Source organism: Longitalea arenae (assembly GCF_016924755.1).
GTDB lineage: Bacteria > Bacteroidota > Bacteroidia > Chitinophagales > Chitinophagaceae > Niastella > Niastella arenae.
In genome coordinates, this window is sequence record NZ_JAFFJX010000002.1 from 749,728 (window position 1) to 807,398 (window position 57,671).

The window sequence follows — 57,671 nt, forward strand, 5'->3', positions numbered from 1 at the left end:
TGTTGTACAGTCTGCCGGCCCTGATCCCTGTTTGATGCGGATGTCGTTTTTGGCGGCATACTGTTAACAAATATTACTTTGGAAAAGCTTTTAAGCCCGCCCTTCTTTTATTATACTTGCCGCCGGAATGCCGCCCTATTTAAAACCCTTTGCCAAAACCCTGGTTTTGCTGCCTGTATGTATCAGTATGATCATGCTATTGCAGGCACAACATCCTTCCTTTCATTTTGCACAGCTCGATATCAACCAGGGGCTCTCCAACAACCAGGTCACCTGCATTTATAAGGGCAGAAAAGGTTTCATGTGGTTTGGCACCATGAGCGGGTTGAACCGTTTCGATGGGTACACCTGTAAGATCTTCCGGCATTCTATCCAGGATACTACCTCCATTGGCGACGATTGTATCACAAAGATCACTGCCGGTCCCCTTGGTAAACTATGGGTACTGACAAACCTCGGATTCAATATTTACGATCCGGCAACAGAACGATTTGACCGGCGTGTTGATAAATATCTGCAGCGGCTTGGATTGCCTGCTTATGGCCTTACAGATATTGTTCCCTTGCAGAAAGGATCTTTGTTTGTGTACCGCGACGAAGGCGTTTTTTATTTAGAAGAAGATAAACCTGTTGTGCGTTTAATTGACAATGGCAACCGGGAGTTCAATATCATTGCCGATGTGAAAGAAGATGCACAGCATAATATCCGGGTTTTGTATTGCAATGGCATGATGGAGCTTTTTAATGGCGCCACAAAAAAGCTGGTGGCCCGCAGCAGCCTGCTGCAACAAAAACTGGGAACGAATAAACATGCATATCGTTTGTTTATCGATGCCCAAAATGAGTTATGGGTTTTTGGCGCCGGCATTACCAATGGCGTTTACCGCATCAACACTTCGCGTAATACTATTCAGCAAATTGCCCATAGTGAGGGCACAGCCATACTCAGCAGCAATATTATAGTGAGTGTGGCAGCAGATAATAAAGGGCTGATCTGGATCGCCACCGACCACGGCGGCCTCAATATCCTGAACAAGAACACCCAAACGGTTCAGGTGATAAGGAATAAACCGGGCGATGCCGGCAGCCTGGCACAGGATTGCCTCACCGGACTCTATAAAGATGACCTGGGTATCATGTGGGTGGGAACCTTTAAACAGGGGATCAGCTACTACCATGAAGGCATTGTAAAATTTCCCCTCTACCAGCATAAAGAAAACAGCACAACCAGTTTACCGTACAATGATGTGAACGAATTTGCGGAAGATAACAAAGGAAATATCTGGATCGGCACCAATGGCGGGGGACTGATCTATTTCGACCGCGCCAATAATACCTTTAAACAATTCAGGCATGATCCTAAAAATGAGAACAGCTTGTCGAGTGATGTGATCGTAAGCCTTCGTATCGACCATTTGAATGTGTTGTGGATCGGTACCTATTTTGGCGGCCTGGATAGTTATGACGGTAAAAAGTTTACTCATCACCGCCATAGTGTAAACGATAGCACCAGTTTGGCCGATAACCGCGTTTGGGAAATATTTGAAGACAGGAATAAAGACCTTTGGATAGGTACGTTGGAAGCCGGTCTGGAAAAATATGACCGCACTGCCAACCGCTTCACCCATTTCAAACCATTGGCGCCACATTCGGTGCATACCGGTTATATTGCTGATATTACTGAAGACAATACCGGAAAATTATGGATCGGAACTTCCTATGGAATTGATGTGCGTGATGGAAATACCGGCGTTTTTAAACAATTACTCGATCGTGATACCCGGCTCAGCAATAATAACATCATTTGTATTTATAACGATAGCCGGGGCCTCATTTGGGTAGGCACCCGCGATGGGTTGAATGTATATCATCCGGGCAAAAACAGCTTCCAGGTTTTCCGGAAAGAAGACGGCCTGCCCGACAATATGATCCTAACCATAGTGGAAGACAATGCGCATGATCTGTGGATCAGTACGCCCAATGGGATCAGTAAAGTGAGCTGTTCCGGCACATTGAATACCGGTATCCGGATAAATTGTATAAATTATGACCGGCTCGATGGTTTGCAGGGAGCCGCATTCAATGAAAATGCAGCCCTGAAAACGAAGAGAGGCGAGATCATCTTTGGCGGCCCCAACGGCTTTAACCTGTTCGATCCGGCCCGCCTAAGCACCAACATTAGTGCACCGCCGGTGGTATTGACCGGCCTGCAAGTCTTCAACCAGCATATTGGCACGGGCGACCGCTTCAGTAACCAGGTGATATTACAGAAATCGATCGCCGAAACCGAAGATATTGTGCTGAACTATGATGAAGATATTTTTTCCCTGGAGTTTGCTGCACTTGGTTATATCAATCCCCTGAAATGCAAATATGCTTACCGGCTAACAGGTTTCAACAATAATTGGTTATACACCGACGGCAGTTCGCGCAAGGTGACCTATACCAACCTGGACCCGGGAAAATATACATTTTATGTTAAAGCCGCCAACGACAAAGGCGTATGGAACGCGCAGGGTATAGCGGTGAACATTATTGTATTACCGCCGTTCTGGTTAACGCCCATGGCTTACCTCCTGTATTTGCTGGCAGCACTGGTCATTTTATTCTTAGCCCGGCGGATGACCATTCAACAGGCGAAGATGCGCTTTATGCTGGAGCAGGAAAGAAAAGAAGCCAGCCGTATGCAGGAACTGAACATGATGAAGATCCGCTTCTTCACCAACGTGAGCCATGAATTCCGTACACCGCTTACCCTGATCCTGACACCGCTCGAAAGAATGATCGGAACTGCCACCACGCCGGCACAACGATCCCAATACCAGTTAATACATCGCAATGCCCGGCGCTTGCTGAACCTGGTAAACCAGCTGCTCGATTTTCGCAAGATGGAAGTGCATGAATTAAAACTTCATCCCGTCGAAGGCGATATCATAAAATTCATTGAAGAGACAACGGGTTCATTTGCCGATATAGCTGAAAAGAAACAGATCCGGTTCTCTTATACCGCAAACAATAAAAGCCTGTACACGCAATTCGACCATGACAAACTGGAACGGATCATCTTTAACCTGCTTTCCAATGCGTTTAAGTTTACGTCTGAACATGGCGCTGTGTCGGTAGCAGTGATCACTGGCAAAAACCAGCACGGAAGCTGGCTGGAAATAAAAGTAAAAGATACAGGTATTGGTATTCCCGCGGGCCGGCATGAAAAAATATTTGAACGATTCTTTCAGCATGATGTGCCGGGCACCATGGTGAACCAGGGCAGCGGCATCGGCCTGGCCATTACCAAAGAATTTGTAAACCTGCTGAATGGCACGGTGCGGGTAGAAAGCGAAGAAGGTAAGGGCGCTTGCTTTACGGTATGGTTGCCGGTAAAGGAAATTACGCAGGCCGCAGCAGCGCCGCCCGTTGAAACGGCCATTAAGGCCATCGATGATACCCCGCCCAAGGATGCCCCAGTAAGTGCTGAAAAAAAGGAATTCACCATCCTGCTGGTAGAAGACAATGAAGATTTCCTGTTTTATCTCAAGGACAACCTGCGCGAATACTACAATATTGCAGAAGCGGTAAACGGGCGCGAAGGCTGGCAAAAGACGCTGTCGGTACATCCTGATATTGTTGTCAGCGATGTGAATATGCCGGAAATGAGTGGTATTGATCTGTGTAAAAAAATAAAGCAGGACCAACGCACCAAACATATTCCCGTAGTACTATTAACGGCCCTGGCCGGTGAAGAGCAGGAATTGCGTGGTATTGAAACCGGTGCAGCCGATTATATGACCAAGCCTTTCAATTTTGAGATCCTGGTAAGCAAAATAAAGAACCTGTTGCAGCAGCGACAGTCAATGAAACAAAGCTTTACCAAACAGATCGCCGTTAAGACAACGGATGTGCCTGTAGATTGTGCCGACGAAAAGTTTGTACAGGAAGCCCTGGCCATTGTAGAGAAGAATATTTCGAACGGCGATTTTTCGGTAGAAGAATTAAGCCGGGCTTTATTGCTGAGCCGGGCGGCCGTGTATAAACGCTTATTTGTTTTAACCGGTAAAACACCCATAGAATTTATACGATCCGTAAGGCTGCAACGGGCTGCCCAGCTGCTGGAAAAAACGAAAAAAACGATTGCGGAAATTGCCTATGAGACCGGCTTCAATAATCCCAAGTACTTCTCAAAATACTTCAAAGCGGAGTTTGGAAAATTACCTTCCGCATACCAGGCTGACGCCAAAAAGGGCGATCATTGACATAATATACCGTTATAATAGACCTTTTTTCACTTATGGCAACATTTTGATACCCTATTTTAGACGCCATGATACCCTCCCAATAATCAGAAGCTGCTAATTTCACACCGTCAAAAATGCTTGTCATCTGAGTGAAAAAATGATCGCTATGCGGTTTATACGATTTGCTTTGTGTTTTTCCTTGCTGTGTTCGAATGGTCTTTCGGCAATCTTTATATTTATCGCAGAGAAAAGTGTCATTATTAAGCGGACGCATATGATTCATTACTGGAAACCAAATGACCGTTTGACCAGGTACAATATTATTTTCCGGAGCTTGATTGTTCAATAAGCCACTTGTCCGGTAACGAATTATAAGGGTAATCCCTACATTTTTGGGAGGTACAGGAAACTAAGGATCAAAATGTTCTGAAAACAGACCGCCCGGTTGCAAACCGTTTTGGATTACGGGGGCGGTTTTGTTTTCAGACGAATGAGAATTATCTTCCATGCAAAATTGACCACTGTTTTAAATGATATCACCTTCTGGTCGGGCGAACCAGGTACAGCAGGTAGTTATAAAGGCAACTGCCAACAACAGCTTTGCCATTAAAAAGCCGGCGACTGCTAAAAAGCGTTGATCAAAAAAAATGCTAATCCTACAGATACCAGTAGCAACATCATTCGCGTTACTATGAGGAAGGGTGAAACCGTAGAATTAATTTTTTGATATGTAGGTTTATGTGAAGAAAGAGAGGCATCCCGCTTACGCGGGGTGCCTTTTTTACATGTATTGCTATTCGTAATTTCCTGGTGCAAAAATTCCTATCTCTAAGGCCCGTACCATCGTAATCATTGAAGGCGATCCCTCCCTTGTTAATCGTTAAAACACGATCTTTCATGGCGTACAACTGCAATAAGAGGCGCTTGTTCCATGGGGTATGTTCACCCTGTCTTTGTATCGTTTACCATTGACCAATGACCATTGACGTAAATTGACAGTAATCAATAAATTATTAATTGATTTAATTCAAATAATTATCGTAATTTCAACCAGTCCAACAGGTTACAGGGCTATATCTTTCTAAGATTCTGTTAAGTACACCCGATTTTTGAGGTTCCTGAATAGACTGGCTCAGGTTGATGTATAATAAACATTTATCGGCCTGAAAAATGAACAGGTTAGGTCTGCCGTAGCAATTTTTCCATCTGCAGCTATTTACCGGTGTAATGCTGCATAATCGCATATTGCTATGAAATTTATCCAAACGCTGTCGATCAGGAACAAACTGCTTATAGTATCCCTCGTTCCCCTGGCCGCCTTGTTGTATTTTTTGGGTGTTGATGTCATGGATAAGTTCTCCAAACGGAAGAATATAAAGCACGTATATAATAATGTACTGGAAATTGAAAAGATCAGCGATATCATCAGCAGCCTGCAGGATGAACGCGGGTTTTCCATCAGTTATTTGGCCAGTGGCGGAAAGGAAGATAAAAATGCGCTGCTTAATCAGCGCGTGCAAACCGACCGGGCAATAGCTGCCTATAATAAACTCCTAGAAGAACAGCATAAGCGCAAGGAATTGACCATGTTGCAGAATATCGGCGATGTGCGTATTGCCGTTAACCAGTTAACAGCGGATGTTGACACCATGGCGAGGACTTATGCAATCATGAATGTTCTGCTGTTAGACGATGCAAATATTACCTACCGCAGTGCACAGGATATCGATATCAGGAACGGCATTGAAACGCACCTTTATTTATTGAACACCAAGGGCTATTTAGGCCAGCTGCGAATGCGCCTGCACATTGCCCTGCTTGAAAAAGGGTTCAGTAAAGGCGAATATGCTGAATTTGCCAGGCTTAAAGGAAAATTTGAAAACCATTTTGACCGCTATTTTAAAAACGCATCGCCTGCCCATGTAGCTGCTTTTAATGAACGAATGAAAATTCCGGCGGTGGCGCTGACAAGAAAATGGATCGATTCGGTATTTAAATATCCGGAACTGGCCGGCACGATTTCGGTTAACGCCTGGCGTATTAATATTACCGCTTTTCTGAATGCATTAAATGAACTGGAAGACCTGTTGGTGAATGAGACCCGCAAACTGGTGGAAGAGAAACAGGCATTTTTAACGGCATCGTTGATCAGCGGGATGATCATTGTAATACTTGTGATCGCAGGCATCGCTATCCTCCTGTATCTGGTTATCCATTCTATTTCCACTTCTTTATCGGTTATTAAGAACGCTGCCGACCGTATTGCACTGGGGCAAATTGATCTTACCATTCCTGTTGATTCCAGAGATGAAATAGGCGATCTGGCAGTTTCATTCAATAAACTGATCCAGGTTTCCAAAGAATACACAGTGATCGCTGATACCATTGCCAAAGGCGATTATACGCCCGAGATCAATATCCGGGGCGATGACGACATCTTGGGCAAAGCCCTCACTAACATGAAAGATAACCTGCTGAAGTTGTCGGCTGAAAACGAGATCCGTACCTGGGTGCTCACCGGCGCCAGCGAACTGAATGTTATTTTACGGGGCGAAAAAGCGCTGCAAGACCTGGCCCAGCAGGTGATCAATATGATTACGGCTTATCTGAAAGCGCAGGTAGGCGCCATTTATGTGGTAGAAGACGATCAACTGCAACTGGTAGGCAGCTACGCTTTTTCGCATCGCAATGGGAATATGAATAAATTTCAGCTGGGGGAAGGATTGGTAGGGCAGGCCGCCCTGGAAAAAAAACCGATCATATTTGCTGACATTCCACCTGATTACATAAAAGTGAATTCAGGCCTGGGCCAGGCAGCGCCCCGTAATATCCTGGTATATCCATTCCTGTACGACAGTTCTGTAAAAGGGGTGATCGAAATCGGCAGTGTGCGGGAGTTCACTGACCTGGATCTCCAGTTGCTGAAAATAGTGGCTGAAAGTATTGGCATTGCCATCAATTCTTCGCAGGTAAGAACGAAACAAAAAGAATTGCTGGAAGAAACGCAGCGCCAGGCCGAAGAACTGGAAACCCAGCAGGAAGAGCTGAAACAAACCAATGAAGAGCTGCAGGAAAAGACCCAGTTGCTTGAGCGGTCACAAGCCGAATTGCGCGCCCAGCAGGAAGAGTTGCAGCAAACCAATGAAGAACTGGAAGAAAAAGCCAATTTACTGGAAGAACAAAAAGAAAAACTGGAGCTGGCCAAGCTGGAAGTGGAAAGCAAGGCGCAGGAACTGGAGGCCACCAGCAGATACAAATCGGAGTTCCTGGCCAATATGTCGCATGAACTGCGCACACCGCTTAACAGCATATTGATACTGGCCCAGCTCCTGGCCGAGAATAAGAACAAATCACTCACAGAGAAAGACATAGAGTTTGCCACCAATATTCATAATTCCGGTTCCGACCTGTTGAACCTCATCAATGAGATCCTCGACCTGTCGAAAGTGGAAGCCGGAAAGATAGAGATCGAAATAGAGGAAGTGCCGGTGACTGAGCTTACGCAAAGCCTGCATCAGATGTTCAGTGAAATAGCCCGGAACAAGAATATCTATTTTACGATCAATTGCCGGGAGGATCAATTTTCTTCACCACTGCAAACCGACCGGCAACGCCTGGAACAAATATTACGCAACCTTCTTTCTAACGCGTTCAAATTCACCGACCGCGATGGGCAGGTTACAGTTAATATTGAAGTGCAGCGCCCGGATGTACGCCTGCGGAACGCCAAACTTCGCAGTCTGCCCGCAGTTGCCGCCTTCTCCGTTACAGATACGGGCATAGGCATTCCTGAGAGCAAGCAGGGTATCATTTTTGAAGCATTTCAGCAAGCCGACGGCTCAACCAAGCGAAAGTTTGGCGGTACCGGCCTGGGCTTGTCAATAAGCCGGGAGCTGGCCGGCGCGTTAGGCGGAGAAATTCATCTGGCCAGTGAGGAAGGTAAAGGCAGCACCTTTACCCTCTATCTGCCACTGGCATTTGATGCCGCCAATGTTGTGAAGGGAGAAAAGAATATCGAGATCAGGAAGCCGGAGCCGAAAAAGGTTTTTCCGGTAGTTCCTCCCCATGTGCCATTAACCGAAAAGGAAGCTGAGGACGATCGCTATACCATCAAGGAAAATGATAAAACCATATTGATCATTGAAGATGATGTAGCGTTTTCACGGGTATTGCTGGACATTGCCCGGGAAAAAGGGTACAAAGGTATAATTGCGCATCAGGGTAATACGGGTTTAAGCCTGGCGCGCTATTATCGTCCTGATGCCATAATCCTGGATATGAAGCTGCCGGTGCTGGATGGCTCGGAAGTGTTGCGGTTGTTGAAAAACGATCCCGAATTGCGGCATATACCGGTACAGATCATCTCCGGGTACGATCGCCGGAAAGAAGGGCTTGAACTGGGTGCCTTTGATTTCCTGCGCAAACCCATTACCCACGAGGCCGTAAAAGGGGCCTTTGATCGTATAGAAGATTTTATGAACCGTAAGCTGAAGAAGCTGCTGGTAGTAGAAGATAACCCCCAGCAGAATAAAGCCATCAGGGAACTCATCGGCAATGGCGACATAAAATCTTTTGCAGCCTACACCGGCCAGGAGGCATACAATATGTTGCAGGACGAGCGGTTCGACTGCATCATAATCGATCTGGGACTGCCCGATATGAGCGGCTTTGAGCTGATGGAAAAGATCAAGGAGCGCGAAGACCTGAACCGCATTCCGATCATTGTATATACCGGCCGGGATATGAACAAGGATGAAGCCCGCCAACTGGAAAAGCTGGCGAATACCGTCGTATTGAAAACCTCCAATTCAAAAGAACGGTTGTTAGATGAAACAGCGCTGTTCCTGCACCGGGTTGAATCGAAGTTGCCGAAGGAGAAGCAGCAGATCATCCGCAAACTCCACCGTACGGAAGAGATCCTTAGAAATAAAAAAGCGCTTATTGTTGATGATGATATGCGCAATATTTATTCCCTGACCAATGTGCTGGAGGAAGAAGGGATGAAATGTTATGTAGCGGAAAATGGCCGGGTAGCCATCGAGATGTTACAAAAGCATCCCGACGTTGACATCGTTCTTATGGATATCATGATGCCCGAAATGGATGGTTACGAAGCCACGGCCGCTATCCGTAAAATGAATGCATTTAATAAACTGCCCATCATTGCGCTAACGGCGAAAGCGATGAAAGGTGACCGGGAAAAATGCCTCGAAGCGGGCATGAGCGATTATGTTTCAAAACCGGTGAATATAGACCAGTTGCTGTCGCTGATGCGTGTATGGCTCTATCGATAAAAAGTTTTGTGAATGATTGCCAATGAAGAATACAGGCAGTTCCTGGAATCTGTCCGTTTTGTATATGGATACGATTTTACTGAGTATGCAGAAGCATCGGTGATCCGGCGAATACGGAGTTTCATGGAAGCCAATCAGATCCCCTCGCTTAAAGACCTGGGCAAAATGGTGATGAAAGATGAAACGGCATTTGAACATTTTATCCAGGAGATCACGGTGAATGTGACCGAGATGTTCCGTGATCCGCTTTTTTACAAAAGCCTGCGTAAAAATGTGATCAGCCGGTTGGCGACCTATCCTTTTATCAAAGTATGGATCGCCGGTTGTTCAACCGGTGAGGAAGTATACTCCATGGCCATTCTGTTCCGGGAAGAAGGTTTGTTGGAAAGAACGGTGATCTATGCCACCGATATAAACCAGGATGCCCTGCAAAAAGCAAAAGAAGGGATCTCTGCTATTACGAACATGAAGAATTATACCGAAAATTATCTGAAAGCCGGAGGAAAGAACTCCTTCAGTGATTACTATAAGGCTAAATACAACTCGGTGCTGTGGGATAAGAGCCTTCGGCAGAATATTGTTTTTTCGGTACATAACCTGGCCATGGATAAATCGTTCAACGAATTTCAATTGATCCTGTGCCGGAATGTGCTCATATATTTTAACCAATCCTTGCAAAGTAAAGTAATCAGCCTGTTCTATGAAAGTTTATGCCCTTTTGGTTTCCTGGGCTTGGGTAACAAAGAGTCGTTATTGTTTGCTGAAAAACAAAAGTGCTTCGAGGAGATAGATAGGAAAGAAAAAATTTTTATGAAAACGAAATAACCCGGGAAACCAGCCATGCAGTTAAGAAATGCGTATGATGCGATTGTTATCGGCGCTTCAGCAGGAGGACTATATGCCATGATCGAGATCCTGCGCGATTTGCCGGCCGGTTTTCCTTTACCGATAATAGTGGTGCAGCACCGGTCGAAAGATGAGCGCGCTTTACTGGAAGAAGTATTACAGCAGAAAAGTAAAATACGTATAAAACAGGCCGATGAAAAGGAACTGATCGAGCCCGGTACGGTATACTTTGCACCGCCTGATTATCATTTGCTTATTGAAGGGGACGGCAGTTTTTCCTTAAGCTTTGATGCGCCGGTAAATTTCAGCCGCCCTTCGATCGATGTGCTGTTTGAAACGGCAGCAGAAGTATATAAAGAAGGCCTTCTTGGAATTATACTAACCGGCGCCAATAAAGACGGCGCCAGGGGCATACAAAAGATCTCTCAGGCAGGTGGCACAACCATTGCCCAGTTACCTGAAACAGCTGATTACCCGGCGATGCCGAGAGCCGCCATAAATACCGGGTACGTTCAGCATATTTTAACACCGGTCGAAATAGGGGAATTTTTGCTCATAGTTGAAAAACGAAAATAATGGTGAAACAGGCACAAGACCACATTCTAATTGTAGATGATAAGATCAATAATATCTATGCTCTTGAACAGATCCTGGGCCGGCCGGGCCGTAAGCTCATCAGCGCTACCAATGGTAATGACGCCCTGAAAATAGCGCTTAACCAGGAAATTGACCTGATCCTGCTCGATGTACAGATGCCCGGGATGGATGGTTTTGAAGTGGCCCAGATCCTTAAATCCAATAAGCGCACGAGCGAAACCCCGATCATTTTTGTTACCGCCGAAAAAAAAGATCACAAGTTCGTAATGAAGGGATTTGAAGAAGGGGCGATCGATTACCTGTATAAACCCCTCAATCCCGATATCACAGAAGCGAAGGTTTCGGTACTGCTGCAGCTGCACCGCCAGCAGCGGGAGCTGAAAGAAAAGAACCAGGCGCTCGAAAATTACGCCCTGCTGATCAACAATTCTGCCGATCTTATTTGTATAATCAATAGCGGCTCCTTTCGATTTGAAGAGGTGAATGAAGCCGTGTATTCACTCCTGGGTTACACGCCGCAGGAGCTGAAAGGTTCTTCCCTGCTCGATTATTTGTCGGAGGAAGGCCAGGAAAGGATCAGATTATTAGCCAAAGAGTACCAGCCGATTTTCTCATTCGAAGTGCTGATGTTTACAAAGGACGGCGAACACCGGTTTTTCAGCTGGAATATTGTGCATAAGGATAATCTGTGGTTTGCCAATGGCCGTGATATCACCCGGCAAAAAAAGGCTGATTTCGAAATTAAGCAATTGAATGTAACCCTCGAAAGGAATATAGCCCAGTTACAATTGACCAATAAAGAGTTGGAATCATTTTCTTATTCGGTATCACACGACCTGCGGGCGCCGCTGCGCAGCATCAATGGCTATGCCCAAATGATCCAGGAAGACCATGCCCATGAATTCGGCGAGGAGGCGCAACGCATGTTGAATGTGATCAGGAACAATGCCAAAAAAATGGGCACGCTCATCGATGACCTGCTGTCTTTTTCAAGAATGGGCCGTAAAGAGATTACCCGCGTGACCATTGATTTTAACAAGCTGTTGGAGCCAATTATCGCCGACCTGAAGCAAAACGCACCTGCGGGCACGAAAATTACAATACATGCCCTGCATAATACGCAAGGCGATCCTGCGCTGCTGTCGCAGGTGTTTATTAACCTGATATCCAATGCAATAAAATATTCTGCAAAAAAAGAGACACCAGTGGTTGAAATAGGTTCAAATGAAAAGGACGAGGAAATTGAATATTATGTAAAAGACAACGGGGCCGGATTTGATATGCAATATGCACACAAGTTATTCGGGGTATTTCAACGATTGCATGGTAATGATGAATTTGAAGGAACAGGGGTGGGACTGGCCATTGTACAGCGCATTGTCGTGAAACACGGGGGAAAAGTATGGGCGGAAGGAAAGCTGAATGAGGGAGCAACTTTCTATTTCTCATTACCAAAAACCAATAACCTCCTATATGATTGAAAGTTTAAACTGTGCTAAAGTGGAGATAGTGCTGTGTGAAGATAATGCTGACGATGCAGAGCTGACGATCCGGGCCCTTTCAAAACAAGGATTGGCCAACTCTCTTATCCATTTGAAAGATGGCGAGGAATTACTGCATTTCATTTATGGAACCGGGCCTTACAATGGCAGAAATGTAGCCCTGCAGCCCAGGTTGATCATCCTCGACCTCAAAATGCCGAAAGTAGATGGACTGGAAGTTGTGCGAAAACTGAAAGCAGATAAAAGCACCAGTATGATACCCCTGGTGTTGCTTACCTCATCAAAAGAAGAGAAAGACATTATGGAAAGTTATTCGCTTGGGGTAAACAGCTATATAGTTAAACCGATGGAATTTGAAGGATATGTAAAGGCAGTTAGTACCATGGGCCTTTACTGGTTAATATTAAATCAACCCTATCAATCGTAATTTATGTCTACTGTGAAACCTACCAAATTGCTGATCCTCGAGCACGATGAGAATGACCTGGAATTGTTATTATATGAACTGAAGAAAGGCGCCCTGCATTTTATTCCCAAAATTGTCGAAAACAAGGAACAGTTCGGCAATGCATTGGTTGATTTTTGTCCGGACATCATCTTGTCGGATTATTCGTTACCCGGATTTGACGGCGTTTCTGCCTTCCGGATGAAACAGGAGATCTGCCCTGATGTGCCGTTCATCATCGTATCAGGCACTATCGGCGAAGAAAATGCTGTTGAGCTGATCAAGAACGGGGTGACCGACTATGCCATAAAAGACAAGTTATTCACTGTGATCCCTAAAATAAAAAGGGCCCTGAATGAAGCCAACGAACGGATGGAAAAGGCCGTCGCCGAACAGGACCTGCGCAACAGCCAGCGCCAGTTGGCCGAAGCGCAGCGTATTTCCAAAATAGGAAGCTGGGAGTTGGGGGAGAAGGGAGAGGTGATTGCCTGCTCCGATGAATTGTACCGCATTTTGGATATGGGTGAAGATACTCCTTTGACCTATGAGCTCTTTCTCAGTTTCGTACATCCCGATGATAAGGACATTGTATTGAAAGCGCAGCAAAAAACAGTGGAAACAGGCTCTACCGAACCCGTTCAATTCCGCATCATCAGTGCAACAGGGGTTGAAAAATATATCGAAGGGCGTGGCTCCCGGCGCCTGGATGCCTATGGTATCAGTTTCATAGGCACCTGTCAGGATGTTACCGAAAAAGTAAAAGCCGAACAACAGCTGGCCAGCTATTCAGAGCAGATAGCCCGGGAGCGTGAAGAGCATCAGCGCAAGCTGGTACGTGCTTCCATTGAAAGCCAGGAACGGGAAAGAGCCGAGATCGGCCGGGAATTGCATGATAATATCAACCAGATCCTGGCAGTTACCAAAGCGTATATAGAAGCCTCTTTGCAGGAAAAGGACATGCAGGAGGAACTGGCGCAACGCAGTATCAATAACCTGCAGCTGGCTATTAATGAGATCAGGAAGATCTCCAAGTCATTGGTTCCGCCGGTGATGGATAAGAACGGACTTATCGATTCCGTGCAGGACCTGATTGAAAATATCCGCCTGGTAAATCCTTTCGCTATCAATTTTATGTATGAAAAAGAGCAGTTACGGAACATTACCCCGCAGCAGCAACTGGCCCTGTACCGGATTGTACAGGAACAGTTCAATAACATCATAAAACACGCGCAGGCGCATAATGTATCTATTGAACTGTTTGAAAAGAACAACTTTATAGATCTCTGGATAAAAGACGATGGCAAGGGCTTCGATCCCAAGGAAAGAAGAAAGGGCGTGGGCTTGAGCAATATCCTCAGCCGCATCGAATTATTCGATGGCAAGCTGGAGGTCATTTCCTCCAAAGGGCAAGGCTGTACCATAAAGGTGCATGTGCCGAAGATGAGTAAGGAAGTAGCTTAGCGATTGGGGGATTCCGATGCTGCGATTTCGGGATTTAAAAAATTGAAAACCATTTACCGGAAAGTAAATGGTTTTTTTATTGGCCGGGCAAAGCCAATTCAGGCTCTTTCCCTTATGAACCCATCGATCAAAAACGCTAATAACGACAGGTTTACCTGTTCAAAAGCGTGGGGAGTGCCTGGTAAAACACCGAACCGGGCATTCGGTAATTGTTTATAAACGGCAAGGGTTTCTTCCAGGGTCACCATCTTGTCGCGGTCACCTAATAATACCAGGCTCGGTGTCGTAATTGTCGCATAATCTTCTGGTTGTAAGGTATTATTATTGCCAAGGGCTGTAAGCAGTTGTCTGGTCTTATCGAGCAAAACCAGCCAGTCGTTGGGTGCATGCCGTTCTTGTAATTGAGCAGCGAAAGCCGGTACTTTTTCCCGGATGATGTTGCCGTCGAGCATCTTTACTTCTCTGGCAGCTGTTTTTTCATCCCAGTGAAATTTAGTGGCCAGGGTAACCAGCTTATTGACCTTAGCCGGAAGGTGTTTGGCCAGGTACATGGCGGCATAACCACCCATGCTGTAACCGAATATATTTGTCTGTTCAATCCCTGATTCCTGTAAATATTCGGCTATTTGTTCGCTAAAGAGGGGAATGGAGAGATTTTTTTCGGGAAATGGCCGCCCACCATGACCGCTAAAGTTGAAAGTATGGATTTGGTATGAATTGTGCAAAGCAGTGGCCAACGGTTCCATTTGGTCTTTGCTGCCTAAAGCGCCATGTAGTAAAAGAAGGTGTTGCATCGGAGATATTATAAGTTTCAAATATAAAAAATCAATAACAAGTGTAAACACATATAACTAACATATGATAAAGAAGCATATGCAAGCCAGGGATATTCATTAATAATTATCAGTGAGCGTCTTGTATGTACCAACTTCTTTTCATGTGGAAGCTCTATATTGCAAATTCTTTTTGTCAAATTTATTAGTGCGTTGTTTAATATAATAAAGGGGGCCTGTTTTCTGTAAGGGGGGAATTATTCGCTACACCATCAGATGCCAAATGAAATAAACCTGTACCGGGTACCAAGGGTTTGTAGCAATATTGTACTTCCTTCATTTATACTTCCCTGTATCAAAAATAAAATATAATCCGCATTGCCATATGTAATGCTCAGCCTTTTACGGGGTGCCCGTTTAAAGGTATTTCGTCGCCCATACATTACGGGATTGCCGGTGGCCATCAAAAAATATTGTAACAGCGTTGGTCCAACGCCGTTTGAAACAGTTTGTCTATTATTTTCACACCATAAAAAACCGAATCGAATATGAAAAAGATGATCGCGATCTTCGTACTGGCATGTACGTTTTCTGCTGCCGCTGTTAAAGCCAATACTAATGCAGCCATTGAAGCAACCAATGCTTTCATTCAACCATTCAATCAGTCCTATGCCCTGAGTAACGATTATCTTTGGTTCACCGACGCTGACCTTACGAACCCGACCGGATCTTATTGCGACATCTGGTATGAAATGCAATGCCTGCGGAACATATTTCCGGGTTACTCATTTTCTCATGTTCATTATGCGGGACTTACTCCCTTTGAATATGGGTATAGCGCACCGTTTTATTATGCCACTATTTTCAGCAATTTGCCCCGATAGCAGTAATGCCTTAATAACCCTCATTTTGGATTAAGGCCGGGTTTCGGATACGTTCTACGCCTGGTATCGGCCAAAGGGCAGCACTGGTTTTCCAGGTATCAGGACGGCATACGCGCATTACTTCATCAATGCGTTTTTGTCCGGGAACTGTTGCAGTATAGGCCGGCCATCGTTTCAGATCGAACCAACGGTGCCCCCATTCGGCAAAAAGTTCAATGCGCCGTTCCTGTTCTATGGCAACCAATGCCTGACTTTGAGAAGTAAAATGGGTCAGATCTGGCAACCCCGCCCTTTTTCTTATGGTGTTCAGATCACTGACAGCTTCCGCCAGTCGATCCAACCTGGCATAAGCTTCCGCACGAATACAATATTGTTCTGCCAATCGCAGGACCATATTGTATTCTTCCCGGGAAGCACTGTTATTTAATTTATATTTCCAGGGGGAGTTGTATGGTTTGCCACCACTGGTCACAGTTCTTATCCATACGCGGCGTTTATCAATGGGATCAATTTTTTTCATTAGTGAATCACTAAGTATGAAAGCGGGTCTTGCGGTAGGGCTTATAGGAACAAACAAAAAACCTTCCGCTGTATTATAGGCATCGATCACCGGCATAAACTGCAGAATAGCTTCCCGGCTTTTGTACCGGAATGTTTTTAAGAGGTCTGTTTCCAACTGGTAAGTACCCGATTGAATGACCTCTGTGGCGGCTGATGCTGCGTTGGTCCATTCTCCAAGATATAGATAGAGCCTGGCTTGAAAGGCTTTTACCGCCAGCCGGTTTACCCGGATGCGAACATCCGGGAAATCAGGTGTTGTTACATACGTGTCGGTTAATAAATTTTCAGCTTCCTGCAGGTCTGCCATCATTTGAACGTAAACAGCATCAACCGGTATTCTTGGTATTTTGGCGTTGTTAGTGTAATCGGTCGTGAGTACCAATGGAACATCTCCAAACAAATTCACCAGGTAGAAATAGTTAAAAGCCCGCAGGAAATGGGCTTCTCCCAGTAACTGATTCCGTAAAGAGGGAGTGATCGCCTTATTATCGGTGAGTCCCGCTATTGCATCATTACATTGATAAATATACGCATAACTCAGGGTCCATACTTCCCATACCGTATTATTATCTACTGGTATGGTGTTTGATAAAAAGGGCTGGTCCTGGTCTAATGGGCTCCAGCGGTCCAGCTCCCCGGAAGCAAGGCCCGCGTACCGGCTCATATAACCATTGGATGGTCCAAATCTTTCCATCATTTTGTAATAAATACCGATCAGTGCAGCCTGCGCCAGCGAATCGCTGGTATAGACCTGCGGAGTTATTACTTTGTCAGGAGGGCCTCCCGCATCTAATAATTTATTACAGCCGCAGATAAGCAACAGTACTGCAACCAGCAGCACTGAAACCATCCTTGTATATGTCGATCTGTACGCAGGCATATGCTCAATTTATAACGTTATTTGCACACCAATCGTAATGGTCTTTTGCAGCGGTAAGCTAAAAGGGACCTGTAATTCCGGATCGGCGCCTTCAAATGAAGTGACCGTAAAGAGGTTCTCGGCACTGGTGTACACACTGGCTCCTTTTATATGTTGTTTTTTGCAAAATCTTTCGGAGAAAACATAAGATAATTGTGCTGTTTTCAATCGCAGATAAGATGCATCCACCAACTGAGCATCCGAATTGAGCCAGTTGTTAATTCCATTTTGAATAGGAACTGAACCAAGCGAACTAACCTTTTGCCAGGCCGCTTCGTCTCCCGGCTGGCGCCAGCGGTTTTCCAATTCACTGGGTTGATTGCTGAAAAGGTCCTGATTGAGTTTACCCGGATGTAACTGATAGCTATACATGTAAGACACAAAATGCGGTGCTTTCTGTTTACGGAACTCAAAGTAAGTAGTCAATTCCACTTGTTTATACCGTAGTGAATTGTGCAGGCCGCCAAAGTATACAGGATCCAGTTTGCCCGCCAGCCGCTCATTGGGATCAGCAATGGTAAACAAGCCTGAACTGGCATCAACACCTGTAAATCGCTGCGTGATCACAATGTTCATCGGTTGGCCGGTCATCAAATTCTTATTATAGGTGGAGTTTTCCAGATCATCGAAGCGCACCAGTTTGTTTTGTGGCACTGCCAGGGTCAATTTGCTGCACAATGAAAAATTGCCCCATGCTTTTTTAAACGCTGCATCTACTTCAAGACCTGTATTTTGAATGATGGCGGGAAAATTCTGCACAACACTTCCAAAACCTACCTGGCCCGGAGGTAAATAAGTGATCACCTGGTTCCTGCTCCGGTTCCGATACCCTGCAATAGTTGCGCTAAACTGATCGTTTAAACGCAGTTCCAGGCCGGCTTCCAGTTTACGGGTCACTTCCCATTGGTAATAGGGGTTAGCCAATCCATTGGGATATAAACCGGTTATACCCTGGTATTGTCTGGCCGCTTTATTCCAGGTATTCAAATAAGCATAGTCACCGATCTGGTCATTACCCGTTGAACCATAACTGGCCCTGAATTTCGCGTAACTATTCGAGCCCGCCTGCTTACTGCCTTCCCAGAAGATCCAGCCGGCGCCAATAGCGCCAAAACTGGCATACCGTTGTTCTGGTCCAAACCGCGAGGATCCGTCGCGGCGGGCCGTTACACTCAAAAAATACCGGTTCTTGTAATTGAACTTAAACCGGGCGAAGATCGACAGAAACAAATACTTCGATTTTTGAGGTGTGTAGTCAGATGCGGTTGCTGCTGAAGGTATGCCTAATAAACCATCATCGGTATACCCAGTATAACTGCGTACCCATTGGTCGTTCAGCTGGGATGACCAGAAAGCGCCTAATACCCCCTGTACCTGGATCTTTTGCCAAAGCGAATCGGTATAGTGTAAACCAGGTTCCACCATCCAGGTGGTAAACAGGTTACTGGCTTCATCGTAACGGCCGGTTTGACCTAAGTCCGGATCATAAGCACTCATTGGGAACCTGGCTTTCTCTTCCACGTGGATCTGCTGATAACCCACAGAAGTTTCCAGCCGCAGCTTTGAGAAGATTTTATATTGAACGTAGGTATGTAATAAAGTGTTACCGGTTTGAATGTTGTCATTCAGGCGGAAATAACTTAGGGGGTTGCGGAAGGAAACGCCATTTTCCTGCCAGGTCAAATTGCCTGCACTGTCTGTTAATGCAGGCGCATTCGGCGCCAGTAAGGTGGCATTCATAATATTTTCGGTGAGCCATTTGTTCTCTGCCGTAGAATAGTAAGCAGATATGCCCGTTTTTAATTTCCGGTTCTTTGAACGGTAGTAGAAGTCTGACAACAGCGACCATCTTTTGCCGTAGATATTGGAAGGCAACACCGCGGTTTGACTGCTGTACCCGCCATTTAAGAGGAATTGAAACAGTGAATCGCCCTGCGAAAATGAGAAGTGTTGGTTCAGGCTGTTGGAAGTGCCATTCAACAGCAGTTTGTTTACATCCGTGTAGCGGGTGCTATCCCATAAGAAAAGATCGGGTGCATTGGCCGGTGTGGGCGTGATATTGTCATTTTTAAATGCTTCTTTACGCATGGCCAGGTATTGATCCGTATTCATCAGGGACATGGCGGGCAATGAACGGCCGGCGCCATAGGACACTGAGACGGTCAAACGCGGTTGTTTTGAGCTGCCTTTTTTCGTGGTGATCAGGATGACACCGTTGGCGCCGCGGGCCCCGTAAATGGCAGTGGCTTCCGCGTCTTTCAACACCGTAATGGTTTCAATATCCAGTGGATTGATCGTGAAGAAGGGATCAAAGCCGGCGGCTGAAATACCGGGCGCCTGAGGTTCGCCCACCATGGTGGTCAGTTGATTTACGGGCCGCAGGGAAGGGGCCCAGGGCACCCCATTCACTACAAACAACGGCGTGTTGGAAGGCCGGTAATTTAACTCCGAAACAGGCCCGATGGAGGTTGGCCCCCTGAACTGAAATTTATGGGTGGCGCCGGCTAAACCGCTTGTTGGCGGTGCGAAAATGCCCGAAACATTTTGCTGAATGATCTTTAACACATCGCCTTCCGGTATACTGTTTACCTTTAATTGCGCTACCCCGGCCGTATTCCCTTTTTCTTTCGTTGAATACCCTCGCACAACCGCTACTTCCAGGTTGGGATTTTGCAACTCCAGCCGGATAGTAAGCGGCTGCTGGCTTCTTTTCCAGGGAATATAAACAGGTTTATAATTTACATAGCTTATTTCAAGCGTGTCGTCGATACTCCAGGCAATGCTGAATGCTCCCTGGTTATTGGTGGTTATTCCGATCCGTTTCAAGCGCAATTGCACCGATGCATCGGGCAGGGGAGCGCCTGTTTCATTAAGCACAATGCCCTGCACGCGGTATTCAAAATGTGCGCGGCTCTCTGCGATCTGTTGCGGCGTTTTCTTTTCAATTATAAAATGATTCGCAATAAAGCGGAAATTCAGGAAGGGCTGGTCTGCAAATATGCGGTGGAGTAAGCTGTCATCTACTGGTTGTAAGGGAACATATACGGGTGTCGCCAGCTTCAACAACCTTTTATCATACACCTCAGTTTTAATTACACCTTTCGCTTTCAAGATTCTGATCACTTTTTCCAGGGAATACGCCGGTCCGCCAGGATTTTCCTCCTGTGCTTTTGCGATACTTACACAACATACCATAACCAAATAACCAAGGATCTTTTTCATACGGTGTGTTATTTCCGGCATTCTGGTTCTGTTAAATAATCCAGGGTTATCGCTATCACTATCAGGTAAATACGGAATACACCTTTAAAAGCTGCCCCCTGGTCGTGTTTGCGTAACTGATACCTGGCTTGGTTAGATATCTGTTATGAAGTTATAAAAATGATGGTTTTTTCAGGGTTCTTTTTTCTCAAATGCTCCGTATTAAGCTGTATTACAAGTTTCCACTTACCTGTATTCATCATCGTTATAAAATCAGTATCGCCCGCATCTCCGGATCTTAAAATCCGGACGAGCAGGCGATAAGGTTAAAAGTTATGTGTTGGCTGCACATGCAGCTTTAGGTGGGAATCCCTTGTAATATGTGGTTAAAATAGGAATGCTGAGCAGTTTTAGAAAAAACTACTCAGCTATCGGCGATGCAATGTTCAAAGGAGGTTTAATGGAACATAATGGTATCTCTGCGAAGTACAGCCTGTACTATAAGTTCTTATATATCTTTATTCATTTATATTTTAAGGGTTAGTTATTTTTTTTCCCTGGCCACCACCGTACCGTCCTGTAACGTGAACTGAACGCTTAGGTTCGTGTTCAGCAATTCCAGCACCGAATTAAGGGCCGTGTTCTTTTCAATGGTACCCGTTAAGGTTGTGGTTTCAGGGGTACCTGCTTCTATTTTTGTATTTACGTTATACCAGCGTTTTATTTGATCAAGAATTGACCGTACAGATTCCCCTTCCAGGTTGATCTTTCCATTCTTCCAGGCAAGCGCCTGCGCCATTTCTTCTTTCGATTTGTTCCTGACCCTGATGCTGTCACCTGAACTGACGGCCTGTTGATTTGGTTTTATGCGTTGTAACTGCCTGCCCTGTTGTACCGAAACAGATCCATTTACCAGGGTGGTAGTAACCAGCTTATCAGTATCGTATGCTTTTACGTTGAACGTAGTGCCGGTCACTTTCACTTCTGTGCCCTGTGCGAATACGCGGAAGGGTTTTGATCTATTTTCAGCCACTTCGAAAAAGCCTTCCCCCATTATTTCAACCTTGCGGTCGCTGCCCGTAAAAGCGATCGGATAGCGCAATGATGAACCGGCATTCAACCATACTTTTGAGCCGTCGGCTAACGTAACCTTATATTCGCGCCCGTATGGGATCCTCAGATTATTCAACACCTCACTGCCTGTAATTTGGTTGGTAGTATTCCTGTATTCTATCTGGTTGTTGCCCTCTTTGCTGATCTCTGTTTGATCCTGCCGGATGATAATACCATCAGGTGCGGTATCAAGGTCGATTTGCCGCTTATCTGTCAGGGTAAGTATCGCGTGCTGCCTGTCTGATTCAACGGTTTTGTTTACAACAGGGACATTATTTTGAGCGGGTACATGCTGGTTATTGATAAACCGGTAAAGGGCAAAAACACCTGCAATACCTGTTAGAGCGGCCGCTGCAAGCATCCAGCTGCGTTTCACGATCCTGGCCGTTGGCTGGGGCGCTATGGCAGTTTCCCGAAAGGGCGCCTGCGTAATGGAATGTGCGGCTTCTATACTTTCCCATACTTCGTCCTTTTTATTCTCCAGCTTATCATAAAGGCCTGCATATTCCAGTATCCGGGGGTCTTCTGCATCTACCTTCATATAATCCGAAGCTTTGCCAGAGGTCCACTCCTCACAAATTTCCTGTTCATCTCGAGTCAACGGCGCATCATCGTTTTTCCCCAAAGCGAGTTGGGTTATATTGCCAGATATTGCGTTCATTTTTTTCGATTTGTAAGGTGTTTGGTAATAAGGTTTAATGTCATGTTATGTTACCCCCAAGATCAGTGTGAAGTATTCTTCTTTTATAGTAAAACAACAGACAGAAGCAAAACATGAAGAAACCCCAAAACATTTTTTTCAATTAGCCGAAACAGAGTTTACAAAGTAAGGCCAGTAGTATAATTACGACAGGAATGCCATATTTACCGCCGTTCTGCTCTATGAATTCCCGGAGCTGTTTTATTCCTTTTGATTTTTGGGTATATACCTGGTTGGGACTAATATTCAGTGCTTTAGCTATTTCATCGGGTTGCTTGTTCTCCATGGTTAACCGGATCACCGCTGCACACTGCTTTTCCAACTTACCTAGTCCGGCTTTAACCAGCCTGTGCAAATGATCCATTTCATATTTTTTATTGATAACCGGTTCTTCGGTCAGGGGCATATTCTCCTGCAGCTGTTTTCTGAATGGATCTTCTTTCTGGGCGGCTCTTAAATAATTGAGTGCTCCATTTCGTACGGAAATATATAAATAGGCTTTTAACTGCTCAACCGCATTGAAGGTGAGCTTTTTGCCCAGTAATTTCGTAATGGCTGAGATGGCAATATCCTCCGACTCGTCTTCATTTTCGATCATCCGGTATACAAATACCGTTAGCTCGGCAAAAGTGGCTTTGAATAATTCCGCATGTGCAGAAGGTTCATCATTGTTTAATCTAACAAGAAGATCGTTCGTGATATGCATTAGTACTCATTTTAGGATTTCCCGGAATAGGGATAACAAATGATACCCGACAGAGTTGATCTCTCGGTTAACAGCATCAATTGTCACAACGCAGAAGAATTACACGAACTTTGGGGAGAACAAGGTTTTGCGACGCAAGATTAAACAATAATTCTTTTTAATGCAAACGATTGTTCGTATAAATTTATTTTTAACATATTCGTGACTGTAAGCGGAAACAGTAGCGGGATTCTTTCCCGGTTCAGGAAACGAAACTCTTATTTTTAAGGAAATTCATTTCTCTTATAATGCCTGAGGCATTTTAAGCCTGCGGCATACTTATCTAGGAGATCTATCCACAATGCAGATTTAGTTATCCCGCTTAAGCCGGGCATTTCTCCTTGCGATAGCACCCACGATCCCGTTGATTATCGGAACTGTATTCCATTATCACATTATCAAATTATCACATTATCACATTATCACATTATCAAATTATCACATTGTTACTCTGCTTGCGCCAGCATCCCAAAACCCGTTGATTATCGGAACTGTATTCCATTATCACATTATCAAATTATCAAATTGCTTCACCGCCCCCTTACCAGCACCGTCGTAGCCGTTTCAAACAGATCCCGTTCTTTAGCTAATAACTTAAACGGTATCCCTTCCAGCTCGGGCAAATGATTTTCGCGGGAAATGATCACCGCTTGCGGGTTGGCCGTGATAAGCTGCCGCACCTGCGCCGCATCGGCTAACATCTTTACCGGTTTGTTCAAATAGAAGTTAAAAGCCGGATTATAGATCTTGTATGAATATACCTGCTCATTCCTATGCAGCAAGGGCAAGGTTCTCGTGACCGGGTTATGCTGGTAAACGGCGGGATAGCCAATGCTCAGGAATAAAAAATTAAAGACGGAATAACCGGCGATGATCGCATGCATGGCTTTTTTCAATCCTTCTTTCCTGAAATACCACCAGCTGCTGGCTGCAGTAAGAACCGGCACAATGAACAGGAGAGCCCAGGCGCGGAAAGCCTGGGTAGCTGTTTCAAGTCCCAGCCCGATCCAGGCAGCCGTTAACAACAGCACATTAATGACGAGTAACAACCACAGGGGATATCGTTTTACAGCAATCTGTCCGGTGATGGCTTTATTGAGGAAATACCCCAGTAAAACCGCCATAAACGGGTAACAGGGCATGGGGTAATTCGGTAATTTGGTACCCGACACACTGAAAAAAACTATGAATACGACTGTAACGTACATGCACAGCCTGACATAGGTATTTCTATGGAAGATGCGTATTTTCTTTACCAGTTCCCCGCAGAAAACAGAAACCGGTAATAACCCTATTAGCACAAAAAGCGGCACCATGATGAACAATCCGCCATGGCCTTCCATGGCTTCCCCAAAGCGGCTAAAATTATGGCGGAAGAAGAATTCCCGGGTAAATGCGCCATTGGTTGCCTGATGAACCATGAGGTACCAGGGCAGGGCAATCAGTATGATAACGGCTACATATAAGCCCGTTTTCCAGGAAAATAAGAGGTCGTATTTTTTTTGCGAAAGAGCCCACCAGATCAATACGGCAGCTGGCAACACCAATGCTACCGGTCCTTTAGCCAGGCAAGCCAGCGCAGCAGCCACGGCCGATAAAAGCAACCATTTTATCGTTCGCTCCTGGGCATACGCATAAAAGCAGAATATACCCGCTGTTATAAAAAAGATCAGGTAGGGGTCGGGCACCGACATGCGGAACTCAAACAAAAAATGCGTACTCACCAGCAAAACGGCCACCGACCAGATAGCGGTGCCATAGCTCACAAAGCGTTTGGTAAAATACCAGGTTATCCAGATCGTTAACCAGCCAAATACAGCGGAAAAGAAACGGGCGGCAAAGGCATTCATGCCAAACAGGTGATAGGCCACCTGCATGAAATAATAATGTAATGGCGGTTTATGAGGCCGCAGTTCTCCATTAAATGTAGGAACGATCAGGTCATGGCGCTCCATCATTTCCCGGGCTGCCTGGGCATTCCGCGCTTCATCGAGAATATACATGGGCGTGGAACCGATACCGGCTACCAGGAGGATGGCGGCAAGGACAAATAACCAGGCGGCTTTATTATTGCGTAATTGCAAAAAGACATTATTCTGTTGGTATGTCATACGACGGTAATGCAGGTTTTGGCGTATTGATTTGTAATGGATCGATGAATATAAAAGGCAGTCCGGGTAACGAGGAGGCAACGGTGGCGCCATAAAACAAGAGGCTGGCGATTACCGATACGGTATTATCTAATCCCAGCATATGGGCGCCCCAGAGGAAAACAACTTCACGGGCGCCGAGTCCGCCAATGGTAAATGGCAGCACCGCCACCACAGAGGAAATTAAAAAGATAAGCATATACTGTTCAATATGCACCTGGATGTGCAAAGCCTGCAAAATGCAGTACATGCACAGCACCTGGAACAGCTGCACCGCCAAACTCCATAAGAATGTGGGAATAAATCCTGCCAGGAAATAAGAGAAGAAAATTTTTATGAGGAAGTAGAAGAGAGGAATGGTAAAAATGATGCCGCTCATCAGCCAAACACTATAGTAACCACCATTAAAAGCGATGATCCAGAAAATGCCCAGCAACAAACCCAGAGCCATCAAACCGCTGAACCTGTCGAGTAATACCGCGGCAGTGGTTTTTTTATAAGCCACATTGAACTGTTTGGAAAGCCGTACCACTTTATAGGCATCGCCGCTGATGGATCCTGGTAAAAATAAATTATAGAACATGCCCAGCCAGTATAACCGGATGTTCTTCCATTCAGACAAATGCACATCGATATTGCGGAAATAGATATTCAACCGGAAGGAAGAAAAAAGTTTGGAGATCATAAAAGCAGCAATTCCCAGTACAATGGCAAGCGGATTGGCTACCGAAAGAACGCCGGCCAGTTTTTTGAGATCTATTTTATGGGAAATATACCAGATACACAAAGCCGTGATCAGGATCTTGATGAGCAATTTTATTATTTTTCGCAGCTTTTCAGACGGCATACGGAATGTAAGTATCATGAAACAAGGTTTTAAGTTATTGTAATTGCATATTACCTTCCTTATTCACAGCTACCCATTCAATTTTCACCTGGCGCAGATACCAGTATACCAGCATGGCCGACAGCACACCGATCAGAGCCCCTGCCACCACATCGGCCAGGAAATGCTGCCCCAGGTAAATGCGGGAATAGCCGGTAATGATGGCCGTGATCAGGTAGATCAGTGAAAATCGTTTATCATTCGTATTCAGGACCAGCAGAACAGCGAGCGCAAAAACCGAGCTGGTATGGCCCGAGGGAAAGCTGGTATAACCGGCATGGGTTACCCCATCAATAAAATAGGGATATTCAACAGAACTGATGATGGCATGAGGCCTGGGGGCATGTATCCACCGCTTCAGCAGCTGGGCAATGATGCCTGAAAGCAGGTAAGCGGTGATCACCTGCATAGCCAGGGCCGTTCTTTCCGCCAGTAAAAGAAGCAGGAAAACAGCAATGGAAAATACGCCATCGCCGAGTAAGGTATAGTTCTGAAAAAAAGTATCGAGATATAGCGTATGGATGGTATTTAAACGAAAGAAAAGCGCTTTGCCGGAATAAGCAGCCAGGCAGGCCCCGCTTAACAGAAGGACGGAAGTGAGTACAGTCCAGAAAACAGGATCAGCCTTATAAATACGAATGAATCCCTTCACCGGTTTTTGACAAATCTATCCGGGTTATGCTACTTCAATGTTATAGCAAGGTTACCAGTTTGTTACCGGCCCTCTTGCTCAATTATACAATTTAATGGTAATTGCTGTAATTTAGATGCGGAATGCCCGTCATGCAACATCTATTTCACTGTTAAAACCGCTATAAGTAATTCAATAAAATGATCTGGTACGAAAACGACGTTAAGAAACTGGAAGCATTAAAAGGCACATTACCGTACACTCCGGAAACTATCTTTTATGGCAGCTCTTCCATACGATTGTGGGAAGATATGTATGATGATCTGCAGCCATTCCATCCCGTTAACCTGGGATTTGGCGGATCGACCCTGGCTGCCTGCGTGTGGTTTTTCGATCGCATTATGGAACCGTATAACCCACGGCATATCGTTTGTTATGCAGGAGAGAACGATCTCGGCGATGGCCGGACGCCAGAAGAAGTGTATATATTTTTCCGGCAGTTGCAGCTTTGTTTGCAAAAGCGCTTTCCGGCGGTGCCTGTAACCTATATTTCCATAAAACCAAGTATTGCCCGCTGGAACCTGCAACAACAGGTGCGTTATACCAATCTGCTGATCCGGGAGGAGATTGAAAAAAGCAAAACCCCCTTTTATTTCCTCAACATTTTCGATCGCATGCTCGATGACAGCGGGCAGCCGGCAAAAGAACTGTATGAGGCAGATGGTTTGCATTTGACCCGGAAAGGATATCTGATCTGGAAAGAAGCTTTGCTGCAGCATTTCGCATCGGTCTTCAAAATTTCATAACAGGCAGGGATCGTCTTTTTGCCGAACTTGTCTGTCATTTACAAACCAATGAACCGGAAATATTATAAGTGGTATAGTCCTTCGTTAACCAGGCATATGGAACTGCTTGTTTTCGGTCATGCAGGAGCTTCGGTACTTTTCTTCCCAACCCGCACCGCCCGCTTTTATGATTATGAGAACTGGAAGATCGTAGGCGCGATACAGGATAAAATTGAACAGGGCCTTCTGCAATTGTTTTGTGTTGACAGTGTTGACGCGGAAAGTTTTTATGCGCATATTCCGCCAGCCAAAAAAATCGCGCGCCACCTCCAATATGAACATTATATTTTGCAGGAAGTGTTGCCCCTCATCATGTTCAGGAGTAAATTCAGTTCCCTGGTGGCGGCAGGTTGCAGCCTCGGGGGCTATCATGCCGTGAATATTGCGTTTAAATACCCGCAGTTTTTTAATAAAGTATTGGCCATGAGCGCCCGCTATGATCTTACACTATCTGCGCAAACATTCCCCGACCTGTTCAATGGCTATGTTGACGAAACCATTTACTATAACATGCCCAGTATGTACATCCCCAACTTAACTGATCCGGAATTGCTTGATAAGATCCGTAAATTGTCTATCAGTTTGGTGGTTGGTAAAGAGGATCCATTTTACGACAATAACAAACACCTGAGCGCCGCCCTCACCAGTAAGAATATTAAGCATGAATTGTATATCTGGGACGATGAAGCACACCGGCCACATCACTGGCGAAAAATGGTAAGGTTGTATTTGTGAATACGGGCGATCACAAAAACATCAATGGCCTTTTCGCGCGTTCGGTGGTACAGGAAGCTTCCCGTAAGCTGGCTGATATGAAAATGCGGAAACTGTGCTATTACCTGAAGCTGGTAACCCATTTTTTGCAGCGAATCCGTTTTCTCCTTCGACGTATATATTATCACCTCTTTTTGCAGGGCATCGAGCTGCTGCTGATCGATCTTCTGCACAGCGCCCTTATAATAGAATTGAAAGGCATATTCCGAAGACACGTCATTAAACATATATACAGTACCAGGATCTTGCTTATTCAGCAGGGCAGCCGCTGCATTGCCCGATTGATAGCGGAACAAGAGCGGGTAAAACAGTGCGTTCAAAAACAAATTCACCACCATTGCTGCGGCAAAAGATCTGGCCAATACATGCTGCAGGGAATAACCGGGAAATAAGCGGACGCAAACAAACGCCAACAACGCCAGCAGAACGATGGCCGGTATTTTGAACGGCAGATCAACCACAAAGATCAATGCGATGCAGGCCAAAAATAACAGGTAATACAAGGCCTGCTGGCTATAGGTGACGGCTTTCGTGAGCCCTTTATGCGTAAGGTTCATCAGCCAGTTGGCCACGATAATGGCGAAGAAAGGATAGAGGATATTTAAATAATGGGGCAGCTGGAACCGCGATAATGAAAAGACGAGAAATCCTACCAGCGCAATACCGCTACAAATGAAATTACCGGATGGTGTAATTACCCGGCGGAAATTTTTGACAGCCGTTCCAACCAGCATGAATAAAATAAGGGACCAGGGCAGAAAAGCCCATAACAAAGTATGCACATAAAATAACTTGTCGCCTTTACCTTTTATAGGACCGGTATTGAAAAACCGGCCAAACTGGCTGTCCCAGAAAAAGAAGCGGATGCCTGATACATTTTGCTGACCGAAGATCCATTTTTCCGGATGCCGGTCAAACTGCAGGTATAAACTGACCAGTTCGGGCATAATGAATAATAACACCAGTACCATACTTACATACCAGCGATAGTTGAGGAATTGCTTCCATTCTTTTTTGATGATCCAGTCAATTACAAAGCCGGCCATCACCATACAAATAATAAATATGCCTTTGGTCATTACGGCAAATGCCAGTAATAAAGAGCCGGCGACATAGTGTCTCCATTTATTATTTTTATAAGCCAGGTAATAATAATAGGCGGCGCCTATCATCAGCCCGGTCAAATAAGGTTCGGCCCGCACATCGTTATTGGAAAGCATCAAATGCTCAATGGAAAGATAAATGAGAACGGCCCATATAGCAGTTTGTTTATTATATGATTTGCCGGCAAAAGCATAGGTGTAAGAGGCCCCGGCCAACCAGAAAAGCAGTGCGGGAAATTTATAGGCAAATGAATTGATGCCAAAAAGTTTAAAGCTCAAAGCGGTTATCCAGAAAGGGAAATGAGGTTTATCGAGCCAGTCATTACCTTCCATCATCAAATTCACAAAGTCGCCGGAAAGCGCCATGTTTTTGGCAATGGTGGCATACAGGGCGCCGTCGGGTTCAAGTATCGGCAAAAACAAACCACTGGCATTAACAATAATACCAATGACGCTTAACCAAAGAAACCAGGCAGGATACGGATCTTTTTTGCTGAGATCAACGGATGGTGACAAATGCATCATATTCGGTAATAGCTAGGGCAAACTTAACGAAGGATTTCTTAAATACTTATTGTGATCCCGCCTAACCCAGGTTTCAAATATTTTAAGCATACACAAACCGGTAATTATACCCAGGGCAGCACCGGCCACAATATCGAGGGGAAAATGTTTGCCTACATACACCTGGGCCAGCCCGATCATAGATGCCCAGATCCAAAGCCAGTACCATTTGAGGCGGTTTACAAATTGAATAGCAAAGAACCAGTAAGTGGCCAGTCCGAAATGATTGGCGGCATGGGAAGAAGGAAAAGAATATTTACCGCCGCAGCCGATAAGGCCGCGGATAACAGCGGTCATATCTTCATCGTAACAGGGACGTAAGCGCTCGAAATGATATTTTAGAATGCCGGAGCTGGTATAATCGGTAATAGCAAAACAGAGAAGCGTTAAACAAATGAACTTTAAACCGGTAGGCCTGTCCTGCCGGAATAAGACCCAATAGATCATAAACATATACAACGGTATCCAGGTATATTGATTGCGCAGCAGCAGCATAACAAAATCGAGCCAGCGCGCACTCATATCCCTGTGAATGAAGGTAAAAGCAATTTTGTCAATTTGATCGAGCCAGTCGAATAGATACATTACCGGTAGATTTTGGTAATGAAAAATAGAATGGGCATGTGATGTAAGTTTTACCGGCGTATTAATTGTGTGTGATCATATACGCAGCCGCGGCTTTGAAACAAAATTGGTGGTGGTAATATAGATGCGCCGCACTTTCAGTGTGTGGCACATTTGCTATAAGCTTATCTTCGCAACCAATAACATTCCGTATTATGGTATTAAAGAAAATCACCTTACTCACGATTGCGTTTTTTTGCATGGCATTTGTTTTCAGCCAGTCGATGATCATCGGAACATTTAATTTACGCTACGATAATCCCCGCGATACCGGTAACCTGTGGGTGAACCGGGCGCCCATCGTAGCCTCTTTGATCAGGTTTCACGATTTTGATGTGCTGGGTACCCAGGAGGGATTACGCAACCAGCTCGATGACCTTAAGAACGCATTGCCTGAGTATACGTATTATGGGGCAGGCCGCGATGATGGTAAAACCAAAGGGGAGCACTCGGCCATCTTTTACAAAACGGATAAATACAAGGTGTTGAAAAGCGGTGATTTCTGGCTGAGCCCTACGCCTGAAAAACCCGGGCCGGGCTGGGATGCACACCTGAACCGCATTTGTTCCTGGCTGCAATTGCAGGATAAGAAAACGAAAAAGAAATTTTATGTATTTAATGTGCACTACGATCACCAGGGGGTGCAGGCGCGCCGGGAAAGCAGCCTGCTTATTCTAAAAAAGATCCGGGAAATAGCAGGTAAAGACCCTGCGATCTTTACCGGCGATCTCAATGGCGGCTACGACAGCGAATGGTATAAAAGCCTGAATGCATCGGGTTGGTTAAAAGATACCCATAACCAGGTGGCGCATCCTTATGCCAATAATGGTTCATTCAACAGTTTTGGCAATGCATTACACCGCTCAGAAATAATCGACCATATTTTCGTTACAGCCCCGTTCACGGCGACAAAATGGGGGATCTTATCAGACCATTATCATGGCAAATTCCCGTCGGACCACTATCCGGTGCTGGCAGTGATAAAAATGTAAATACTTACTAGTTCTATTCATATAAGGGCATCGCTTTCCGGTTCAGCACCGGGCGATGCCTTTTTTATTAAGAAAAAAGGTAACATTCATTTAATGCAGCTTAGCGGTTCTTATAGTTACCTTGCGGCGGTTTTGGCCGATTAAATCAACTGCATGAAGTGGATCCTGATTAGTAACGAATCTACAGGCATTAAAGAATTTCAGCTTATACAGAATAACCTTGTATTGGCCGTGATGAAGTATAACCCCCAACATCACTCTATACGCATTACATACGAAGGAGGACACCTGGTGTTCTTTATGGAAACGATGGGTTATGCGAACCGCATTGCCTTTAAAAATGTTTATGGAATTGATCTGGGCAAATTTTCCCATTACCGCAATAATACCGGCAGGTTGGAGATCAATAAAAAAGTATTCGATTACCAGATCGTAGATAAGAACCAACCAAAGCTGATCATTCATCAGCACAATCAACACGAGCCATTGGCGGTATGCCAGCTGCCAGCCGATTCCGTTCGCGAGTCGTCGTATTATGCGTATGCCGGCCTGGTACTGAGCTCGTGCAGCTATGCTGCCATACCGGTAGTAAAACAAAGGCAGCCACCGCAATAGGATGCAGGTTCTTACCGGACTTATTCACACCGGGCTATCTTTATTGATTTTTTTTCAACAGATCTGCGCTTCTGATGGTTGCCCATTAAACTGTTAGGAGCTTTAATAGACATTCTATAACAAAGTAGTATTTATGTTGTAAAATGTATATAACTATTATGTGGGCAGTATATGCAACTGCGTTAATAATTATTTAAACACAGCAATATCAAATTTGATTATTTTTACGACATCAAACCTTACGCCTGCTACATTATCAACGCTGCGATTGAACCTATTCCCTGCTTGTCAGCAACCTTTTACCAGAAAGCAATCAAAACCTTTCCAAAAGAACGTCGGGGAGGATGTGTAATACCAGGCGACCGATAATCAATCACCGAACTGTATACGGGTGAAACACGGATAAAATTTTCTTTGTGCGGGTGATGGCTGTGTGATGGGCTCAAATTAATAGCAATTCTTAACGGACTGGTTCATGAAGAATCCGGGACATCACATTATTGCCGGTTTTCAGCAGGGAAGCAAAGAAGCCTTTGCTGCCGTATATAATTTGCATTATAACCGCTTATATGGCTTTGTAAAAAAGCTGATCGATGACCGCGAAGAAGCAAAAGATATCACGGCCGAAACATTTGTAAAACTGTGGAAGCTGCACGCCAATTTCGCTACGCAGGAAAATATCAAAGCCTTCTTATACATTACCGCGCGCAATGCCTGTATGGATTATCTAAGATACCGCCAACGCCAAACAGCCAACAGGCAGGAATTGGGTTATGTTTTGGTGCAACAGGAAGAACAAATGCCTGCAATCAATGATGAAATCAAAGCAGCGGTGCTGAAACAGATCCACCAGGAAATTGAGCATCTTCCCACACAATGCAAACGCATTTTTAAAATGGCCTGGCTCGAAGGTAAGAAGAACGCCGCCATTGCTATAGAATTAGCGCTCACCGAACAAACCATACGCAATCAAAAAGCCCGCGCTGTAAAGATCTTAAGGCTGGCCCTCGCCAACTATAATATGGAATTATTGGTGTTGGTTATTTTATGTATGGTGTAGAGATCATTTTGCCGCCTCATAAGCTTTCAATCATTGAACTTAGCTTAATATTGCTCCATCATAGATCTTTTGCGGGGATCAGAAGTTTTTTTATGGCCGGTACCAGCCTTTTCGCCATAGGTCGCAGCTTCTTTTTTCGACATCCTCGATCTTTTACTACAGATCATAGATACTTTATTGTAACTAGCAGACTTTGGGTCATCGATCGTAGACCCAATACTGCGAATGACAGTTGTTTTATGGCCGCAAGTAACTTATCTGTCAACGATCGGATCTTGGTTGCTCTAAACCCATGGATCTTTTACAGGACTGATAGATGCATTAATGCCGTTAGCAGGCTTTGTTGTCATGGATCGTAGCTTTTTTCAGCTGAAAAGATGTATTGTATGGCTACCCTTAGCCGGCTTTTTATGATCAATCGCAGCTTTTAATGGAAATACAAAGGTTGATCGCCCTGACACGAAGTTTTAACCTGAAAAAAACAGCGTTCTGCAATTATTTACGCATAAGCGGCCCAAAAACCGTTATCGAACCGCTTTTTCTACTTAATGCCGGGAATAAGCACGCTAACACGGCCTAAATTCCAATTACCCGCACAATTTTTATTGATATTAATTAAGAACCAACAAACTTCTTTGATAATTATCAATCTATCTGCAGGAAAAAGACCGCCATCGGAATTCACTAATTAAACATCCCCCTGACAATCAATTTTATATTACCGAATTGTTATGTCATGCAATAATGCAGTACATCGTTTGGTACAAATTCACAAAGCTACGTTTCTAAGTTGCATGCGTTGATGACCTTTTCCAGCCTGATCCTTATAGCGCATGTTACCATTACCTTTTCCAGCACTACCGATTGCCATTACCATTCATTAACAACATTAAGGAACTGATACGCCTGATTGTCACCATGGTGAGGCAGGCTATTATTTAAACTAAAGAAATGATCGTAGTAGTTAAAAGGATCGCATCCCTTATTATTAAACAATGGCGGGGTGAATTGACCGTAGCAGAAAGCATAGAGCTGGAGCAATGGGCCAGCCAGCATGCCGCTAACCGCGAGCTGTTACAGCAGTTGACAACCGATGAAACCCTGCGCCGGGAGTTGATCACGTACTATGAAGGAGAAGAGGACCGCGAAGCTGTATGGCAAAAGATCGAAGAGGCTACCCGGGAAAACACGCCCGTATATGTTATGCCTGTACAACCATCCTGCAAGTACAGATACCTGGCCGCTGCAGTTACCGTAGCAGCCTTGTTCACTGCCGTTGGCTATTTCTGGTTCCAGGGCAGATCCAAACCAGGCACTCCAGCACCTGTAGCGCGGACTACCATTAACGATGTACTGCCGGGAGGTAATAAAGCCATCCTTCAACTAAGCGATGGAAAGACCATTGTGCTCGACAATGCACAAAACGGATTGTTAGCGCAGCAAGGAAGTTCCAATATTATAAAGCAGAACGACGGTGAGCTTATATACGATCGCGGGGATGGAAACAGCGGTAAGCCATTCGCCACTGACCATTCACCATTGACCTATAATACACTCGCCACACCTGCAGGCGGACAATTTCAACTGAAATTACCCGATGGCACAAGGGTATGGTTGAATGCAGCATCGTCGATCACTTATCCCACTGCTTTTAATGGCCATGAGCGCAGCGTGACCATTACCGGTGAAGGCTATTTTGAGGTAGCCAAAGACGCCCGCAGGCCATTTAAGGTAACAATAGCTAAAAATAATGGAACGCAAAAAACGTCAGAAGTGGAGGTATTAGGTACCCATTTTAATATCAATGCCTATGATGATGAGGCGGCTGTGAAAACCACCTTGCTTGAAGGAAAAGTAAAGGTGGTACATGGTGACTGGTCAGTGGTCAATGGAAAAAAGATGGTGGCTCCTGCAGCCTCAGCTATTCTTACGCCAGGTGAACAGGCACAGATCAGTCATGAAGGGCTATTGACCGTAAAGAACCATGCAGATCTGGAAGAAGTGGTAGCCTGGAAAAACGGCGAGTTCCTGTTCCAGCATGCAGATATCGGAACCCTGATGCGGCAGGTAGCCCGTTGGTATGATATAGAAGTGGAATATCCGAAGGGAAAACCCAAAGATAAATTCAGTGGAAAGATTGGCCGGAATGTGAACCTGAGTCAGCTGTTGGAGATCTTGAAATATTCCGAAGTCAGGTTTGAACTGAAAGGCCGTACGTTAATCGTGCAAAACTGACTATAGCCATAAAAAAATGCCGCCTCATGTGCGAGATGGGGCGGCTGTTTGGTTGGGTCATTTCTAAATAAAACTGTTGAGAACATTTCTATTTATCAAACCTAAAACGCAAATGTATGAAATTACGGACCTGGTGCATCCGTAGCGGTCAGATTTTGACCAAAACTGTATTGGTATGTACAGGATTGCTGATTTTTGTAACGCTCTTTCATCCGGCAACGGCCCAGGCTGAAGACGACCGGGGCGGAATCACGATCAGGCAGCAGAATGTGCCGATCCAGAAGGTCTTTCACACCATTGAGAAGCAAAGCGGTTACCGCTTTTTTTACAATGAAACCCTGCTCCAGGGGGCGGTAAATGTAACCCTTAACCTGCAGCATGTAAGTTTACAAGTAGCCCTGGAAGCCTGTTTCCGCAACCAGCCGCTGAGTTATGCGATCGTCGACAAAACGATCATTGTGAAAAGGAGGCCCGGGCAGCCGTCCGCTGCACCAGTTACTGCTGCTGTCTCCACATCAAGACCCCGCAAGATCATCGCGGTTCGCGGAAAAGTCACCAGCAACAATTTGCCAGTAGCCGGCGCGAGTATTGTGATCAAAGGCACCGACAATGGCGCCAGCACCGACAAAGACGGCATATTTACCTTGCCCGAAGTGGAAGAAGATGCCACGCTGGTAGTGAGCAGCGTGAGCCATTCAGCCCGGGAAGTGCGGTTAAACGGGCAAAGTTTTATCAGCATCGATCTGTCGCAAAGAACAGATGACCTGGATGAGGCGGTGGTAGTGGCGTATAATACGACGACGCAGAGACGGAATGTAGGAGCGGTGACGGTGGTAAAAGGAGAGCAGATCACTAATTTACCCCATCTTTCTTTTGACAAATCACTTCAAGGCCTGGTGCCAGGGTTATTGGTAACAAGCGGTACCGGACAACCAGGTGGCGGTGTAAGTAATTTTGTGTTAAGGGGTGTGGCAACTAGCGCCAACCCGGAAAATGGTTCTGTTGTGAGAAACCCATTAATTGTTATAGATGGCGTTCCTGTTTCTCAGGAAACTTCCCAAATGTATATTTCAAATGCTACCACCGCAATCAATAATCCTTTGGCGCAGTTGAATCCGACAGATATCGAGAGTATAACCGTATTGAAAGATGCGGCTGCTATCGCACTTTATGGCGCCAATTCCAGTAACGGAGTAATTATGGTGACAACCAAAAAAGGTAAACCCGGGAAAACCAGATTCAATATTCGCCATCAGACCGATATTGCCGCCCCAACCCAATTGCAAGACATGCTTAATCAGGACGAATACCTGGAACTTGTACACGAGACGTTGGCAAATACAAATTCATACTATCAAAATCCCCAAAAGGTGATTGATACTTTGAAAAAGTTATTTCCTACAATGGCAGACGGAAGCTTTTATGCACAGCCTGATTGGTATGATGCCTTGTATAAAAATAATGCTACTACAATATCTAATGATCTTTCAATTTCAGGCGGTAATGAAAAGACTACTTTTTATCTAAACTTTGAATACACGAAACAAGATGGAGTAGTAAAAAACACCGGTTTTGATAGAAAATCAATTAGATTGAATCTTGAACATAGACCTCAACATTGGTTAAAATTCGGTTTAAATACTACTGTTTCCCATACAAAGCAGGATTATGGCGCAAGTACTGCGGGGGGTAATGACGGGAAAATGGAAAATATGTTTATTTCAAGTTTATCCCCTTTAATACCTATTTATCTTGAAAATGGTGATTATAATTTTAATTTTCAACAAGGGGTTCTTGCAGAAAACACCGTAAACCCTGTAGCCGCTGCGAAATATAATACCAATCAGAATACTGCTTTTCGAGGCTTAACCAATGTATTTGGAGAAATAAATTTATTAAAGTATCTAAGTTTCCGCACCAATGTAGGATTTGATTTTGCACTTACCGAAGCGAAAGAAAAAGCGGATCCAAGACTTCGTGACCCAGCCATCAGAAATACAGGGGGCAGAGTTGAAGAAAGAGATACTCGTAGGGCCAATATAATTTCCACAAATATTTTACAGTTTAATAAACAATTTGGTTCGAAACACCGGCTAGGTCTTTTGGCAGGTCAGGAGGCCCGGATTTTAAATCAAAAAATTCTGGGAGTGGCGGTCACCGGGTTGTCCTCACCGTATTATGATCAAATCACTAGTCCCGGCGCAACAGTTTTCAGTCAGGCAGGATATACACTTAAAGAGACATTGTTATCTTATTTTGGCCAGCTAAATTATGATTACGAGAATAAATATCTTCTTACCAGTACCGTCAGAAGAGACGGATCGTCCCGATTTGGAGAAGATAAGCGATTTGGTACTTATTGGAGTACCGGAGTAGGTTGGGTCATAAGTGCCGAACCTTTTATGAACGCTGCCTCACGCTGGATGAATTATTTAAAAGTGAGAGGAAGCATCGGGGCAGCGGGCAACGCTGGTGCAATTGACCGTTTTACACCTTATGACCCAATTACGCCGGGAACGTATTCTGGCAACATTAGTGTTAGACCAGCTGGTTCGGTAGCAGGCAATGCTGATGTGAAATGGGAAAATACTTTTTCATGGGACGCTGGATTAGAACTTCGCATATTAAACGAAAGACTTTCGTTTACAGCCGATATATACCAAAGAACCACTGATAACCTGATTTATTCTTTACCACTTTCCCGGAATACAGGTTACCAAAGTATTCTCGGTAATGTGGGTGCCATGAGAAATCGCGGTGTTGAATTGTCTTTCTCCGCCAATATTATTCGTAAGAAAAGTTTCTTTTGGCGCTTGGATGGCAACTGGAGTACCAATCAAAATAAGTTGATCAAAGCAAATAATTCTACTGTACAGTCCCAGTTGAGCGTAGCCTATAATCAGGAAGGCAAAAGTTTTAATTCGTTTTACCTCCGTCGTTGGGCCGGGGTAGATCCGTTGACAGGAGCTGCTTTATACATGGATTCTTTAGGGAATGCCAGTCCTGATTATAATGCAGCAAAACCGGAATTTGTAGGCAAAGCACAGCCTGATGGTTTTGGCGCAATCACTAATACCTTTAACTATATGGGGTTGGAATTGTCAGCAATTCTTTATTATCAATATGGCTATAATATTCTAAACAATAATAGTATTAGAACTGTCAACGATGGTTATCTTCCCTTGGTAAATGAAACCAAAGATGCATTGAATCGCTGGCAAAAACCAGGTGATGAATCTCCAAATCCAAAAAGAACAGTAAATAATATCTCAGGTTCCAACCGATCTACCCGAACCCTGTACAAAGGAGATCACATTCGCTTACAGAATATTATATTAAGCTATCAGGTTCCTGCAAAATTGATTCAACTATTGCATTTAAGTAATGCGAAAGTCTACTTGCAAGGAAACAATTTAGCACTTTGGACAACGGCCAATACTTATGGCGATCCCTCATCAGCAAACGTATATGGTGTAATTAGCTATAGTTACCCAATTGCGCGTACGTGGTCTATTGGCATTAATGCTGGATTCTAATAATGACTTGCTTTTATTAAACATAATAAGATGAAACGATATACATACTTTTTTATCTGTTCAGTTATTTTGACAGGAAGTGCCTGTAAAAAGGATTTTTTAGAGGTAATCGATAAGACCAAAATACTTAGGCAAGGTTATGTGGTCGATTTGCCTACTACAGAGCATTATATGAATGGAATATACGGGGAACTGGCCACTTCTGTTGCTGGATTATTCAACATGCCTATACCTGAGATAACGGCCGATAATCTAAAGTTATTTGGCTCCGTTTCTCTTAGTCAACTTGGAAATTTTTATAACTGGACTCAAACGACAACGCTTGATGAAAGCGGGGGAGCATGGTATGACAATTACCGTATTATCAGAGCCTGCAATTTTGTAATTGAAAAATCAGATGAATATAAAGACCAGGACCTTGCCAAGGCAGCTATGCTGAAAGGACAAGCTCTTTGCATAAGAGCATGGATGCATTTCTCTCTGGTAAATTTGTTCGCCCAGTCTTTTAATTATTCTCAGGATGCCTCTCATTTGGGCGTTCCATATATATATACTTCAGATATTGAAGAACGTGTGACAAGGCAAACAGTCGCGGAAGTATATGAAGCCATGATTGCCGACCTAAAAGAAGCATTGCAATTATTGCCTGCCACTGGAGTAACCAATAAACAATATATTAATTATCAGGCAGGCAAGGCACTGCTTGCAAGGATTTATCTTTTTAAATCGGATTATAACATGGCCAAATATTTGGCAGGGCAGGTCTTACAAGATGTGCCCATGATGATTGCTGATTATCCGGCCAAGTTATATACGTCACAGGAGTCGGAAGCCTTGTTTCAAATCCCTCCGGGAAGTTCTCAGACAGCAAATTACACCACAGATTTTTATGGGAGATATTGCAGACGTACTATCCGTTTCACTGCTTCCAATGACATAGTCCAGTTATATAGGGCATATCCCAGCGATAAAAGAAACAGCTGGATTTTAGATTCTACTATAGGTAAAGTAGTTACTAAATTCCCTAAAGGTGTAACGGGCACTCATACAATGGCTGAAGCTGATTTTTATCAAACATTCTTTCGTTCAACGGAAATGGCACTGACAGCTGCCGAGGCTTATGCCATGTTGGGCAATGATGATAGTGCTCGTTATTTTGCAAACGAAATCCGGGTCCGGGCTGGGATTCCTGTTATTGCTCCGACAATAATGGGAGCTGCATTAATTGATTCAATTAAAATAGAAAGACGTAAAGAGATGGCCTTTGAAGGAATTCGAATGTTTGATCTGCTTCGATGGAAACAAAACGTAAACCGTAAGGATGCACTTACACCGGCAGCACAACTTTTACCTTATCCCAGTGATAAATCGATATCACCAATTCCTTTCGCCGATGTTCAGATAGCCGGCTTGTCACAAAATCCCGGGTATTAAGCAATCATGCAAAGTCGGCAATATTATTAACTCATATAAACTTATAAGAATGAAAAGATCGATGTGCACAATGATCTTGTGTTTATTCTGTGTTTTCATGATGGGGCAGACTGGCGATAGAACCATTTATTTTAATTTAATCATTGATTCAACCCCTGTTTCGAAACCACTTCCGGAATTAATTACCATGAGTTATGTACCTTATGAAATAAGGCCATGGCATCAAAGAATAACAAAGAAAGATCCAAATAGGAATATTGAATGGATAATTCCGTCAAACGAACCCATTAATTTATATCTGTCTTTACCCATAGCCAATTCATTTAAAAGTTGGGTGCTTGAACCTGGCGATAGTATTATAGTAAATTACAAAGATGAAAGAGTACGTTTTTCGGGAAAAGGAGCCGATAAGCTCATCCTGAATAACGAAATTGCCACCCTTAAAGAAGCGCTGCAAAAACCTTCAAATCCTACATTTTATGTTACAAACTCTGTACAGGATTATATAGAATGGAGGGAATACTTAAATCGTGAATTGGCTTTAATTGAATTATTAATTGAATCCAGTAAAGAAAAATTAAATTCGTTTTCATTTAACTACCTGAAATTGACCGCCATTGAGGACTATGAAGATCGGCTAAGACATAAATTTATGAACCTCCGGCTGGAAGAACTTCATGTTGATAAAAAAACACTTTGCAAAATATTTGACGAGGACTTTTTTACCCCTAAGCTCCTTTGGTTCAGATCACAACCAACTGCATGGATAGGTGAGCATGTAATAACTGGATTTAATAGATTATTTCTGGCCCGACAAAACAATTTTCCTCCTGATCATAGAGGCGCATTGGTTAGTAAAGAAGAGTTTGCACTGGCAATGTTTAATAACGGCAAAAATATCTATAAAGGAGATGCGCTGGAATACGGCTTGATGGAATTTTTAACCAGCTATGTTATAAAAGAGTTTGGCTTTTCTCCAGTCACCGAAACTTTATTACACAAATATTATAGTGATCCGGAGAGAAAGCCTGAGTTCCAGGCTTATGTCAAAAACTTTGAGCAAAATACCCGGATGGTTACAAAAAATGAAAGAGTGCCTGATTTTACTGTCTATGATGCTCAGTTAAAACCAATTACCAGGTCAGGTTTAATGGGAAAAGTAGTTTTAATGCATTTTTGGAAAGCCGGAGATCCTGCCAGCGCAAGGTTAGCTAATTCCCTAAAAAAAGTTGAAACCTTATTTAGGGACAATCCAAATGTAACTTTTCTTCATATTTCTGCAGACAAAGATCGGTCAGCCTGGCTCAAGAATTTAAGCAAATCAACTTATACGACAGGAATGGGGATCAATGCTTATGTTGATCAAAAAGATGGCCAGGATAATATACTCGACTCCTTTAACATAAAAGAATTTCCCGCAGTAATTCTTGTCAACTATAATGGAAAGGTTATTTCAAATTCACTAGTAGACTCTTTTTCTGTAAATGATAAGTTAATTGGTTTGATCAGAAAACATGCATTAAAAGCTGCGGTAGAGGACTGGCAGGGAGGTTCAGATGGTCCATATATATTACATGAAACGAGTGGTAGTAAATCATATACATTTGAAAAAGGGGTTATGGCTGTAAAGGCTATGCAGGAAGAAAATAATAAGCCTGTTTTGGTTGCTACTGACGAGCCGGGTAAAAAGTTTACGGTAAAACTAAAAGTCAATACATTCATTGAGCCATCCGTATTTCCACGGCCAGAAAAGCTCATTGCCTTTTCGGATATTGAAGGCAATTTTGATGCGTTACGAATGTTGCTGCAAAATAATAAAGTAATTGATGCACAATTTAATTGGACTTTTGGTAAAGGACACCTGGTATTTGCCGGGGATATGTTTGACAGGGGTGAACAAGTTACAGAATGTTTATGGCTGTTGTATTCCCTGGAAGAAAAAGCGAGGAAGGAAGGTGGATATGTTCATTTTATTTTAGGAAATCATGAACTAATGAACTTGGATAAAAACCATAAGTATGCAAGAAGTAAGTATAAAGAAAATGCAACAAAAATGGGTAAGACATTAGCAGAGATTTATGGCAATAACAGTGAATTGGGAAAATGGCTTCGCACAAAAAACATTGTTGAAAAGATTGGAGACATACTTTTTATGCATGCGGGACTTAGTCAGGAGGTAAATGATCTGGGATTGACAATTGAACAAATTAATGAATTAGCAAGGCCTTATTATGACAATGCCAGTGCAGCAAAGCAATCTTCCGACCGGCGCCTTGCTTTACTTTTTGATAATGAATTGTCTCCTTTTTGGTACAGGAACTATTATAAAGAAAAACCGGTAGTATTCGGTCTTGCAAGAAATAAGCAGGTTGCAGAATATAGAACGCCTGTTAATGTCATTGATGAAATATTGACGCATTATCAGGTTAATAAAATTGTTACGGGCCATACTATTTTTGAAGGAGTTAAGGAAGGGGATATAGGGAAAAATCTGACTGTTCACTATAATGGCAAAGTTATAAACACAGATACCAAACATGCCAGCGGACATACTGAGGCCTTGTTAATTGTAGGAGATACATATTATAAAGTAAATAAAATGGGGGAAAGGCAAGAGTTATTTAGTTCAATTCCTGTCAGAAATAATATCGTTTTAAAATAATAGTACATAAAAAACATGGAGCCCCACCAGATCAAGGTGGGGTTTTTTATTTTTATGGGTCTTGTGTAGCAAGACTCATGCAAAATAATTTTACAACGCAATGGCCATTGCAGATTCCATTAATTTTTAAACTTTAAAATGAATATTATGAAACTGAACAATTTGAGGAAATTCTCAATACTGGGATTAGCATTGCTCGCCACTTCCGCAGTTGTAGCAGCTTTTGTTCCCAGCTCAAAATCCACTGATTCAACAGCATTAAACGGCCCAGGAAGCTTAACGCAGGCAGGAACCGATAATACTGCAACATGTGCAACCGTACAAAGCAATCCCAATTGCAATAATACCGTTACAGAAGGAGATGCCGGTTCTTCCAGCGCTGGTGGTACTACGTCTGCTGATCTGAATCGCAACACTACATTGGCTGAGTAATCGTTAATGAATTATTCTTTCATAATGTAAAGATTGTAATAGAACAGTTTAAAAACTGTTCTATTACTTTCAAATTCATACTTGCAATCGGCAAAAGCAATACCTGAACAATCAACGTGTTTCATCCCAATTAGTGTTAATAATATGAAGAAGAATATAATCTATATCACAGGTATCGTATTATTTTTCTCTTACACATCATGTAAGGAGAATGACGCTCCAATTCAGGTTGCAACCTATAATTATCAACAACCTCAATATAACAACGTAAGTTTGGAGATAGGGTCAGATACTATGCATTTTGCACTGAGTGACACGAGTTATAATAAAGTGGGGATAATCAATCTGTTTACCGACAAGGGAGTTGAATATATTTCGATTTTTGATACCCGCTCTGAAGCTATTAACATTTATCAGTTGAATACACAACAATTGGTGAAAAGAATTATACCAGGTAAATATCTTTCAGGCAAAGGGTCATACAAACCCACTGTTTTTTGTAAAAATTTTGATAGCATTTTTGTAAGAAATAACAGAAAGACATTGTCAATGCTCGACAGTAGTGGACATATAAAAAAGACCATTAATTATCCGGATGTATCTTCTCACGTAATAGCATTTAAAACAAACAGGCCGTTAGTGGTGAAAAACGGTATTGTTTTCGCAGGCATTCGCCCTTCTGGTACGCTGACAACCCTTAAAAAATTAAAGCAATGGAAAACAATGAACGTGATTGATTTTAATAATAGTAAAATAGATAAATTGTATTTTTTGCCCGAATCATACCGAAATAATTTATACGGCTATCATTTTATGAATTATAGTTACTGTTTTAATGATAGGGGAAATTTTGTATTTAGCTTTCCTGCAGATTCAAGCCTTTATGAAACAAATCTAACCGATTTCCATATAGCTCATTATGGAAAAAGCAAGTTTCAACAAGGACCAATAAGTCCTGTTAATGAGGAGGATTTGGACAGGGGAGATGGCAGCAAGCAATATCACATCAGAGATGCTTATGGAGCTGTTTATTTTGATCCGTTCCATAAAATATATTTGCGATACTTCAGGCAAAAGACCAGCGAGTCAGGCTATGACAATAATAAAAGAGAGGTTAAAGAGAGTGTTCTGATATTTAATAATAATCTCCAGATCATTGGTGAATCACCAATTCCGGAGTCTGTCAGTTTTAGCAATCTTTTTATTACAGCCAATGGACGGATCTTTGCGCAGGTAGACAAAAAAGATGAGAATGCGTTGCATTTTGTTCAGATAAAATTAAATTATAACGACCTCCCTGATGCTTCCATTCAAATAACCCAAAAATGAATTTAAAAAGTGTGAATAGATTACAATATTATACTAATTGTATATTAGGATACTTGCTCATAGCATGCTTTTCAAATTGTGACAATTCAGGTAGTAAGATCAATAGTTCATCCTTGATTACCGATCCTGGGATGCAGGACTCAATATTCAAGACTTTGGTAAGTTTTACTGATCACTCGATACCAGAAAATGAATTAAGCGACTCGTTAGCATTCTTGGTGTTACCAGTGGAGGCTAGCTGCCCAAGTTGCCGCAAAAGAACCATTGACAGTATATTAAAAAATATAAATAACCTTATTCAGAACCATTACATAATTATTTCAGCATCGGGAGGATATAAAACTATAAATTCCTATTTCCGTGAGCAGAATGGGAAACTTCCCGAGATGAAAAGTAATTTGTTTTTGGATACAACCCATCTGGCTTTGAAAAAAGAATTATTTGAGAACAATACAGTAATATACTATACTTCAAACCGTAAAGCTTTTAAAAAGGTAAGTAGCATTCCGGCAACAATACGAGAAGATCTGAGAGAGTTTTTTTCAGGAACCAGAAGCGATAAGCATATAACATCAAAATAAAGTCGGGAATTAAATAATGGAAATGAACATGAATGTAAATCCTAAAATAGCATTAAGTATTCCCAATGCAAGTAAACCGGGGAGGTATTTTTCACTTAGATTAAAAGAAGGAATAATGAATGAACCTTCTGAATATGCATTTTCCGGAAAAATACTTGCAGTATCAGATATTGAGGGGAATTTCCAGGCGTTCTGCAAATTGCTAACAAGAAACAGAATAATTAATAAATATTTTGAATGGATCTTTGAAGACGGGCATTTAGTGATAAACGGTGATTGTTTTGACAGAGGCGATCAGGTCACAGAATGTCTTTGGTTGATTTATGCGCTGGAAGAACGGGCTATAAAGGAAGGAGGTCATGTGCATTTTATTCTTGGCAATCATGAAATCATGAACTTAAATGGAGATTGGCGTTATATTCATCCCAAATATGCTGAGCAAACAAAATCCCGAAAGCCCCCTGCAGCCATTTATGACGGGAACGGTGAGTTGTGGCGATGGTTGTGCACGAAAAACATTATTGAAAAAATTGGCGATATCTTATTTGTCCATGGTGGTATTTCCAAAGAACTGCTTAAATTAAACCTTACAATAAAAGATATAAATTTTAAATCAAGGCCTTTCTACGCTCACGCTAATCAACAATTTGTTGATCCTGTACTAAACATAGTGTTCAATAGCGACCAATCTCCTTTCTGGTATCGCGGTTATTACCAGGACACAGTTACAGAAGAACAAATTGATGATGCCTTGAGATATTTTGGAGTGAAAACAATCGTTACGGGCCATACAACAATAGATAGGATCACCTCATTCTTTAATGGGAAAGTTATAAATATTGACACTGATCATGCAGGAGGAAATTCACAAGCACTATTAATTAAGAATGATAGATTTTATAGAATAACGAATGATGGAAAAAGAGAAAGAATCAAGTGAATATGGAAAAACTATTCACATTCACTTTGAAGTCAAACTTTCCCTGTCCATCCTATTATAAGAGATTAGGGGTAGGGAAAATTAAGCCAGCTTTTGTTTGAATTCTTAAGCAGTTATACGCTGGTTACTTAATTCGTCCTTTTTTAGGAAGCGAATGGTAAATGATCCTTCCTCATCATAATAATATGATTGCCGGTATTTGCAAAACTTTATTGGTGCTCCATGAACTTTCATTATGTTTAGATATACATAAACAGTTGCCCGGGATAAACCTAACCTTTCACCTAATTTCTTAGCTGTTCCTGTACCTTTAATTTTAATAAGGTGATCTAAAAGTTCAATACGCTTTAATGTTTCATCATAATACATGTGGATAAGATTTTGATCTGAAATATATAAAGTGTTGATTTATGTAAAAATATTAGTTCAATTTCAGGCGCTATTGATTATAAAGCGTTTGTTCATACATACAAGCAGTACTATAATGGTTTAAAATTACAAGCCATTACCGCAGTTATTCTGCAGCCCAATATTATCTTTTATAACAACAAAGGTTGAATGTCAACTATTGCAAGGTTTTTATTCGATAAATTAAATGGTGTTATAAAAACAATGCCCCGCGGATGCTGGCGGGGCATTTTATAATACTAATACTCTCTTTTGAATGATATAGGCTGAAGGGCTAACAGGCAATCTGAGCTATTGTAAAAGGCGCTTTAATACCAATGGGAATCGTCTCAAATCATTTTACCGGCAATTGCCTATGCACTGCTAATGACAATAGATTTCTATGGTTATGCCAAAATCGGCATTGACCGACCAACCAAACCCGGGTCTTTCCGAGATCCGGGCAATAAATGTGTACAAAACGTCGTAAGACGTCTTCCAACAATAAAAACCGTCTTATCCGTCAGTTAAGTACCTCTGCGCTAAGATTCTGCTTTACCTCTTCTTCTTCAAGGTGAACATACTGGGCGAATTCTCTGATCGACACATAGTCTTTCTTTTTACGGCCCAATTCTTCGCGGATCGTTTGTAATAACCGCTGGGCGGTACGTATGTTAATGCCAAGGATCTTTGTGATATCATTGGTATGAATCACCAGCCGTTGGGTGGCTCTTCTGGCTGAGGCGGGCAGTTTTTTGCCAGTCTTTTTCTTTTTAACGGCGGCATTCTTTTTTGTAGCTGTTGCCTTCTTTTTTGCGGGAACGATCTTTTTTGCAGCAATGCGTTTCTTCTTTGCCATGCTGTTCAATACATTTAATGGTTAAGCCAATAGTGGCAGTTGGCTTACTAATCGGAGCATCGTGTATAAAACTTCCAAAGTATCTGTTGGCGGAAGTGCTACTTTCTGGCCGTTAAATTAAAAGGATTTTTGAAATCACACAAATTTATTACATAAAGCGAGCCGCATTTCTATTCGCTGTCTGCCATCGTGATGCTCGCTTTGCACCAATCAACCAGCATCAACTGCCAGGTCGTGGCCACCTGCGCAAATTCGTCGTCGATACCGTCAGTACTGAGCAGGCATAAATGGGTAATTTGGTTGCCAACAAGTGTACCGTAATAGGTATAGTTGTCCGACTGCAGGGCAAAGCCGTTGTTGATATAGTCTCTCCCTTCGAGCCGGATATTTCCTTTTTTACGGATGGGAATAGCTGCGCAAAAAGCGTCAAATGGAATATTGGCCCCTAGCTGGTTGGTCTGCTGGCGGATATGGATATCCTTGTAACCCATTAAGGGATTTGTATTGCTTTCCGCTAATAAAATGGGGTCTATAAGCGCCATTTCCTCCTGTATTGCTGACATCGCTGATATGGGCAGGAACTCCAGCTGTAGCCATTCATCCTTTGTTATATCTACTGTAAACTCCTGATAAAATGGGGTAGAAGTGGGTTGGGCATCGGTAGCATGGCGGGTGGGAACATTATGGCCTAATGCGGCCGCTTCCAACTGATCTTTGCTTAGTACATGAAGGGTCAACTTTCTGAAGATGGCTATATCGTCTGCTCCTGGCGGGTTGGCCTTAATTACCCGCCATTCCCGGCCCTCTATTACCATAGAAACCGGTTTATTGAATGCAGGCGGCAATTGCGCCAATCCAAGCTTATATTTCCCGATTAGTGTCCCCGAGATCCCATCGATACAGGTAACCCTGATCTTTCTTGGGAATAATTGCAGCGCTGCATCCAGTACCTTAGCGTAATTCACAATATAGAATAGGTTTAATTAAAACTAAAAAAGCACTACTACAACAACGGCATTCCGATCTCTTCCGGATAACAATATCGCAATAAAAAATGAATGACACCGCTGTTGCCGGTCATAAAATCCGGGGTAGGCTGCCTTTCATGCTGTACCAGCCAAAAGGGGCCGTGTTGCGGATGCTCTTTTTTCAAATGCATGATCACCTGTGCTATCCAGCCAGCTCTTTCATACCATGCTGATTCCTTAAACACCTTAAAAGCTTCCAGGTAAATTTCACCCAAACCGCTCAATCCATGCAACTGGCTCAGATTGTTATCCACTACTTTAGGTGGATGATTTAATAATGCACCGGTGGCATAATGTTTATATTGTTGCTTATCAGTAGGGTTATCCGAACATACATAAGCTTTTATAAAAGCGAGGGCGATTCCCGACGTGCCTTCGCTCCACCAGTGCATTAACTCTTTATTCTTGTCGGTGCGCCATTGAATTTTGTCGCCCCGCTGAACTGCTTTCTTCATTAACCATCGAAGTCCGGCATCTGCCGACGCCTGCGCCTTTTTATCCTGATAACGTTGCGCATATTCCAGTAAAAAATAGATTATTCCCGAAACCCCATTGGCAAATCCCTGTCTTTTCTTTTGTTTACCCTTTACTTCTTTATAGATCCAGGAGCCATCATTTTGCTGGTTAGCTACCAGTTGATCAACATATTTGCCCAGCCGTTCTTTCACCATATCATGTTGTAAAAAATCAAGGCATAGCCAATGGGCCATACCCTGCCCGGCTAAACCATATGTAAAACCCAATTGCTGGTTATCCCGGTTCAGTAATTGTTTGATCCAGTCAAAATAAACGGTTTTGGGTTCTATTAATCCATGCCTAATGGAACAGGCCAAAGTTGCAGCAATGCCCGGTGCTCCAAAGTACAAACTGGGTGATGCCTTTTCAATCCGTTGTATATATTTCATTTCAATCAGTTCCAGTGCTTGTATGGTGGGAAGGGCCGAAGCACTGGTGTCAAATCCTACATGATGCGCAACGCTTAGCAGGTACATGGCACCGGCTGCTCCTTTGCTGAAGCTGGCATACCAGGCTTTGTTAATTTTACTTTTGTCCCGACTGGGTTCGGCATTTAAGTCTTCCGAAAACCAACCTTTATTTTCATCAGTCAATAATGGGGAGGCCAGCGTACTTATGGCTTGTTGAATTGTTTTTTGTATTTGTTCTTTGGTAAAACCGGCCGGAGTCGTTACTGGCCGTAGTTTTTTAGCCCTTAGATCATTCTGGTATAGTACCAGTTTGTCATATAAAGTTGGCAAGGCGGGCCGTTTCATCGGATCAGGATGCAGGCATTGTACGATTATGCCGGCCATGTCCTTATCTGGAATAAAGAATGCTACTTTCTCCGACAATGCTTCTAAAGGAACATCAGTAAGTTTGACAGGTGATATCCCCGTCCATACCTGCAATAACACGGCGCCGGCAGAAAATACATCCTCTTTGATCGTAGGCGTTTCTGTTTTAAGCTGCTCCGGCGACATATAGCCATGTGTTCCTAACTGAAATGGCGGCGCCGGCGCCTGTTGTTGCAGGGAATAACTTAATTCCATATCTATCACCGCCACCTTGCCATTGGGCATAATGATAAAATTATTGGAAGTAGCATCACGGTGCACAACATGATGTTTATGCAGGGTATTCAAAAGGTCAACGATCTGGATCAGGTAATTGATAAAGATAATGCCGATACGCGTTCCGGTTATAAGTCCATCGCGCAGTTCGCCATTCTTCTCACGGCAAGCCTTATACAGGGGTTTCCCTTTAATGCGTTCCATCACCAGGTAGTAATTGCCGTTTTCCTCAAAATGGCCCAGCAATCGCGGCATTCGGACTTTATCCTGCAGTTGGGCATGCAATTGCTGTTGCCATATAAGCCTGTCTTTAATGTCACGACCCTGCTTGTCTTTACTATCCCCATATGTACCTTCTTTAATCACGCAAAAACCAAAATTGGTAAGGCTTTTAATATACAGGCATTTGATAACATCATTCTTCTGGCTTTCCTTCAGGCTTTTGATGATGATATAATTGTAGCCGATCCTTTTGCCGGCTTTTTTAATGGCTTTACCCTTTATTGCTGTTTCACCGGTGCTTTGCGAAACAGTTTTTACGGTAGCTGATCTCATACATATGACCTTTTGATACTTGTATTACTTACCTATTAAAATTCGGTATGCCCACTGCAATCAAACTGCAGTGACCTATTTTAGCTTACCACGAACACCCATCACTCATTCAACTCCATATTATAGTTCTTCAGCAAAGGTTTCAATTTGTCTTTTGAGAAAAAGGCGATCACGAAGAACCCTTCCTCTTCATAAAAATAACTTTCCCTGTAGCTGTCGAACTTGATCGGACAACCCAATCCTTTCATAAAATTGATGTAATCGTAAATACTTCTTTCAGACAGGTTTAACCGTTCAGCCAGTTGCGCCGGGGTGCCGGTGCCCCTGATTCGAATAAGATGATCTAATCGGGAGAGCCGGTCAATAATATCTCTTTGCATATCGGGTGAGTTTGTGTAACGATGGTAAGTCGTTACGGGATAAGGAATCGGTTGCTGGTAGTTACGTCAGAACGTAACATGGCCTTGGTGAGAAGGTAATTAACAGTGTAGTGGAATGATCAGGTGAAAGCAGGCAGGTTGGCAGAGGTTCGTCGCTTTTTTCGCTCCAGGTAAATACCCCAGGCTGATAATGCCACGAAGCCGCTGTTGAATACAATATGCGCACGCCACGACATTTCTTCCAGTACGCCTCCGCAGGAACAGGGGATCTCACTGCCGAAGACCAGCATAGCTGCAATATATAAGGTAAATAGCGACATCAGAATGAACGACGCGCACAGGCCCGCTAGCCGTAAACGGGGTATAGCCAGACATACAGCGATCAGCAGCTCACTGGCAGGCACCCCCCAGGTCAGCAAAGCGGCAAAGGGTGCAATAAAGGGCGATTCTGAAAGTCCGAATTGGAAATTGTAATAATCAAGCAATTTGGCGGCAGCAGCGTACACAAAGAGGATACTAATTAAAGTGCATATGATCCCCAAAGCCACATTACTCTTTTTCATAGCATTGCAGGTTCTTAATGTTGACGAATAAGGTTCTTGTCCCTGTCAAACGACAGGACGTTTTGAAAGTTTTCCTTAAATAATATATTATACGGTCGGGGTTGTTTTAAGGAGCACGGAAAAAAATGCCGGTTCATTCCAATCAGGATTGGAACGGTATTACAAATATGACCAACCGGATATTGACAGGAGGTTAGAAGGAGTGTCGGGAGCTGGCTTTAACCTCAGCATATTATCTTAATATAAAATTACAAAGGAAATTTATTTTCCAATGTTAAGTTTTTAACGGACAACTGCACGTGAAAATTGAGTTACTAATTGTTTTACTGACAGTTCAATATTAAGCAAGGCGATAATGTAAGCTTTTGTCAAAACTGCCTGTCCGGTGTATGTACAATAAACAATAAAGCATTTGCGGCAATAGGTGTTACCAAAATATTCATGTTTGTCAGACGTGTTCATATTTTAATAACAATACAATTTCACTCATTGATATAATTTGCACACCTCTGTTATAGTTATGTGGCAGAATAGACCAATTAAGCCAAAAACCGGATCGCCTGATACTGATGAACTGTTATTTAATGAATGGTATCATCAGCATTGGGAATTATTATTCAAGCTCGCCTGTAAGAAAACCGGCTCAGCCGACGATGCCTATGATCTGGTGCACGACCTCTTTGCCGACATCTGGCGCTCGATGCCTGCATTATCTGATGATCCCACAGCTGTAAGGTCCTACCTCGTCGCCTGTTTATATCATAAAGTGTTCAATTATTTCCGGTCGAAAGGATTACGGGAAAAACACTATAAGAACCTGGAAACTTTTTTAACACACCAGTTAATTGCCGATCCCGCCCATGCTTTGCAGCAACAGGAACAGGAGCAGGAAAATATCCAACTGGCCATTGATAAAGAAATTACCGGCATGCCTGATAAAATGAAAAAGATCTTTATTCGCAATTATTACGAGGATCAATCCATTTCACAAATAGCCGGTGACCTCTCCCTCTCCAAACAAACGGTAAAAAATCAGTTACATATTGCTTCCAAACGCTTACGCCGGGCGGTAAAGCAGCTTGCGATGCAGGTATTCTTCTTCCTGTAACCCACCTTTATGGCTTAACATTATGGTAATATACAAGCCATGGTACTATTTGCCGGCCGTGTTATTACTATGATGTATGAAACAAAGCCCCATGTCCGTTGAATCATTGATTCAGCGGTTCAGGAACAATGAATGCACCCCCGAGGAAATTGAACTGCTGCAGCAATGGATCGCCCAGCTCGACATTGCTGATGATGCTGCGGAATTGTCGCCAGCGCAACTGGATGCGGTCAGGAACCGCATGTACCGGCAACTGACGCACCAACCACCTGTTATGCCCAACCGGCACCGGCTGCCTTATCGCCGCCTGCTCGTGGCTGCCAGCTGGCTGGTGCTTGCTCTATCGGTTACTATAGTATGGTATTTTAATCGTCCCCTGACTGTTAGTCATCAACTCGCCCAATCGCTGCCCACCGTTATTGAGAACAATCATCCCGGCATCAGGCGCATTACCCTGCCCGACGGTTCCCAGGTATGCCTGAACATGCATTCCCGCCTCGAATTTGATCCCCAACAATTCAATCGTAAAGAACGCCTGGTGAAATTATCCGGTGAAGGCTTCTTTGAAGTAGTAAGTCTGCCCCTGAACGCGTCCACCGGCGGAGGTAAAAAACCTTTCATTGTAGAAACCGGTAGTTTGCGTACCCGCGTATTGGGTACCGCTTTCAATATTGAAGCTTATGCGCAGGAATCGGAAGTGCGTGTATCCCTCGTACATGGCAAGATCGCCCTCGATGATACTGCTACCGATCAAACTACCGTGCTTTCACCCAATCAGGCAGTACGGTACTCAAAGCAAACCCAGTCCTGGCAGGTATTACCTGTAGAAGCTGCCAATGTTGCCTTGTGGACAAAAGGCTACCTGGTATTCAATGAGGTTCCGCTGCAGGAAGCGCTTGAACGCATTAGTAAAAGATATCAAATAACCATTGAGTATGATCAGGCGCTGCTACAGAATAAACGTATCACGGCCAGCTTCCATAACAGCAACTTACCAACTGTGCTCACGAATATTCTTTTTGTACATGACCTGCTTTATAAAAATGCAGGTGGGAAGCTGGTTATAGTAAAGAAGGTATAGTCGCATAACGCACAAACTCTATATAAACATTAAAGCCATTCAGAACAAGCATCGTGACATGAATAAATCAACCCGTATACTAACCGTTTTTGTTTTTTTCTTATCAATCCTGTCCTCAAAAGCACAGGTTATTACATTAAAGGAAAAGATCTCTATTTCATTAAGAAACACTACTGCTGCGCAGGTGGTGGAGGAATTGGATAAACGCAGCAATTATACCTTTTCGTACACCCGCGATCAATTGGAAAGAATACATATTAGGTCTTTCGTTTTTGAGAATATCAGCCTGGGCAATGCCCTGGAAAACCTGCAACGACTCGCTGATCTTGAATTCAACCTGCTGGGGAATACAATTGCTGTAAAGATCAACACAATACCTGCAGCGCTTCCTTCATCAACAGCGAATCCCAAACCCGGAAAGATCACTGGCGTTATTCGTAACGAAAAGAACGAAGTAATGCCAGGCGTGACCATAACGGTAGAATCGGCAGATAAGGGCACCACCACGGCCGTTAATGGCGATTATGTATTGTCGTTGCCGCCCGGTAACTACACCTTAAAGTTCTCTTTTGTAGGGTATCAGTCCCGCCGGATAACAGATGCCGAAGTAAAGGAGGGAGAGGTCACCGATCTCAGTATTGTACTTTCCGCCGCTTCAAAGCAAATGCAGGCCGTAGTGGTAACTGGTGGCGCCCGCCGCGAAAGCACCCGTTCTTTATTGATGGCCCAAAAGAACAGCGCCGGTATGACAAACGGGATCAGTGCCGAACAGATCCGTGTTACAGCCGATAACAATACCGCGCAGGTCTTAAAACGGGTGAGCGGTATTACCGTACAGGGCGACCGGTTCGTGACCATCCGCGGTGTGAGCGATCGCTATAATAACGTATTGATCAATGGCTCTTCATTACCCAGTACAGAACCGAACAGAAGAAATTTCAGTTTCGACATAGTTCCCAGCTCTCTGGTAGATAACGTTATTGTAAATAAGACCGCTACCCCCGATCTGTCCGGTGAATTCACGGGTGGAATGGTACAGATCAATACCACTGATGTACCCTTTCGCAATTTTTTAAATCTGGGCATTGGAACCGGCTTTAATACCGCCAGCACCGGCAAGAACTTCATTAGTCATAAACGCGATAAAAGAGCTGCATTAGGGATCATAGATGAAGACCGGAAATGGTTTGGCGATGGCCGGGTATTCGATCAGCAGCAATATGTAAAATACCATGGCAACCGCGATACAGCCGCTATGCGGAATATCGGCAAACAGATACCCAATCGCTGGCAAACGTACCAGTACCAATACCGTCCCATGCAGAACTACCAGCTCTCGGGCGGCTTACACAAAAAAGTGTCAGAAAACAGCACCATTGGCGCCGTGGCGGCGCTTACCTATCGCAATGAAATGCTGTATGAAGAAGGGGAGGCCCGCAGTTTGCAGAATTACGATTACAATACCGGGCGTAACCGCTATAACACCACCATCGGTGGTATCCTGAATGTGGCCTTTAAATCGAAAGGACATAAACTCGCCCTGAAGAATTTATACAATAACAGGTACAGCAACCAGTACGACGACCGCTATGGATACCAGATCAGCAATTCGGGTTTCGAGAACCGTACCGGCGAAACTACACTCGCCAACCGCATGATCCAAAGCCGGGTAGAAGGGGAGCATAGTTTGTTCGACGCGAAGATCCGGGTTGACTGGTACGGGGATTATATTACGATGAAACGCGAACAACCCGACGGTCGTTACCTGGTTGGCCGCGATGCCGACTCAGGCAGGCATACCTACCTCTACAATTTTGGCGAACGCAATTTGTTCTGGGGCGGATTATATTCTGCTACGCTCGATGAAAAAAGAATCAACTATGGCGGTAACCTAAGTATACCCTTTACAGTGGCAAATGCAAAGCAGACATTTAAAGCCGGTTATGCCTATTCGAAAAGGGAGGCGGACTATGACGCTACCGGCCTGCGGATCATTTCCACGGACGTCGATTTTGAAAAGAACCACCGAGGCCTGCCTTATTACAGCATCGTTACGCGCGAAGCCATTGCCGATGGCAGCCTGATCTACGTGCCCACTTATATCCGGTCTGAAAGCACCGGTGACCGCTACAACGGTGAACAGCTGCTGAATGCAGGCTACGCTATGCTTGACCTGAAATTATTAAAACAGCTGCGATTGGTGGGTGGCATGCGATACGAGCACAATAAGGTTACCATGTCAACCGAAACCTACAATACCGATGGCTTTCCGGTCTTCAGCGATTCTGTATATACCGAGAAGGACTGGCTTCCTTCCGTTAATCTCATCTACAGTATCACCGATAAACTGAACATCCGGGCCGCTTACAGCAAAACACTGGCAAGGCCCGATTTTGTAGAACGGTCGCCCTATGTGTATTTCGACTTTGTAGAGCAGCTGCAGGTCACCGGTCAGAAAGCCTTGCAGGTAACCCGCATCAGGAATTATGATCTCAGGGTTGAATATTATCCAAGCGGTAATGAGATCCTGTCTGCTTCTGTATTCTACAAAGACTTCGATAAACCGGTAGAGCGCTTTTACATTCTGGGAAGCCCCAATAACCTGGTTGAATACTGGAACCTGTACAGCGCCACCGCCAAAGGGATTGAGGCGGAGATCAGGAAATCATTGTCGTTTATTGCGCCGGGTTCCAGGTGGTTGCAAAACCTCACTTTCAGCGCCAATGCCACTTACCTGGAAGGAGAAATAAAATACCTCGTTACCAAAAGTCCTTTTACCCAAAAAGACACCAGTTATATTGATAACGGCAGCCGGCCTATCCAGGGGCTGTCGCCTTACATCATTAACACCGGTTTAAATTATCAATCGAAGAACTGGGGCTTTAATGTGGCATATAACCGCTTCGGCCGCCGCATTATAAATGGAGGAACCAACCCACGCATCATTCAATATGAAAATCCAAGAGATGTGGTAGATATACAGATAAGCACACAATTGATGAAGCAGAAGGCGGAGCTCAGGTTCAATATTTCGGATCTGCTGAATCAGTATACCATCTATTATAGCAATAATATCAAATATGCAGAAGGCGGTGGTCATCCAACAGAGAAAGACAATCATGACCCCAAAGGATCGGCTTATAATGAAGCGCTTGATTTTGCGACCTACAAGGTAAAGAAGGGAACCAGTTTCAGCATAAGCCTCACTTATAAATTGTAACCATTTACAGGATTTATCTTTAAATGATATAGTAATGCGTCCACTTTTTTTTCTGAACAAAATGGCCTTATCGGCGATGCTCATCTTTGCTTTACTGATCACCAGCTGCTCCAAAAATGAGCGGGCCATTGAAGAAACCAGTTATACCACCCTTGAATTAAAGGCCATAACGGTTGATCCCCTGCTGCTGCAGTTTACGGTTGATGAAACAGCCCTGGATCATTTGCTGGCAACACCAAGTGCAAGCACCAGCCTGC

Annotated in this window: 42 protein-coding genes (1 of these 42 running past the window's edge); 25 read left to right on the top strand and 17 right to left on the bottom strand. The window is 43.7% G+C overall.

The window, feature by feature from the left end:
• Positions 1–127: 127 nt before the first annotated feature.
• From JT717_RS07820 to JT717_RS07850, 7 genes are all read left to right on the top strand, one after another.
• A complete protein-coding gene (locus JT717_RS07820; RefSeq protein WP_205509640.1) occupies positions 128–4,249 on the top strand; it encodes a two-component regulator propeller domain-containing protein in 4,122 nt (1,373 codons plus the stop codon).
• A 1,232-nt stretch (positions 4,250–5,481) separates the two neighbouring features.
• Positions 5,482–9,525 carry a response regulator gene (locus JT717_RS07825; RefSeq protein ID WP_205509641.1) on the top strand — a complete coding sequence of 1,348 codons (4,044 nt, stop codon included), beginning with the start codon at positions 5,482–5,484 and terminating at the stop codon, positions 9,523–9,525.
• A 12-nt stretch (positions 9,526–9,537) separates the two neighbouring features.
• Complete coding sequence (locus JT717_RS07830; protein WP_205509642.1) at positions 9,538–10,350, top strand: CheR family methyltransferase; 813 nt, start codon at positions 9,538–9,540, stop codon at positions 10,348–10,350.
• 15 nt (positions 10,351–10,365) lie between these two features.
• On the top strand, positions 10,366–10,947 hold the full coding sequence (locus tag JT717_RS07835; RefSeq protein ID WP_205509643.1) for a chemotaxis protein CheB: 582 nt from the start codon (positions 10,366–10,368) through the stop codon (positions 10,945–10,947).
• A complete protein-coding gene (locus tag JT717_RS07840; RefSeq protein WP_205509644.1) occupies positions 10,947–12,449 on the top strand; it encodes a hybrid sensor histidine kinase/response regulator in 1,503 nt (500 codons plus the stop codon). The genes JT717_RS07835 and JT717_RS07840 overlap by 1 nt, the downstream gene beginning before the upstream one ends.
• Positions 12,442–12,897 (top strand): response regulator, encoded by a 456-nt coding sequence (locus JT717_RS07845; protein WP_205509645.1) that lies wholly within the window; start codon positions 12,442–12,444, stop codon positions 12,895–12,897. Before JT717_RS07840 ends, JT717_RS07845 begins: the two co-directional genes overlap by 8 nt.
• A 3-nt stretch (positions 12,898–12,900) precedes the next feature.
• The gene (locus tag JT717_RS07850; RefSeq protein WP_205509646.1) at positions 12,901–14,376 is read left to right on the top strand and encodes a hybrid sensor histidine kinase/response regulator; all 1,476 of its coding nucleotides are present in this window, start codon (positions 12,901–12,903) and stop codon (positions 14,374–14,376) included.
• A gap of 98 nt (positions 14,377–14,474) precedes the next feature.
• On the opposite strand, the gene JT717_RS07855 is transcribed toward JT717_RS07850, so the two are convergent.
• Positions 14,475–15,170: an alpha/beta fold hydrolase gene (locus JT717_RS07855; protein WP_205509647.1), complete on the bottom strand. Its 696-nt coding sequence runs from the start codon at positions 15,168–15,170 to the stop codon at positions 14,475–14,477.
• A gap of 527 nt (positions 15,171–15,697) precedes the next feature.
• Between JT717_RS07855 and JT717_RS07860 the strand changes: the two genes are divergently transcribed.
• The gene (locus JT717_RS07860; protein WP_205509648.1) at positions 15,698–16,033 is read left to right on the top strand and encodes a hypothetical protein; all 336 of its coding nucleotides are present in this window, start codon (positions 15,698–15,700) and stop codon (positions 16,031–16,033) included.
• Positions 16,034–16,043: 10 nt separating this feature from the next.
• On the opposite strand, the gene JT717_RS07865 is transcribed toward JT717_RS07860, so the two are convergent.
• The 7 genes from JT717_RS07865 to JT717_RS28355 form a co-directional block, all read right to left on the bottom strand.
• Positions 16,044–17,474 carry a RagB/SusD family nutrient uptake outer membrane protein gene (locus tag JT717_RS07865; RefSeq protein ID WP_205509649.1) on the bottom strand — a complete coding sequence of 477 codons (1,431 nt, stop codon included), beginning with the start codon at positions 17,472–17,474 and terminating at the stop codon, positions 16,044–16,046.
• 9 nt (positions 17,475–17,483) lie between these two features.
• Positions 17,484–20,735 carry a SusC/RagA family TonB-linked outer membrane protein gene (locus JT717_RS07870; RefSeq protein ID WP_205509650.1) on the bottom strand — a complete coding sequence of 1,084 codons (3,252 nt, stop codon included), beginning with the start codon at positions 20,733–20,735 and terminating at the stop codon, positions 17,484–17,486.
• Between the two features lie 523 nt (positions 20,736–21,258).
• Positions 21,259–22,488: a FecR family protein gene (locus JT717_RS07875; RefSeq protein ID WP_205509651.1), complete on the bottom strand. Its 1,230-nt coding sequence runs from the start codon at positions 22,486–22,488 to the stop codon at positions 21,259–21,261.
• Positions 22,489–22,630: 142 nt separating this feature from the next.
• The gene (locus JT717_RS07880; RefSeq protein ID WP_205509652.1) at positions 22,631–23,233 is read right to left on the bottom strand and encodes an RNA polymerase sigma factor; all 603 of its coding nucleotides are present in this window, start codon (positions 23,231–23,233) and stop codon (positions 22,631–22,633) included.
• Between the two features lie 569 nt (positions 23,234–23,802).
• On the bottom strand, positions 23,803–25,383 hold the full coding sequence (locus tag JT717_RS07885; protein WP_205509653.1) for an ArnT family glycosyltransferase: 1,581 nt from the start codon (positions 25,381–25,383) through the stop codon (positions 23,803–23,805).
• Positions 25,364–26,287: a lysylphosphatidylglycerol synthase transmembrane domain-containing protein gene (locus JT717_RS07890; RefSeq protein WP_205509654.1), complete on the bottom strand. Its 924-nt coding sequence runs from the start codon at positions 26,285–26,287 to the stop codon at positions 25,364–25,366. The genes JT717_RS07885 and JT717_RS07890 overlap by 20 nt, the downstream gene beginning before the upstream one ends.
• Positions 26,288–26,303: 16 nt before the next feature.
• Positions 26,304–26,960: a phosphatase PAP2 family protein gene (locus tag JT717_RS28355; protein WP_205509655.1), complete on the bottom strand. Its 657-nt coding sequence runs from the start codon at positions 26,958–26,960 to the stop codon at positions 26,304–26,306.
• Between the two features lie 179 nt (positions 26,961–27,139).
• Between JT717_RS28355 and JT717_RS07900 the strand changes: the two genes are divergently transcribed.
• Both JT717_RS07900 and JT717_RS07905 read left to right on the top strand, forming a co-directional pair.
• Positions 27,140–27,745, top strand: coding sequence for a GDSL-type esterase/lipase family protein (locus tag JT717_RS07900; RefSeq protein ID WP_205509656.1), 606 nt, complete (start codon positions 27,140–27,142; stop codon positions 27,743–27,745).
• 96 nt (positions 27,746–27,841) lie between these two features.
• Positions 27,842–28,519 (top strand): esterase family protein, encoded by a 678-nt coding sequence (locus tag JT717_RS07905; protein WP_240347883.1) that lies wholly within the window; start codon positions 27,842–27,844, stop codon positions 28,517–28,519.
• On the opposite strand, the gene JT717_RS07910 is transcribed toward JT717_RS07905, so the two are convergent.
• Together JT717_RS07910 and JT717_RS07915 are read right to left on the bottom strand one after the other, a co-directional pair.
• On the bottom strand, positions 28,486–30,186 hold the full coding sequence (locus JT717_RS07910) for an ArnT family glycosyltransferase (protein WP_205509658.1): 1,701 nt from the start codon (positions 30,184–30,186) through the stop codon (positions 28,486–28,488). The genes JT717_RS07905 and JT717_RS07910 overlap by 34 nt on opposite strands.
• A gap of 12 nt (positions 30,187–30,198) precedes the next feature.
• Positions 30,199–30,810 carry a phosphatase PAP2 family protein gene (locus JT717_RS07915; RefSeq protein WP_205509659.1) on the bottom strand — a complete coding sequence of 204 codons (612 nt, stop codon included), beginning with the start codon at positions 30,808–30,810 and terminating at the stop codon, positions 30,199–30,201.
• Positions 30,811–31,004: 194 nt separating this feature from the next.
• Between JT717_RS07915 and JT717_RS07920 the strand changes: the two genes are divergently transcribed.
• From JT717_RS07920 to JT717_RS07930, 3 genes are all read left to right on the top strand, one after another.
• Positions 31,005–31,841 (top strand): endonuclease/exonuclease/phosphatase family protein, encoded by an 837-nt coding sequence (locus JT717_RS07920; protein WP_240347884.1) that lies wholly within the window; start codon positions 31,005–31,007, stop codon positions 31,839–31,841.
• Between the two features lie 153 nt (positions 31,842–31,994).
• Entirely contained in the window at positions 31,995–32,456 is a 462-nt protein-coding gene (locus JT717_RS07925) for a hypothetical protein (protein WP_205509660.1), read from the top strand.
• Between the two features lie 475 nt (positions 32,457–32,931).
• Complete coding sequence (locus JT717_RS07930; RefSeq protein ID WP_205509661.1) at positions 32,932–33,516, top strand: RNA polymerase sigma-70 factor; 585 nt, start codon at positions 32,932–32,934, stop codon at positions 33,514–33,516.
• 44 nt (positions 33,517–33,560) lie between these two features.
• On the opposite strand, the gene JT717_RS28595 is transcribed toward JT717_RS07930, so the two are convergent.
• Positions 33,561–33,683 (bottom strand): hypothetical protein, encoded by a 123-nt coding sequence (locus tag JT717_RS28595; protein WP_255552928.1) that lies wholly within the window; start codon positions 33,681–33,683, stop codon positions 33,561–33,563.
• 784 nt (positions 33,684–34,467) lie between these two features.
• Between JT717_RS28595 and JT717_RS07935 the strand changes: the two genes are divergently transcribed.
• From JT717_RS07935 to JT717_RS07970, 8 genes are all read left to right on the top strand, one after another.
• A complete protein-coding gene (locus JT717_RS07935; RefSeq protein ID WP_205509662.1) occupies positions 34,468–35,751 on the top strand; it encodes a FecR family protein in 1,284 nt (427 codons plus the stop codon).
• Between the two features lie 116 nt (positions 35,752–35,867).
• Entirely contained in the window at positions 35,868–39,287 is a 3,420-nt protein-coding gene (locus JT717_RS07940; protein WP_205509663.1) for a TonB-dependent receptor, read from the top strand.
• Positions 39,288–39,317: 30 nt separating this feature from the next.
• Positions 39,318–40,721: a RagB/SusD family nutrient uptake outer membrane protein gene (locus tag JT717_RS07945; RefSeq protein ID WP_205509664.1), complete on the top strand. Its 1,404-nt coding sequence runs from the start codon at positions 39,318–39,320 to the stop codon at positions 40,719–40,721.
• 49 nt (positions 40,722–40,770) lie between these two features.
• On the top strand, positions 40,771–43,383 hold the full coding sequence (locus tag JT717_RS07950) for a metallophosphoesterase (RefSeq protein WP_205509665.1): 2,613 nt from the start codon (positions 40,771–40,773) through the stop codon (positions 43,381–43,383).
• 147 nt (positions 43,384–43,530) lie between these two features.
• A complete protein-coding gene (locus JT717_RS07955; protein WP_205509666.1) occupies positions 43,531–43,815 on the top strand; it encodes a hypothetical protein in 285 nt (94 codons plus the stop codon).
• 144 nt (positions 43,816–43,959) lie between these two features.
• Complete coding sequence (locus tag JT717_RS07960) at positions 43,960–45,144, top strand: DUF4221 family protein (RefSeq protein ID WP_205509667.1); 1,185 nt, start codon at positions 43,960–43,962, stop codon at positions 45,142–45,144.
• Complete coding sequence (locus JT717_RS07965; protein ID WP_205509668.1) at positions 45,141–45,725, top strand: hypothetical protein; 585 nt, start codon at positions 45,141–45,143, stop codon at positions 45,723–45,725. Before JT717_RS07960 ends, JT717_RS07965 begins: the two co-directional genes overlap by 4 nt.
• A 22-nt stretch (positions 45,726–45,747) precedes the next feature.
• The gene (locus JT717_RS07970; protein ID WP_205509669.1) at positions 45,748–46,665 is read left to right on the top strand and encodes a metallophosphoesterase; all 918 of its coding nucleotides are present in this window, start codon (positions 45,748–45,750) and stop codon (positions 46,663–46,665) included.
• A 105-nt stretch (positions 46,666–46,770) separates the two neighbouring features.
• Here JT717_RS07970 and JT717_RS07975 read toward each other — a convergent pair whose 3' ends face one another.
• The 6 genes from JT717_RS07975 to JT717_RS08000 form a co-directional block, all read right to left on the bottom strand.
• Positions 46,771–47,034, bottom strand: coding sequence for an HTH domain-containing protein (locus tag JT717_RS07975; RefSeq protein ID WP_205509670.1), 264 nt, complete (start codon positions 47,032–47,034; stop codon positions 46,771–46,773).
• Between the two features lie 541 nt (positions 47,035–47,575).
• A complete protein-coding gene (locus tag JT717_RS07980) occupies positions 47,576–47,911 on the bottom strand; it encodes a hypothetical protein (RefSeq protein WP_205509671.1) in 336 nt (111 codons plus the stop codon).
• 170 nt (positions 47,912–48,081) lie between these two features.
• Positions 48,082–48,876: a hypothetical protein gene (locus JT717_RS07985; protein WP_205509672.1), complete on the bottom strand. Its 795-nt coding sequence runs from the start codon at positions 48,874–48,876 to the stop codon at positions 48,082–48,084.
• A gap of 38 nt (positions 48,877–48,914) precedes the next feature.
• Positions 48,915–51,062, bottom strand: a complete 2,148-nt coding sequence (locus JT717_RS07990; RefSeq protein ID WP_205509673.1) for a protein kinase/lanthionine synthetase C family protein — start codon at positions 51,060–51,062, stop codon at positions 48,915–48,917.
• A gap of 101 nt (positions 51,063–51,163) precedes the next feature.
• Positions 51,164–51,442, bottom strand: coding sequence for an HTH domain-containing protein (locus tag JT717_RS07995; RefSeq protein WP_205509674.1), 279 nt, complete (start codon positions 51,440–51,442; stop codon positions 51,164–51,166).
• Between the two features lie 119 nt (positions 51,443–51,561).
• Positions 51,562–52,005, bottom strand: coding sequence for a MauE/DoxX family redox-associated membrane protein (locus JT717_RS08000; protein WP_205509675.1), 444 nt, complete (start codon positions 52,003–52,005; stop codon positions 51,562–51,564).
• A 520-nt stretch (positions 52,006–52,525) separates the two neighbouring features.
• On the opposite strand from JT717_RS08000, the gene JT717_RS08005 reads away from it, so the two are divergent.
• The 4 genes from JT717_RS08005 to JT717_RS08020 all read left to right on the top strand — a co-directional run.
• The gene (locus JT717_RS08005; protein WP_205509676.1) at positions 52,526–53,113 is read left to right on the top strand and encodes an RNA polymerase sigma factor; all 588 of its coding nucleotides are present in this window, start codon (positions 52,526–52,528) and stop codon (positions 53,111–53,113) included.
• Positions 53,114–53,189: 76 nt separating this feature from the next.
• Positions 53,190–54,194 (top strand): FecR family protein, encoded by a 1,005-nt coding sequence (locus JT717_RS08010; protein WP_205509677.1) that lies wholly within the window; start codon positions 53,190–53,192, stop codon positions 54,192–54,194.
• Positions 54,195–54,252: 58 nt separating this feature from the next.
• Positions 54,253–57,414: a TonB-dependent receptor gene (locus JT717_RS08015; protein ID WP_205509678.1), complete on the top strand. Its 3,162-nt coding sequence runs from the start codon at positions 54,253–54,255 to the stop codon at positions 57,412–57,414.
• A gap of 34 nt (positions 57,415–57,448) precedes the next feature.
• On the top strand, positions 57,449–57,671 hold the 5' end (the start) of the coding sequence (locus tag JT717_RS08020) for a hypothetical protein (protein WP_205509679.1). 503 nt of this gene lie beyond the right edge of the window; only the first 223 of its 726 coding nucleotides appear in the window; its start codon is at positions 57,449–57,451; its stop codon lies beyond the right edge, outside the window.

Coding starts and splice junctions, on each gene's coding strand:
- JT717_RS07925 (WP_205509660.1), top strand. CDS start 31,995: ATGAAGTGGATCCTGATTAGTAACGAATCTACAGGCATTAAAGAATTT.
- JT717_RS07915 (WP_205509659.1), bottom strand. CDS start 30,810: ATGTATCTATTCGACTGGCTCGATCAAATTGACAAAATTGCTTTTACC.
- JT717_RS07960 (WP_205509667.1), top strand. CDS start 43,960: ATGAAGAAGAATATAATCTATATCACAGGTATCGTATTATTTTTCTCT.
- JT717_RS07850 (WP_205509646.1), top strand. CDS start 12,901: ATGTCTACTGTGAAACCTACCAAATTGCTGATCCTCGAGCACGATGAG.
- JT717_RS07855 (WP_205509647.1), bottom strand. CDS start 15,170: ATGCAACACCTTCTTTTACTACATGGCGCTTTAGGCAGCAAAGACCAA.
- JT717_RS28595 (WP_255552928.1), bottom strand. CDS start 33,683: ATGATCTGTAGTAAAAGATCGAGGATGTCGAAAAAAGAAGCTGCGACC.
- JT717_RS07975 (WP_205509670.1), bottom strand. CDS start 47,034: ATGTATTATGATGAAACATTAAAGCGTATTGAACTTTTAGATCACCTT.
- JT717_RS07870 (WP_205509650.1), bottom strand. CDS start 20,735: ATGAAAAAGATCCTTGGTTATTTGGTTATGGTATGTTGTGTAAGTATC.
- JT717_RS08005 (WP_205509676.1), top strand. CDS start 52,526: ATGTGGCAGAATAGACCAATTAAGCCAAAAACCGGATCGCCTGATACT.
- JT717_RS07875 (WP_205509651.1), bottom strand. CDS start 22,488: ATGAACGCAATATCTGGCAATATAACCCAACTCGCTTTGGGGAAAAAC.
- JT717_RS07900 (WP_205509656.1), top strand. CDS start 27,140: ATGATCTGGTACGAAAACGACGTTAAGAAACTGGAAGCATTAAAAGGC.
- JT717_RS07840 (WP_205509644.1), top strand. CDS start 10,947: ATGGTGAAACAGGCACAAGACCACATTCTAATTGTAGATGATAAGATC.
- JT717_RS07890 (WP_205509654.1), bottom strand. CDS start 26,287: ATGATACTTACATTCCGTATGCCGTCTGAAAAGCTGCGAAAAATAATA.
- JT717_RS07965 (WP_205509668.1), top strand. CDS start 45,141: ATGAATTTAAAAAGTGTGAATAGATTACAATATTATACTAATTGTATA.
- JT717_RS07880 (WP_205509652.1), bottom strand. CDS start 23,233: ATGCATATCACGAACGATCTTCTTGTTAGATTAAACAATGATGAACCT.
- JT717_RS08000 (WP_205509675.1), bottom strand. CDS start 52,005: ATGAAAAAGAGTAATGTGGCTTTGGGGATCATATGCACTTTAATTAGT.
- JT717_RS07970 (WP_205509669.1), top strand. CDS start 45,748: ATGAACATGAATGTAAATCCTAAAATAGCATTAAGTATTCCCAATGCA.
- JT717_RS07825 (WP_205509641.1), top strand. CDS start 5,482: ATGAAATTTATCCAAACGCTGTCGATCAGGAACAAACTGCTTATAGTA.
- JT717_RS07920 (WP_240347884.1), top strand. CDS start 31,005: ATGGTATTAAAGAAAATCACCTTACTCACGATTGCGTTTTTTTGCATG.
- JT717_RS07830 (WP_205509642.1), top strand. CDS start 9,538: ATGATTGCCAATGAAGAATACAGGCAGTTCCTGGAATCTGTCCGTTTT.
- JT717_RS07910 (WP_205509658.1), bottom strand. CDS start 30,186: ATGATGCATTTGTCACCATCCGTTGATCTCAGCAAAAAAGATCCGTAT.
- JT717_RS07845 (WP_205509645.1), top strand. CDS start 12,442: ATGATTGAAAGTTTAAACTGTGCTAAAGTGGAGATAGTGCTGTGTGAA.
- JT717_RS07820 (WP_205509640.1), top strand. CDS start 128: ATGCCGCCCTATTTAAAACCCTTTGCCAAAACCCTGGTTTTGCTGCCT.
- JT717_RS07935 (WP_205509662.1), top strand. CDS start 34,468: ATGATCGTAGTAGTTAAAAGGATCGCATCCCTTATTATTAAACAATGG.
- JT717_RS07995 (WP_205509674.1), bottom strand. CDS start 51,442: ATGCAAAGAGATATTATTGACCGGCTCTCCCGATTAGATCATCTTATT.
- JT717_RS07940 (WP_205509663.1), top strand. CDS start 35,868: ATGAAATTACGGACCTGGTGCATCCGTAGCGGTCAGATTTTGACCAAA.
- JT717_RS08010 (WP_205509677.1), top strand. CDS start 53,190: ATGAAACAAAGCCCCATGTCCGTTGAATCATTGATTCAGCGGTTCAGG.
- JT717_RS07945 (WP_205509664.1), top strand. CDS start 39,318: ATGAAACGATATACATACTTTTTTATCTGTTCAGTTATTTTGACAGGA.
- JT717_RS07905 (WP_240347883.1), top strand. CDS start 27,842: ATGGAACTGCTTGTTTTCGGTCATGCAGGAGCTTCGGTACTTTTCTTC.
- JT717_RS07990 (WP_205509673.1), bottom strand. CDS start 51,062: ATGAGATCAGCTACCGTAAAAACTGTTTCGCAAAGCACCGGTGAAACA.
- JT717_RS07835 (WP_205509643.1), top strand. CDS start 10,366: ATGCAGTTAAGAAATGCGTATGATGCGATTGTTATCGGCGCTTCAGCA.
- JT717_RS07860 (WP_205509648.1), top strand. CDS start 15,698: ATGAAAAAGATGATCGCGATCTTCGTACTGGCATGTACGTTTTCTGCT.
- JT717_RS07955 (WP_205509666.1), top strand. CDS start 43,531: ATGAAACTGAACAATTTGAGGAAATTCTCAATACTGGGATTAGCATTG.
- JT717_RS07865 (WP_205509649.1), bottom strand. CDS start 17,474: ATGCCTGCGTACAGATCGACATATACAAGGATGGTTTCAGTGCTGCTG.
- JT717_RS07950 (WP_205509665.1), top strand. CDS start 40,771: ATGAAAAGATCGATGTGCACAATGATCTTGTGTTTATTCTGTGTTTTC.
- JT717_RS07885 (WP_205509653.1), bottom strand. CDS start 25,383: ATGACATACCAACAGAATAATGTCTTTTTGCAATTACGCAATAATAAA.
- JT717_RS07930 (WP_205509661.1), top strand. CDS start 32,932: ATGAAGAATCCGGGACATCACATTATTGCCGGTTTTCAGCAGGGAAGC.
- JT717_RS08015 (WP_205509678.1), top strand. CDS start 54,253: ATGAATAAATCAACCCGTATACTAACCGTTTTTGTTTTTTTCTTATCA.
- JT717_RS07980 (WP_205509671.1), bottom strand. CDS start 47,911: ATGGCAAAGAAGAAACGCATTGCTGCAAAAAAGATCGTTCCCGCAAAA.